Here is a 57671-nt window from a genome sequence, read left to right on the forward strand (position 1 = left end):
GGTCCTCAGCCCGGCGTGCGGTACTGCCCGGCGGAAATGAACTGCGAGAAGCGCTCGCACCACACCACGACGGTGGTGTAGTCGTCCACATCCACGTTCGCGGGCACCTCGACCAGGAAGCGGTTGAAGGTCTTCACTTCGCCGATGCGCTGGGCCTGCGCCTTGATCTTCAGGAAGTCGGCCTTGTTGTCGACGAAGTCGCGGACCAGGTACACCTTGTAGTCCGGGCCCGGTCCCATCTTCCCGTCGAAGGCGACCTGGGTGGCACTGACACTGACCTTGCCTTCGGCCCAGTGCACTGCGTCGCTGCCCTTCAGGTCGCGGCGGAACGTGGTGCGGTAGGTGGCGTCTTTCATGGCGGCCTGTACCTGTTCCACCGGCGGGTCATCGGGGGCGATCAGGATCGGCAGGAGGTAGACGCCCAGGCCGAAGCCCAGGCCGAGGGTGAGCAGGTGGGTGGCGAGCAGGATGAGGATGCGGCGCATGGGGCCTCCTTGTGGTTGCGGTCGATCGCGCGGCGAAAGGCCGGGCGCGACCACCCTGGGAGGTGAGGGCCGACATTTATAGACACAGTGCCGAATGCGAAAAGGACACAGTGGGCCGGCTGCGATGCTGGAACCCTGTGGCACGGGCGGATCGCGGTCGGCGCTGGAAGCTGAATGACGTTTCAGGCGTGGTGCGCTGACGACGACCGTCACTTCAATGACGACACGCGTGCGGGTAGTGCCGGCCGCTGGCCGGCAGCTTTATGGTGCATCCGAAGATCCAGAGGTTGCCGGCCAGCGGCCGGCACTACCCCCCGCCAAGAGCGTCTGGCCAAGGGCCGTCATGACCGGGTCAGAAAATGACGTGGCTCTGTCCGCTGGGGACACCCTGCGGGCCGAAGCGGCGCTCGTAGATCTCGCCGTGGCCGTCGCCATCGATCAGCAGCACGGTGCTGGCGCGGGTGCCGTAGTCGTCGCCGCGGATGAAGGCCGGGCTCAGCCAGCGCTCGCGCTCCAGACCGATGCCGGTGTCGGGCAGGTCGCTGTCGGCGGGGCGGTGTTCGTCGGCCAGGGCGGCCCAGAGCGAGGTCAGATCCCTTTCGCGCTGCGAAAGGGATCTGACCCCGTCTTCCTGCAGCCAGGCTTCAAGGGCCGCCATCAGCCGCCGGGTCTTCGGCCAGGGGGCGTCCAGCGCGCCGTTGGACATGCCGTGTACGCCCGGGCCAAGCGTCTGCCGTTCGGCGGGATGGTTGCCCACGTACTCCAGGCTGTCGCTATCGGCCAGCAGGAGATTGAACGGGGCGTAGGCGCCAGCCACGGTCGCCAAGCGGTCGATATGCACGGCCGCCGGCTCGCGGCCGCGCAGGAAGTCGGCCACCAGCGCGCCCCGCGACGGGCCGGTCTGGGCGGCCAGCGGGTCGCGGACGTTGGTGACCACCGCCATCCGGCCCGAGGCGCCAACCCCGGCCCAGCCTCCGCCGGAGCGCAGGTCGCGACCGCCGATGACCGACGTCTCATCCTGCCAGGGGGCCAGCGCCGCCGTCGGGCGGGCGTGGAACTCATCACGGTTGCCGGCCATCACCAGCCGCCACCGCGGGTGGTGCATCCAGCCAAGAGCGAGCAGGCACATGGCTTCATTGTGCACGGTTTGCGCAGTCTGGCGCCGTTTCCGGCCCGCTCCGGATGAATGCGCGGCCGATGTTTCACGCCCTGCCCACGCCCCTGAACTTCCGTTCAATCTCAAAAATTGAGACGGATCAGCAACTTGTGGATAAGCCTTGAACAATTCTCTAAAGGTTGTTGCAAGCCATTGATGCGGCTGGCGATTTCCCTGCTGAAAAGTTGTTGACAACCCTCCGCCCGCTGCTAAGGTGGGCATCAGAGGGAAATCCGGGTGTTTTGTGGGTTTTCGTGGTTCAATGTTTCACCGGGCGAAGGACAAGGTGCAGGCGTCGTGTTCCAGGGCGAGACGGCCATCACAGTTGACGACAAGGGGCGCATGGCGGTTCCCACCGCTTACCGCGACCTCGTCGCGCGCGCCAGCAACAACCGTCTCGTGCTGACCTACAACCCGTTCGAAGCCGGCTGCCTGTGGCTGTACGCAGAGTCGGAATGGGAGCGGGTCCGCGACGATGTGATGTCCAAGCCCAACACCCAGCGCGTCGTGCGCCTGTTGCAGCAGAAGCTGGTCGGCTCGGCCGCCCATCTGGAACTGGACGGCAACGGTCGCATCAGCATCCCCGCCAGCCACCGCGGTGCGGTGGGCATTGAGAAGAAGGCGGTATTGCTCGGCATGGGCGACAAGTTCGAATTGTGGAGCGAGCAGGCGCATCGGGCCCTGATCCAGCAGACGTTGTCTGACGAGGATCTGGGTGATGGGTTGCTCGACCTGAAGTTGTGAGCCGGGGTGCCCGGATGCGCCCAGAAGCGCAGGCCGGTCACCTTCCGGTGTCGCAGTCGCCGGCGGTGCACCTGCCGGTCCTGTACACCCAGGTCCTTGAAGGCCTGAGGGTGATCGAAAACGGACGTTATCTGGATGGCACGTTCGGTCGTGGCGGTCATGCACGTGGCGTGCTCACCCAGCTCGGTCCCGAGGGGCGCCTGCTGGTCATGGACAAGGATCCGGAAGCCATCGCCGTTGCCGAGCGCGATTTCGCGCCGGACCCGCGCGTGTCCATCTTCCGTGGCAGCTTCGCCCAGCTGCTGCAGTGGGATGCGACGGCCGAAGGCCTGGACGGCGTGCTGTTCGACCTGGGTGTGTCGTCGCCGCAGCTGGACGTGGCCGAACGTGGCTTCAGCTTCGGCAAGGACGGCCCGCTGGACATGCGCATGGACCCGGACAGCGGTGAAAGCGCCGCGCAGTGGATCAATCGCGTGGAAGAGCGCGAGATCGCTGATGTGCTGTGGACCTACGGCGAAGAGCGGCAGAGCCGGCGCATCGCCCGCGCCATCGTGGCCCGCCGCGAGAAGCAGCCGTTCTCCCGCACCGCCGAACTGGCCGAGCTGATCGCCTCGGTGATGCCGCGTGGGAAGGACAAGATCCACCCGGCCACGCGCAGCTTCCAGGCCATCCGCATCCACATCAACCGCGAGCTGGCCGATCTGGAAGCCGGGCTCGATGCGGCGGTGGAACGGCTCAAGCCCGGTGGCCGCCTGGCGGTGATCAGCTTCCACTCGCTGGAAGACCGCATCGTCAAGCAGTACATGAACCGCCTGGCCAAGGCGCCGCCGGCCAACCGCCGGCTGCCCGAGGCGGTCGCGTTCGTGCCGACGCTGGACCTGATCGGCGGTGCCATCAAGGCCACCGACGACGAGCTGGCCGCCAACCCGCGTGCCCGCAGCGCCGTGCTGCGCGTGGCACAGAAGCGGGAGGCCGATGCATGAGCCGGCTGCTGCTGATCATCCTGCTGGCCTGCACCGTCGCCTCGGCGATCGGCGTGGTGTTCGTGCGCCACCGCCACCGGCAGACCTTCATCGAACTGTCGCGTGCCGAGCGCAAGCGCGATGACATCAATCTTGAGTTCGGCCGCCTGCAGCTGGAACAGGCCACCCTGGCCGAAGCCAACCGCGTGGACCGCATCGCCCGCGAGAAGCTCGGCATGAAGTTCCCCGAGGCGGCTGACATCGTGGTGGTGCGCCCATGAGCAAGACCGGCCGCAACCGCCCGCGCAACGCCTTCAACCTGCGCCAGCGCCTGCGCTGGGTCGCGCTGGCGCTCGGCCTGTGCTCGGTGTCGCTGGTGGGTCGCGCGGCCTACGTGCAGATCATCAACAGCGACTTCTACCAGCGCCAGGGCGAGGCCCGCTACCTGCGCGAGCTGCCGATCAAGACCTCGCGCGGCATGATCACCGACCGCAACGGCGAGCCGCTTGCGGTGTCCACCCCGGTCGCCTCGATCTGGGTCAACCCGCAGGACCTGCTGCGTTCGCCCGAGCGCATCCCGGAGCTGGCCCAGGCGGTCGGCATGTCGGTGGATGAGCTGAGCAGCCGCCTGTCGCAGAAGTCGGACAAGGAATTCATGTACCTGCGCCGCCGGATCAATCCGGACGAGGCAGAGAAGGTGGTCGCGCTGAAGATCCCGGGCGTGGCGGCGCAGCGCGAGTTTCGCCGCTTCTACCCGCAGGGTGAGGCGATGGCGCACGTGCTGGGCTTCACCAATATCGACGACCGCGGCCAGGAAGGCCTGGAACTGGCGTTCGACGAATGGCTGCGCGGCAAGCCCGGTGCGAAGCGGGTGATCCGCAACCGCAAGGGCGAGACCGTCGAAAGCGATCTGCTGCGCGCCGCCGAGCCGGGCAAGGACCTGACGCTCAGCATCGACCGCCGCATCCAGTACCTGGCCTTCAAGGAACTGCGCAACGCGCTGGTGGCCAACAAGGCGGCCGGCGGTTCGATGGTGATCATGGACGTGACCACCGGCGAGATCCTGGCCATGGTCAACCTGCCGACCTACAACCCGAACTCGCTGACCGGCGCGATCCCCGATACGCGCCGCAACCGCGCGGTGACCGACCTGGTCGAGCCGGGTTCGACGATGAAGCCGCTGACCATTGCCACCGCGCTGCAGGCCGGGGCGGTGACCAAGGACACCATCATCGACACCAACCCGGGCTACATGACCCTGGGCCGCTTCACCATCCGCGACGTGCCGCGCAACAACGGTGTGCTCAACGTGACCGGCGTGATCACCCGCAGTTCGAACGTGGGTGCGGCCAAGGTTGCGGCGAAGATGCCGGACCAGACCTTCTACGACGGCGTGCGCCGCTTCGGCTATGGCTCGGCGCCGCACAGTGGTTTCCCGGGGGAATCGGCCGGCGTGGTGATGCGCCCGGCGCGCTGGTCGGGCACCACCAAGACCACCATGTCCTACGGCTACGGCCTGTCGGTGACGCCGCTGCAGATCGCCACCGCCTATTCGGCGCTGGCCAACGGCGGCAGGTTGATCGCGCCGACCTTCGTCAAGGGCCAGCGCAACGAGGGCCAGCAGATCATCGACGAGAACGTCGCCCGGCAGGTGGTGGCGATGATGGAAACGGTGGTCACCCAGGGCGGTGCCAAGCAGGCGGCCGTACTGGGCTACCGCGTGGCCGGCAAGACCGGTACCGCGCGCAAGGCCGGCCCGGGTGGTTATGAGCGCGGGCATTACAACGCGCTGTTCGCCGGCGTGGTGCCGGCCACCAACCCGCGCTTTGCCACTGTCATCGTCATCAACGACCCGCAGGCCGGCAAGTTCTACGGCGGCCTGGTCTCGGCGCCGGTCTACCACAACGTGATGGAAGGCACCCTGCGCCTGATGGACGTGCCGCTGGACGACCTGCAGTCGTGGCTGGCCGCACAGCAGTCCGGCAAGGTCGGCCATTCGGCTTCGATCCTGCCTGCGCCGCCGGCCGAGACCGCGCTGCCGGTCGATGCCGCCGCTGAATTCGACGCTGCGCTGCCGAGCGCGCAAGCCCAGACGCCGCCCGCTACGGGAGGCACGCAATGAGTCCTTCGATGTTGCTTTCGCAGTTGCTTCCGGACGTGGCCCTGGCGGGTCATGATCCCGTTCTGACCGGCCTGGTGCTGGACAGCCGTGCCGTGCGCCCCGGTAACGCCTTCGTCGCCATCGCCGGTTTCGGCGCGCATGGCCTGGGCTTTGTCGAGCAGGCGCGCGCTGCCGGTGCCAGTGCCATCCTGTTCGAACCGCCGGCACCGGCCGATCTGCCGGCACCGGCCGATGCGATCGCCGTGCCGGGCCTGCGCGCGCGCATGGGCGCGATGGCCGATCAGTTCCATGGCGCACCGTCGCGGGCAATGGCGATGGTCGGCGTGACCGGCACCAACGGCAAGACCTCCACCGTGCAGCTGCTGGCCCAGGCCTGGCACCTGCTCGGAACGCCCAGTGGCAGTATCGGCACGCTGGGCGCCGGACTTTATGGTGCCGTCGAGCCGACCGGCTTCACCACGCCGCTGGTGCTGCAGATGCATGCGTTGCTGGCCCAGCTGCGCGACGCCGGTGCGCGCGCGGTGGCGATGGAAGTCAGCTCGCATGCGCTCGACCAGGGCCGCGTGGACGCCGTGCACTACGACGTGGCGGTGTTCACCAACCTCACCCGCGACCATCTGGATTACCACGGCGACATGGCCAGCTACGGCGCGGCCAAGGCGCGGCTGTTCCATCGCCCGGGCCTGAAGGCGGCGGTGATCAACCTGGACGATGCCTTCGGCCGCCAGCTGTTCGCGGGCCTGCCGGCCAGCGTGCAGCCGATCGGGCTGAGCTCCCGTGGTGCCGAGGACGCCAGCGTGCGCGCCGAGGCGCTGCAGCTTGACGGTCGTGGCATCGCCTTCGAACTGGTCATCGACGGCCAACGCGCTGCGGTGCAGTCGCCGCTGCTGGGCCGCTTCAACGTGGACAACCTGCTGGCCGTGGCCGGTACCCTGCACGCGCAGGGGCAGCCGCTGCCGCGTATCGCCGAAGTGCTGTCGGCGCTGCAGCCGATCCGTGGCCGCATGAACCGCCTCGGCGGCGAGAATGGTCTGCCGACCGTGGTGGTCGACTACGCACATACCCCGGACGCGCTGGAGCAGGCGCTGGACAGCCTGCAGGGCCACCTGCACGGCGCGCTGTTCTGCGTGTTCGGCTGCGGTGGCGAGCGCGATACCGGCAAGCGCCCGCAGATGGCGGCGATCGCCGAGCGCCTGGCCAACCAGGTCATCGTCACCGACGACAACCCGCGTGGCGAAGACGGCGACGTGATCGTGGCCGACATCCTGGCCGGCTTCCAGAACGCCGATGCCGTGACCGTGCAGCGCAGCCGCGCGCGCGCGATCGGCCTGGCGGTGAAGCGCGCCGGTGCCGGCGACATCATCCTGATCGCCGGCAAGGGCCACGAGCCGTACCAGGAAGTGAATGGCGTGCGCCATGACTTCGACGACACCGAAGTGGCCGCGGCTGCACTGGCGGCCAAGGCCGGTGTTCTAGAGGCACAGGCCGGGGAGGGCGCCGCATGAAGCGCACCCTGCTTTCGCTGATCGCACACTGGGCCGGCGGCGAGATCCACGGCGACGACGTGGCCATCGATGCGGTCAGCAATGACACCCGCAACCTGGGCCCCGGCAGCCTGTATGTCGCGCTGCGCGGTGAGCGTTTCGACGGCCATGACTTCGCGGCCGACGCGCAGGCGCGCGGTGCCAGTGCGCTGCTGGTCGAGCGCCTGCTGCCGATCGAACTGCCGCAGGTGCTGGTGGCCGACAGCGAACTGGCACTGGCCAGGATCGCCACCGGCATGCAGCGTGACCGTGGCACCGAGGTGTTCGCGATCACCGGCAGCAACGGCAAGACCAGCGTGAAGAGCCTGCTGCTGTCGATCCTGCAGCAGGTGGCCCAGCACGCGCACAAGGTGGTCTACGCCAATCCGGGCAACCGCAACAACGAGATCGGCCTGCCGCTGGCGGTGATCGATGCACCGGAAGATGCCGACTATGCCGTCTACGAGATGGGTGCCGGCAAGCCGGGCGACATCGCCTACCTGACCGACATCGCCCGCCCGCGCTACGCGCTGGTCAACAACATCGCCCCGGCGCACCTGGAGCGGATGGGCAGCCTGCTCGGCGTGGCGGTGACCAAGGGCGCGATCTATGCCGCGCTGCCCGCCGATGGCGTGGCGGTGATCAATGCCGACGATGCGTACGGCCGCTGGTTCGAACAGCATTTTGTCGGCACCCCGGCGCGCTGCCGCGTGCTGCGCTTTGGCCTGGAGCATTCGGCAGACGTGACCGCGCGCGACATCCGCGCCGGTGCGCAGGGCAGCCAGTTCACCCTGGTCGCGCCGGTCGGCGAAGCCCGCGTGGTGCTGGGCCTGCCGGGCCGCCACAACGTCAGCAATGCACTGGCCGCCGCCAGCCTGGCGCTGGCCGCCGGCATCGACCTGGCACGCATCGCGACAGGCCTGGCCGAGGCACAGCCGGTGCCGGGCCGCCAGATCGCCCATCAGCTGCGCAATGGCGCGGTGCTGGTGGACGACAGCTACAACGCCAACCCCGGTTCGCTGGCAGCGGCCATCGATGCCCTGGCCGCCGCGCCGGAAGAGGGTTGGCTGGTGCTGGGCGACATGCGCGAGCTGGGCCCGGATGCCGAAGCGCTGCATGCGCAGGCGGGCCTCCGCGCACGCGCCGCCGGACTCAAGCGCCTGTATGCGCTGGGCCCGCTCAGCGCCGCCGCCGCTGCCGCCTTCGGCGACGGTGGCCGTCATTTCGCCACCCATGACGCGCTGTCACAGGCGCTGAAGGACGAGCTGCACGCCGGCGTGCGCTGCCTGGTCAAGGGGTCCCGTGGCAGCGCCATGGACACGATTGTCAAAGCGCTGCTGGCGCAAGGAGAGGAATCCCCGCATGTTGTATGAACTGGCTCGATGGTTGCAGCAGTTGGAGAGCCTGTTCGGGCTGTTCAACTACCAGACGTTCCGCGCCATCCTTGCCGCGCTGACGGCCCTGTTCCTGTCGCTGTGGCTCGGCCCGGCGATGATCCGCAAGCTTGCCCAGTTCAAGGGTGGCCAGCCGATCCGCAAGGACGGTCCGCAGACCCATTTCTCCAAGGCCGGCACGCCGACCATGGGCGGTTCGCTGATCCTGCTCACCGTCACCCTGTCGGTACTGATGTGGGCCGACCTGCGCAACCGCTACGTGTGGCTGGTGCTGGCGGTGATGCTGTGCTTCGGCGCCATCGGCTGGTATGACGACTGGATCAAGATCGTCCGCCGTGACCCGAACGGCCTGAAGTCGCGCTGGAAGTACCTGCTGCAGTCGATCTTCGGCCTGGCCGCGGGCCTGTTCCTGTTCTATACGGCCGACGTGCCGGCGGCGCTGACGTTCTACATCCCGATGTTCAAGTCGGTCGCGCTGCCGCTGGCCGGCATCGGCTTCGTGGCCATCGCCTACTTCTGGATCGTCGGTTTCTCCAACGCGGTGAACCTGACCGACGGCCTGGACGGCCTGGCGATCATGCCCACCGTGCTGGTGGCCTGCGCACTGGGCGTGTTCGCCTACGCCTCGGGCAACGTGGTGTTCGCCAACTACCTGCAGATCCCGCAGATTCCGGGCGCGGGCGAGCTGGTCATCATCTGCGCGGCGATCGCCGGCGCGGGCCTGGGCTTCCTGTGGTTCAACACCTATCCGGCCATGGTGTTCATGGGCGACATCGGTGCACTGGCGCTGGGTGCGGTGCTGGGCACGATCGCGGTGATCACCCGCCAGGAGCTGGTGCTGGTGATCATGGGCGGCGTGTTCGTCATCGAGACGCTGTCGGTGATGATCCAGGTCGCATCGTTCAAGCTGACCGGCAAGCGCGTGTTCCGCATGGCGCCGATCCACCACCATTTCGAACTGAAGGGCTGGCCGGAGCCGCGCGTGATCGTGCGCTTCTGGATCATCTCCGTCGTGCTCGTGCTGATCGGCCTGGCCACGTTGAAGGTGCGCTGAGATGAACGACCTGTCCCGCCAGGCAACACGCCTTGAAGCCATCGAAGGCAGCTACGACAAGTGGCTGCTGGGCGCGATCATCGCGCTCACCGGTGTCGGCGTGGTGATGGTGGCCTCCAGCTCGATCGCGCTGATGAGCAGCCCGTTCTATTACCTCAACCGCCACCTGATCTTCCTGGCGGTGGGTATCGTGCTGGCGGTCATCGCCGCCCGCACCGAGCTGAAGTCGATCGAGCAGTACAACCAGATGCTGCTGCTGGGCTGCTTCGTGCTACTGCTGGCGGTGTTCGCGCCGGGCCTGGGCAGCACGGTCAACGGCGCACGCCGCTGGATCAACCTGGGCATTTCCAAGTTCCAGACGGTCGAGGCGGTGAAGGTGCTCTACATCGTCTGGCTGTCCAGCTACCTGGTGCGCTTCCGCGACGAGGTCAATGCGACCTGGCCGGCGATGCTCAAGCCGCTGGGCGTGGCCGGCGCGCTGGTGGTGCTGCTGCTGCTGCAGCCGGACTTCGGTTCCTCGACCCTGCTGCTGGCGATCACCGCCGGCATGCTGGTGCTGGGCGGGGTCAACATGCCGCGCATGTCGATGCCGGTGATCATCGGCCTGGTCGGCATGAGCGCGCTGGCGATCATCGAGCCGTACCGCATGCGCCGCATCACCTCCTTCCTGGACCCGTGGGCTGACCAGCAGGGCGACGGCTACCAGCTGTCCAACGCACTGATGGCAGTGGGCCGTGGCGAATGGACCGGCGTCGGCCTGGGCAATTCCGTGCAGAAGCTGTACTACCTGCCGGAAGCGCACACCGACTTCATCTTCTCGGTCACCGCCGAGGAATTCGGTTTCCTGGGCACCTGCGTGATCGTGGCGCTGTACGCGCTGCTGGTCGGCCGCACCTTCTGGCTGGGTATGCGCTGCGTGGAAATGAAGCGCCACTTCTCCGGCTACATCGCCTTCGGCATCGGCCTGTGGATCAGCATGCAGACCTTCGTCTCGATCGGCGTGAACCTGGGCATCCTGCCGACCAAGGGCCTGACCCTGCCGCTGATCTCCTCCGGCGGTTCGTCGGTGCTGATGACCTGCGTGGCGATGGGCCTGCTGCTGCGCGTGTCGTATGAACTCAAGCGCGCCGAGCGCCGCCAGGCCGTGCGCATCGGTGGCGCCGAAGACGCCGCGACCGAGCCAGTGGACGCGCCGGCCGCACCGATGGCCACCGGCGTGCCGCTGAGCGCCGCGCCGGTCGCCCCCGCGCCTGCTGCAGCGAACGCCGCGCGCGGCACCAGCCGACTGCAGTCGCGCATCGAACCGACCTTCGGGAGGCTGTCATGAGCGCGGCCACCGATAGCGCGCGTCCGGTGATGATCCTCGCCGGCGGCACTGGCGGCCACATCTTCCCCGGCCTGGCCGTGGCCCGCGTGCTGCGCGGGCGTGGCGTGCCGGTGACCTGGATGGGGGCCGAAGGCGCGATGGAAACGCGCCTGGTGCCGCAGCACGACATTGCCATCGACACGCTGGCCATCACCGGCCTGCGCGGCAAGGGCAAGCTGGCCCTGCTGGCGGCACCGTGGCGGCTGATGCGTGCACTGCGCGCGGCCGGGCTGATCATCCGCAAGCGCCAGCCGCGCGCGGTGGTCGCCTTCGGTGGCTTCGCCTCCGGTCCCGGCGGCATGGCCACGCGCCTGCATGGCCTGCCGCTGATCGTGCATGAGCAGAACCGTGCGCCGGGCCTGACCAACCGCATCCTGTCGCGTTATGCGCGCCGCCTGCTGACCGGTTTCCCGGGCACCTTCGCCCAGCGCGAGGAATTCGTCGGCAACCCGGTGCGTGCGGAAATCGCCGCCATTGCGCCGCCGGAGCAGCGCTTCGCCGACCGTCACGGCCCGCTGCGCGTGCTGGTGGTCGGGGGCAGCCAGGGCGCGCGTGCACTCAACACCGGCGTGCCGCAGGCGATGGCCGCGCTGGGCGCCGACGTGCCGGTGCAGGTGCGCCACCAGAGCGGCGAGAAGATGCATGCCGAAGCGGTCGAGGCGTATGCCAAGGCCGGCGTGCAGGCTGAGATCACCCCGTTCATCGCCGACATGGCCGAGGCCTTCGCCTGGGCTGACCTGGTCGTCTGCCGCGCCGGCGCGTCCACCCTGGCCGAGCTGTGCGCGGTCGGTGTCGGCAGCGTGCTGGTGCCATTCCCGGCTGCCGTCGACGATCACCAGACCCGCAACGCGGAGTACCTGGTCGAGCGCGGCGCGGCGGTGTTGCTGAAGCAGGACGGAACGCTGGCCGACGGCATCGCCGCACTGCTGCGCGATCTGTCCGAAAATCCCGCCCGCCGCATGCAGATGGCGCAAGCCGCGCGTGCCCTGGCCAAGGTCGATGCCGCCGAGCGCATCGCCGATATCATTCTCGAGGAAGCTGTATGAAGAAGGCATGCCACCGCGCCTGCCCTGCGCGAGGCCGCGCATGATCCGTCGCCTGCACGACACCAACGACCTGGTGCGCGCGTTCCCGCGCGTGCACTTCGTCGGCATCGGTGGCACCGGCATGAGTGGCATCGCCGAAGTGATGCTGACGCTGGGCTACGAAGTGTCCGGCTCGGACAACGCTGACAACGTGGCGACCCGCCGCCTGGCCAGCCTGGGTGCGCGCATCATGCGCGGCCACTCGGCAGCCAACGTGCTGGGCACCGACTGCGTGGTGGTCTCCAGCGCCATCCGCGAGGACAACCCGGAGCTGATGGAAGCGCGCAGCCAGCGCATTCCGATCATGCCGCGCGCGGCGATGCTGGCCGAGCTGATGCGCTTCCGCCGCGGCATCGCCGTGGCCGGTACCCATGGCAAGACCACCACCACCAGCCTGACCGCTGCGGTGCTGAGCGAAGGTGGCCTGGACCCGACGTTCGTGATCGGTGGCCAGCTGCTGGCCGCCGGTGCCAACGCCAAGCTGGGTGGCGGCCAGTGGCTGGTGGCCGAGGCCGACGAAAGCGATGGCAGCTTCCTGCGCCTGAACCCGTTGATGTCGATCATCACCAATATTGATGCCGACCACCTGGAAAACTACGGCAACGATTTCGCCCGCGTGCAGGCGGCGTTCGCCGAGTTCCTGCAGCGCCTGCCGTTCTACGGCCTGGCGGTGCTGTGCATCGATGATCCGGAAGTGGCGGCACTGGCTGCCAAGACCCCGCGCCACGTGATGAGCTACGGCATGAGCCCGCAGGCCGACGTGCGCGCCGAGAACGTGGTGCAGGAAGGCTCGCGCATGCGCTTCACGCTGCGCTTGCCGCAGGGCACCAGCCAGGAAGTGGTGCTGGCGCTGCCGGGCAGGCACAACGTGCTCAACGCGCTGGCCGCCGCGGCGGTAGGCTGGCAGCTCGGCGTTGCCCCGGACGCGATCGCGCGCGCGCTGGAAGGCTTCGCCGGTGTCGGCCGCCGCTTCAACGACCTGGGCGAAGTGACCACCGCCAGCGGTGCCAAGGTGCGCATCATCGACGACTACGGCCATCACCCGAGCGAGCTGGAGGCCGTATTCGCCGCCGCCCGCGGGGGCTGGACCGACAAGCGCCTGGTGGTGGCCTTCCAGCCGCACCGCTACAGCCGTACCCGCGACCAGTTCGACAAGTTCGCCGCGGTGCTGTCCAGCGTCGACGCGCTGGTGCTGAGCGAGGTCTATCCGGCCGGTGAGGAACCCATTGCCGGTGCCGACTCGCATGCGTTGGCCCGCGCGATCCGCGCGCGCGGCCGCAGCGAGCCGGTGGTGGTGGGCAAGGCCGCCGAGCTGGCCAGCGTGCTGCCGGATGTACTGCAGGACGGTGACCTGCTGCTGATGATGGGGGCCGGCGACATCGGTGCCGTGGCTACCCACATCGCGGTGGAAGGCTTCAAGGGGGAGGGCCAGGCGTGAGTACGCTGACCTTCCCGCCGTTGCGCGTGACCGACCCGGCCGTGTTCGGCCGCGTCGCCGTGCTGCTCGGCGGCAGTTCCAGTGAACGCGAGGTGTCGCTGGACTCGGGCCGCAACGTGCTCGAAGCCCTGCAGTCGCGCGGCGTCGATGCGTTTGCCGTGGATGGCATCCCGGCGCTGGCCAGCGCGCTGGCCGCCGGTGGCATCGACCGCGTCTTCAACATTCTGCACGGCCACAACGGTGGCGGTGAGGACGGCATCGTGCAGGGCCTGATGGACGCCTTCGGCGTGCCGTATACCGGCTCGGACGTGCTGGGCTCGGCGCTGAGCATGGACAAGATCCGCACCAAGCAGGTGTGGCTGTCGCTGGGCTTGCCGACCCCGCAGTACCGCAAGGTCGACGCCTCGAACGTGCATGCGCTGGCCGCCGAGCTGGGCCTGCCGGTGGTGGTGAAGCCGGCCAACGAAGGCTCCAGCGTGGGCATCAGCCGGGTCACCGACGAGGCGGGCCTGGATGAGGCCGTGGCCCTGGCCGCGCGCTACGACGGCCAGCTGCTGATGGAACAGATGGTGGTCGGCGACGAACTGACCGTGGCCATTCTGGGCGACGTCGCGCTGCCGTCGATCCGCATCGTGCCCAAGGGCCAGTGGTACGACTACAACGCCAAGTACATCGCCGAGGACACCCAGTACCTGTGCCCGGGCCTGGAAGGCGATGCCGAGGACGAGATCCGCCGCATCGCGCTGGCCGCGTTCCGCGCCGCCGGCTGCCGTGGCTGGGGCCGCGTGGACGTGATGCGCGACCGTGCCAGCGGCCGTTTCTTCCTGCTGGAAGTGAACACCGCGCCGGGCATGACCAGCCATTCGCTGGTGCCCAAGGCGGCGCGCCAGGCCGGCATCGGTTTCGAGGAACTGGTGTGGCGCGTGCTGGAACAGACCCTGGAGGCCGCGCACGCATGAACGCGCTGCTGCGCATCTTCGTCTGGCTGTTGGCGCTGTCGGTGGTTGCACTGCCGGTGGTGGCCGTGGTCAATGGCTGGGTCGGCGCCGAGCGCTGGCCGCTGGCGAAGCTGCGCGTGCATGGCGAGTTCAAGCGGGTACCGGCCGAGCAGCTGCAGCAGGTGCTGCTGCCCTATGCGCGCGCCGGGTTCTTCGCGGTCAAGCTGCAGGATGCGCAGGACGCCCTGGAAAAGCTGCCCTGGGTGGAGAGTGCCCAGGTACGCAAGCAGTGGCCGGACGTGCTGGAAGTGACCCTGGTCGAGCACAAGCCGTTCGCGCGCTGGGGCACCGACCGCCTGGTGTCCGAGCAGGGCAAGCTGTTCCCCACGCCGAAGAAGCTGTCCGACCTGGCGTTGCCCGAACTGGATGGCCCGGACAGCCAGACCGGAGAAGTGATGAAGCTGTACAGCGACGCACGTGCATTGTTCGCACCAGCCGGCGTCGATGTGCGCCGGGTGACGATGGATGCGCGCGGCAGCTGGTCGCTGGTGCTGAGCAACGGCACCGAAGTGGTGGTCGGCCGTGACGACGCGCGCTCGCGCATGCAGCGCTTCGTCAAGGTGCTGCCGCAGCTCAACCGTCAGGACGCGCCGATCGAGCGCGCCGATCTCCGCTACACCAATGGTTTCACGCTGAGCTGGGGTACCCCGGCCACGCCGGCGAAAACGCCGGCGACCCCGGCCAGAAGCACGCAGGAAAGGACATGAATCGCAAGGGTGACAAATCGCTGATCGTTGGCCTGGACATCGGCACCTCCAAGGTGGTGGCGCTGGTGGGCGAGTATTCGCCGGGCAACCCGATCGAAGTGATCGGCATCGGCTCGCACGAATCGCGCGGGCTGAAGCGTGGCGTGGTGGTGGACATCGAATCGACCGTGCAGTCGATCCAGCGTGCGGTGGAAGAAGCCGAGCTGATGGCCGGCTGCGAGATCCGTTCGGTGTACGCCTCGATCTCCGGCAACCACGTGCAGTGCAAGAACTCGCCGGGCATCGTGCCGATCCGCGACGGCGAAGTGACCTGGGGCGACCTGGATCGCGTGCTCGATGCGGCCAAGGCGGTGGCGATCCCGGCCGACCAGAAGATCCTGCACGCGATCCCGCGCGAGTACGTGCTGGACGATTCGCAGGAAGGCATCCGCAATCCGGTGGGCATGACCGGCGTACGCCTGGAGGTGCATGCGCACCTGGTGGTGTGCGCGCAGTCGGCCGCGGCCAACATCAGCAAGTGCGTGCAGCGCTGCGGCCTGCAGGTGGATGACCTGGTGCTGTCCTCGCTGGCCTCCAGCGTGGCGGTGCTGACCGCCGACGAGCGCGAGCTGGGCGTGGTGCTGGTCGACATGGGCGCCGGCACTACCGACATCGCCGTGTTCGTGCAGGGCGCGATCTGCCACACGGCCTCGCTGCCGATCGCCGGCGACCACGTGACCAACGACATCGCGCACATGCTGCGCACGCCGACCCCGGAAGCCGAGCAGATCAAGGTGCGCTATGCCTGCGCCCTGGCCCAGCTGGCCACCGCCGAGGAGAGCATCCAGGTGCCGTCGGTGGGTGATCGTCCGCCGCGCCGCATGCCGCGCCACTCGCTGGCGCAGGCCGTGCAGGGCCGTTACGAGGAGATCTTCGAGATGGTGCAGGCCGAACTGCGCCGCTCCGGCTTCGAGGAACTGGTGCGCGCCGGCATGGTGCTGACCGGAGGCGCGTCGAAGATGGAAGGCGTGGTCGAACTGGCCGAGGAAATGCTGCAGATGCCGGTGCGCGTGGGCATCCCGCAGCACGTCACCGGCCTGGGCGAAGTGGTCGGCAACCCGGTGCACGCCACCGGCGTGGGCCTGCTGCTGATGGGCAGCCAGATCGAGCACCCGCGGCGGCCGTCGCTGCCGACCGGGCGCGCTGGAAGCATGTTCAAGAAACTCAAGACCTGGTTCCGCGGCGAGTTCTGACGCGGAACCCGCAATACCCGGGTCACCCCGGTGCAACACCCGCAGTACCCGCATCACAACGCAGCAACGCACTACACAACCCACACAGCCGCAACGGCAACATGACACGCGAAGGCAGGAGGCCCGACCGTCCATGCCACCGACAAGCGGATACAACGAGGACACGGACATGGCGCATTTTGAACTGATCGAAAAGATGGCACCCAATGCGGTGATCAAGGTGGTTGGCGTGGGCGGCGGCGGCGGCAACGCCGTGGCGCACATGGTCAACTCGGCGGTGGATGGCGTGGAATTCATCACCGCCAACACCGACTCGCAGGCCATCAAGAATTGCGGTGCCAAGCTGCAGCTGCAGCTGGGTACCAACGTGACCAAGGGCCTGGGCGCAGGCGCGAACCCGGAAGTCGGCCGCCAGGCCGCGCTGGAAGACCGTGAGCGCATCATGGACGCGCTGCAGGGCGCGGACATGGTGTTCATCACCGCCGGCATGGGTGGCGGCACCGGCACCGGCGCTGCGCCGGTGGTGGCACAGCTGGCCAAGGAAATGGGCATCCTGACCGTGGCCGTGGTCACCAAGCCGTTCCCGTTCGAAGGCCGTCGCCGCATGCAGGTGGCGCTGAAGGGCATCGAGGAACTGAGCCAGCACTGCGACTCGCTGATCACCATCCCGAACGAGAAGCTGATCACCGTGCTGGGTCGCAACGCGACCATGATCCAGGCCTTCCGTGCGGCCAACGACGTGCTGCAGGGCGCCGTGCAGGGCATCGCCGACCTGATCGTGCGTCCGGGCCTGATCAACGTCGACTTCGCCGACGTGCGCACCGTCATGTCCGAAATGGGCCTGGCGATGATGGGTACCGGCACCGCCCGTGGCGATGACCGTGCCCAGGCCGCTGCCGAAGCCGCGATCCAGAACCCGCTGCTGGACGATGTGAACCTGGCCGGTGCCAACGGCATCCTGGTCAACATCACCGCCGGCGCCGACTTCACCATGGCCGAGTTCGACGAGATCGGCCGCACCATCGATGGCTTCGCTTCGGAAGACGCCACCGTGGTGGTCGGCACCGTGCTCGATCCGGACATGCAGGACGAAGTGCGCGTGACCGTGGTCGCCACCGGCCTGAACCGCGTTTCGGCCAGCAAGACCCAGCGTCCGGGCGAGCGCGCACCGATCAAGCTGGTCCGCAATGCCACGACCGGCCAGCCGGAGTTCGGCGACTTCGACAACGGCGGCGACGCCGTGTCCAAGGCCGTCGGCGGGATGGGCATGGGCATGGGCCTGCGTCGTGCCAGCAGCGACACCGCGGCGGCGTCCGCACCGTCGGCTCCGGCCGCATCGGCCCCGGCGGCGGCGGAACTGCCGAACGATTACCTGGACATCCCGGCCTTCCTGCGCCGCCAGGCGGACTAAGCGGGGCGGCCCGGGGTTGTCCTCCCCGGGTTGCGCCACCATGTCCTGAAAACGCGGGCGCCGGGCCAGGATGGGCCCGGCCGCCCTGCTTCACGCGCTTTCCAGCGGCGTGCCGGTGGGTCCTGCCGGTGGCTGCCACTGGCGTTTCAGCCAGGGTAGGGGAGTGCGCGTGTTAATCTAATGTGTCACTTCCGGTCCATCCCCCATGATCCAGCAACGCACCCTCAAGAACACGATCCGCGCCACCGGCGTTGGCCTGCACAGTGGTGACAAGGTCTACATGACCCTGCGCCCGGCACCGGTCAACCATGGCATCGTGTTCCGCCGCGTGGACCTGGACCCGGTGGTGGAGGTGCCGGCCAAGGCCGAACTGGTCACCGAAGTGACCCTGTGCACCGGCCTGACCTGCAACGACGCCAAGATCCAGACCGTCGAACACCTGATGTCGGCGCTGGCCGGCCTGGGTGTGGACAACATCATCGTCGAACTGTCCTCGGCCGAGCTGCCGATCATGGACGGTTCGGCCGGCCCGTTCGTGTTCCTGCTGCAGTCGGCAGGCATCGTCGAACAGGATGCGCCCAAGCGCTTCATCCGCGTGCTCAAGACCGTGGAAGTGACCGAGGGCGACAAGGTGGCCCGCTTCACCCCGTACGAGGGCTACAAGCTGGGCTTCACCATCCAGTTCGACCACCCGATGATCCCGGCCAAGCAGTCGCGCCAGGAAATCGAGTTCTCGACGCTGGCCTACACCAAGGAAATCTCCCGGGCGCGCACCTTCGGTTTCATGCGCGACCTGGAATACATGCGCGAGCGCAACCTGGGCCTGGGCGGTTCGATGGACAACGCCATCGTGCTGGACGAGTTCCGCGTGCTCAACGAAGACGGCCTGCGCTATGCGGACGAATTCGTGCGCCACAAGATTCTTGACGCAATCGGCGACCTCTACCTGGCCGGTGGCCAGGTGCTGGGCGCCTATGAGGGCTTCAAGTCCGGCCATGCGCTCAACAACAAGCTGGTGCGGGCCCTGATGGCCGACGCCAGCGCTTGGGAATGGGTCACCTTCGACTCGCCGGCCACCCCGGATCCGGTTGAATACGCCACCCCGGCCTACGCCTGATTCCGTAGATCATTGAATTTAAAGATAAAAACGCCGCCTCTCCGGGCGGCGTTGTTGTTTCTGGCGTCGTCGACGCATTCAGCGCGCTTGGACCGTGTCAAGCCCGGTTCGAGATCACGGTTTTGTGAACCTGTTGGATCGGAAGCCTGAATTTAACGAAGTTTTAACTCCAATCTAACGACAGGCCCCCGGATGGCCGCTAGGATGCGACCCGGCCCCCGAAATGTTTCACGCCGTGGTGACACGCGCGACGGGGAGCGGAGCCGGATGCTCCGTTGCCATCAGGACCGCTTCTTCGGCTTCGAGGGAACGTCCTGCAGGCAAGCCAAGGCGTCGCGTAGCCCTTTGTGCGTGGCGGCTGAAACTGCGTGGGGGCCATTCCGGTTGTCGATCGCTGGGGAGCGTGAGGGAGTGGTGGACGCAGTCTTGATGGTCACCCTGGTGGCCTTCAGCCCGATGGAACGGGCCGCGTCGAGCAACTGGGCTTCGGCAAGCCGCAACTTGGCATGCCAGACCGGCGATTCGACGAGAAAAACGAGGTGTTCCCCGTCCACATTGGCCAGCCGGCAGCGGCTGCGCAGAGGTGGCGGCAACTGGGGGCGCAACTGCCGGTCCAGCGCGTCGAGCCACAAGGCCCGACGCAGCGGGTTCCCGCTTTTGTCCGCCATTACCGCATCCAGCGCCGGTTTCGGCACTGACGCGGGGCGAACGCTGGATTTCGGCTCAGACATGAAAACTCACTGATGGCATTCAAAAAGATCGTAATCAAAACGCGTGAAGGACAGGCCAAGGCGTCGCCGATCACGCGTTTGCGGTTCTATTTCGAGGACCGCCCCCGCGCCCTGCTGGGCAGCGTGCTCGGGGTAGGCTGCATTATCGGCCTTGCCGGCGGCATTGGCGCCAGTGCGCTGAATGATTCGCGCCTGCAGGCCAAGGTCGAGCGCCAGGATGCGGAGCTGGCCAAGGTCAAGCGCGATGCGCAGACCCAGGTCAACGCGCTGGCCGCCCGCCTCGGCGAGCTGCAGGCGCAGGCCACCCGCCTGAACGCCCTTGGCGAACGGCTGACCCAGATGGGCAAGCTGGAAGATGGCGAGTTCGACTTCAACGAGACCCCCGGCCTCGGTGATGGCGACGCCGGCGGCCCGACCAGCGACATCCCGGTCAAGGACGTCAACGCCGACTTACAGGTGCTGGAGCAGCGCTTCGCTGCTTCAGGCCGCCAGTTGTCGGTGATGGAATCGCTGATGTTCGACCACCAGCTGCAGCAGAACGCCGTGCCCTCGCGCATGCCGATCCGCAACAGCTACGTGACCTCCGGTTTCGGCACCCGCGCCGACCCGTTCGGCCGCGGCGCCGCCACCCACAAGGGCATGGACTTCCACGCCAAGGTCGGTGATCCGGTGATGGCCGTGGCCGAGGGCGTGGTCAGCTTCGCCGGTGTGAAGGGCGGCTACGGCAATGTCGTCGATGTCGACCACGGTAACGGCTACGTCACCCGCTACGCGCACAATTCGCGCCTGGTGGTGAAGGCCGGTGACCTGGTCCGTGCCGGCCAGGAAGTGGCCAAGGCCGGTTCCACCGGCCGTTCGACCGGTGCCCACGTGCACTTCGAGGTGTGGGAGAACGGCAACGTGGTCAACCCGCGCAAGTTCCTCGGAGACGGCGGCAACACGCCGGTCGGCCGCATCAGCCGCGGCTGATTCCCGGGCCGGATTCGGTTGATCTGGTAGTGCCGGCCGCTGGCCGGCAACCTCATGATCTGCGGCGGCATCGCGTACCCGGCCAGCGGCCGGCATTACCGGCAAGGTTCGGATGCCATTGCCGCCAAAGGGTTGAAACCCCTCGCGCCCGTCCCAAGCTACAATGGGTGTTGCCATCGACAGGGCGCCAGGCGCCCTGTTTCGTTTGCGGCGGACGGATCCCCAGGGGGAGGCCGGGCGTCGTGTCCATCCAACCCGGTTCCTTCAATGATCAACAGCCTGCTTACCCGCGTATTTGGCAGTCGTAACGAACGACAGCTGCGCCAGCTCAACCGCATCGTCGCCAAGATCAATGCGCTGGAGCCGGAGATCGAGAAGCTGTCCGACGAGCAGCTTCAGGCCAAGACGCCGGAGTTCAAGCAGCGCATCGCTGGCGGTGAAGCCCTGGACAAGGTGCTGCCGGAAGCGTTCGCGGTCTGCCGCGAAGCCGGCCGCCGCGTGCTGGGCATGCGCCATTACGACGTGCAGCTGATCGGCGGCATGGTGCTTCACCTGGGCAAGATCGCAGAAATGCGCACCGGTGAAGGCAAGACCCTGGTGGCGACCCTGCCGGTGTACCTCAATGCACTGGAAGGCAAGGGCGTGCACGTGGTCACCGTGAACGACTACCTGGCTCGTCGCGACGCCGCGCAGATGGGCAAGCTGTACAACTGGCTGGGCCTGAGCGTGGGCGTGGTGTACCCGGGCATGCCGCACAGCGACAAGCGCGAAGCCTACGCAGCTGACATCACCTACGGCACCAACAACGAATTCGGTTTCGACTACCTGCGCGACAACATGGCGCTGTCCAAGGCCGATCGCTACCAGCGCGGCCTGCACTACGCCATCGTCGACGAAGTCGACTCCATCCTGATCGACGAGGCGCGTACCCCGCTGATCATCTCCGGCCCGGCCGATGATTCCCCGGAGCTGTACATCCGCGTCAACCGCGTCGTGCCGCACCTGGTCAAGCAGGAAGCGGAAGACGGCGAGGGCGACTTCTGGGTCGACGAGAAGGGCAAGCAGGTGCACCTGTCCGAAGCGGGCATGGAGCACGCCGAGCAGCTGCTGGTGGAAGCCGGCATCCTCGACGGCGAGACCGAAGGCCTGTACGCGGCGCAGAACCTGACCGTGGTCCACCACCTCAACGCCGCCCTGCGCGCGCACGCGATCTACCAGCGTGACGTGGACTACATCGTGCGCGACGGCGAAGTGGTCATCGTCGATGAATTCACCGGCCGCACCCTGGCCGGCCGCCGCTGGTCCGATGGCCTGCACCAGGCGGTGGAAGCGAAGGAAGGCGTGCCGGTCCAGCGCGAGAACCAGACGCTGGCGAGCATCACCTTCCAGAACCTGTTCCGCATGTACAAGAAGCTGTCCGGCATGACCGGTACGGCCGATACCGAAGCATTCGAGTTCCAGAGCATCTACGGCCTGGAAGTGGTGGTGATCCCGACCAACCGCCCGACCATCCGCAAGGACAGCCCGGACCAGGTGTTCCTCAACCGCAAGGGCAAGTTCAATGCGGTGCTGGCCGACATCGAAGAGTGCGCCAAGCGCGGCCAGCCGGTGCTGGTGGGTACCACCTCGATCGAAACCTCGGAAATGCTGTCCGAGCACCTGAGCAAGGCGGGCGTGAAGCACGAGGTGCTCAATGCCAAGCAGCACGACCGCGAAGCGACCATCGTCGCCAACGCCGGCCGTCCGGGCGCAGTGACCATCGCCACCAACATGGCTGGCCGCGGTACCGACATCGTGCTGGGCGGTTCGCTGGAAGCCGAGATCCACGCCCTGGGCGAGGACGCGACTGACGAGCAGAAGGCGGCGGTCAAGGCCGAATGGCAGAAGCGCCACGAGGCAGTGAAGGCGGCCGGCGGCCTGCACATCGTCGGTACCGAGCGCCACGAATCGCGTCGTATCGACAACCAGCTGCGCGGCCGTTCGGGCCGCCAGGGTGACCCGGGTTCGTCCCGCTTCTACCTGTCGCTGGAAGACAACCTGATGCGCATCTTCGCTTCCGACTGGGTGCAGAAGGCCATGCGCATGATGGGCATGAAGGAAGACGACGTCATCGAGGACCGCCTGGTCAGCCGCCAGATCGAAAAGGCGCAGCGCAAGGTCGAGGCCCACAACTTCGACATCCGCAAGAACCTGCTGGACTTCGACGATGTCAACAACGACCAGCGCAAGGTGATCTACGCCCAGCGCGACGAGCTGCTGGACGCCGAGTCGGTGAAGGCCAACGTCGACGGCATCCGCGACGACGTGATCTTCGACACCGTGGCGCGCTTCGTGCCGCCGAACTCGATCGACGAGCAGTGGGACCTGCGTGGCCTGGAAGCGACCCTGGAGTCGGACTTCGGCCTGCAGATGTCGCTGACCGACCTGGTCAAGGCGCATGAGGAACTGGACGCGGAGGCCATCGCCGCCAAGGTCCAGGAGCGCGTCAACCAGCACTTCGCCGAGAAGGAAGCCGGCCTGGGCGAAGAGACCATGCGCGCGCTGGAGAAGCACGTGATGCTGACCGTGCTGGACCAGAGCTGGAAGGAGCACCTGGCACGCATGGATTACCTGCGCCAGGGCATCTATCTGCGAGGTTACGCGCAGAAGCAGCCGAAGCAGGAATACAAGAAGGAAGCCTTCGAGCTGTTCTCGGACATGCTGGAGAACGTCAAGCGCGAAGTGGTGACCCTGTTGGCCCGCGTGCGCATCCGCAGCGACGAGGAAGTGCAGGCGCTGGAAGCGGCCGAGCGCCAGCAGGCGCAGGCACGCCTGAGCCAGTCGCAGTTCCAGCACCAGGATGCCGGCGGTTACAGCGCCGACGAGGAAGCCGCGCAGGTGGAAGCCGCCCAGCAGGGCGTGGCCACGCTGCAGCGCGACGAGCCGAAGATCGGCCGCAATGATCCGTGCCCGTGCGGCAGTGGCAAGAAGTACAAGCACTGCCACGGCCAGCTGAGCTGACCCCGGAAGGCCCCGCGCAAGCGGGGCCTTCTGCTTTGGCGCGGGCAATCCGGCGCGGATTCGTGATTGCGCTGGTCGCCCTGTTCTGGGCATGCTGCCCCCATGGTTTCCCCCACCCGATCGATCCACGTTGTCGCTGCCGTCATCACCGACGCCCGCGGCCGCGTGCTGCTCAACCGCCGTACCGAGAACCGCGACATGGCCGGCCTGTGGGAATTCCCCGGCGGCAAGCGCGAATCCGGCGAGACCTCCGAACAGGCGCTGGTGCGTGAACTGCGCGAGGAGCTGGGCATCGAGGCCGATGTCGGGCCGTGGCTGATGGACGTGCCGCAGCGCTACCCCGACAAGCACCTGACCCTGGAAGTGCGCCATGTGCGCAGCTGGAAGGGCACCCCGCGTGGCCGCGAGGGCCAGGCGATCACCTGGGTGGCGCAGGACAAGCTGGGCCGCTACTCGATGCCGCCGGCCGACCTGCCGGTGGTGGCCGCCTTGCGCCAACCGGACCGCTACCTGATCACCCCGGCACCGGCCGATGATGCCAGCGGCGTGCAGCACTGGCATGACTGCCTGCAGCGCGCGGTCGCGGCGGGCCAGCAGCGCATCCAGCTGCGCCTGCCGCCGGAACACCCGCAACGGCAGTCGATGATCGAACAGGCCGTGCGCGCGCATCGTCGCGGCGTGCAGTGGCTGCTGAACCGCGATATCGCGCTGGCACGCTCACTGGGCGTGGGGGTGCACCTGGGCAGCGAGCAGCTGCGGGACCTGCAGGAACGGCCCTTGCCGGAGGGGCAGCTGGTCGCCGCGTCCTGCCATGACCTGGACCAGCTGCAGGCGGCGCAGCGGCTGGGCTGCGACTTCGCAGTGCTCGGCCCGGTGCAGGCCACGGCCAGCCACCCCGGGGCAGCGCCGCTGGGCTGGGAGGCCTTCGCCGCACTGCGTGCGCAGGTGTCGCTGCCGATCTACGCCCTGGGCGGCATGGCCGCGGGACACATCACCGAAGCCCGCCGCCATGGTGGGCAGGGGATCGCCGCCATCCGCGGGCTGTGGCCAACGTAACGCCGCGCACGCGGGGTCAGATCCCTGCGCAGCAGGCCTCTGACCCCATGGCCGAGATCCGGGGTCAGAGCCCTTCCGCTGGAAAGGATCCAGCCCCGTCCGATCACAACGTGATCCAGAAACATCCGTATTGCCGCCGCAACCCCAGCACGGTCGAAGCGCGCGACACGCTGCCGGGCAGCGTCTGTTCCAGGCGCAGGCCGATCGGATGGCGCGCCGGCGGCGGCTCGGGGTCGGATTCCTGCGCCGCAGCGCTCTGACCGTCCTCCTGCGAGGCCGCCAGCCCCTGTGACGGATACACCGGCACCACGTCCACCAGCGGCCGCCGCGCCAACGATTCCAACTGGCCGAGGATGCGCTGTGCGCCCACGTCGGAAACCGCGCCCCACAGGTACAGGGAGGACAGCCGGTTCACATCGTTGCTGACGATGCCGGTACGCAGCGCCTCCACCAGTTCGCTCAGCCGCCGCGGGCAGCGCGCACCCAGGGTGTCGCGCGGCGGGGTGTTGCCGGCGGGCGCGGGCGGTGGCAATCGTGATCGGGCGCCGACGCTGTCGCAGGGCCGGTCGGTATACACGCTCTGGCCCTGCGCATCGGTGCAGCGGTTCAAGCGCGTGGACTGCGCATGGACAACGCTCGATGCCGAGCACAACGACAGCAGCAACAGCAGGAAGGAAAGCCGGTTCATCGCCGCAGGGTAGCGCCGATCGTGGCCAGATGGCGTGCTTTCAGCCGTGCAGCAGCTTCAACACCGACGTGGTCGGCTTGGCCAGGTTCAAGGTGTAGAAGTGCAGGCCCGGCGCGCCGCCCTCGACCAGGCGTTGGCACAGCCTGGCCACCACTTCGGTACCGAACGCGCGCACCGATTCGGCGTCATCGCCATAGGCCTGCATCTTGCGGCTGATCCAGCGCGGAATTTCCGCACCGCACTGTTCGGAAAAGCGGCGCAGCTGGCTGAAGTTGGCGATCGGCATGATGCCGGGCGTGATCGGCACCTGCACGCCGAGCCGGCGCACGGCATCGACGAAATGGAAATACGCATCCGGGTTGTAGAAATACTGGGTGATCGCCGCGTCGGCGCCGGCATCGATCTTGGCCTTGAAGTGCTTCAGGTCGGCCAGTGCATCGGAGGCCTGTGGGTGGGTCTCCGGGTAGGCGCCGACCTCGATGCGGAAGGCATCGCCGTGCTCGGCGCGGATGAACTCGATCAGCTCGGCGGCATAGCGCATGTCGCCGGGGAAGCCCATGCCGGAGGGCAGGTCGCCACGCAGCGCGACCAGGCGATGGCAGCCGATGGCGCGGTACAGCTTGAGCAGTTCGCGGATTTCCTGGCGGGTGCCGCCGACGCAGGACAGATGCGGTGCCGCCTCGAAGCCGTGGTGCTGGTTGAGGTGGCGCACGGTCTCGGAGGTGTAGCTGAGGGTCGAGCCACCGGCACCGAAGGTACAGGACACGTACTCGGGGCTGTAGTCCTTCAGCCTGGCCGCGGCGCGGTCCAGCTGGCTGCGCTGTTCGTCGGTCTTGGGCGGATAGAACTCGAAGCTGATGGCAGTCATGGCACGGGCGGCGGCGGCGGGTGCGGATCAGTATATCGCTTCATCAAGATGGATGTGCTATGGCGGTGTGAGGGCGGCTCGTCCGGGGCACGCGACCGTTCGCGGCGGCGACCGGCCGTTGCTCCGGAATCACAACCGGCGGCCTTGCGCCGGCGCCACGCTGTTCCCATCCCGGCAGCACCCACCCGACGAAGGAGCAGACGATGAAGATCTTGCTGGCACTCTGGTACGCAATGAACGCCCTGGCCCGGCTGGCGATGATCGGCATGGCGATGGCCGTGCTGGGCTCAGGTTCCGCACATGCCGCCACCGGCGCGAGCGCTGGCAAGGTGCAGGTCGAGGTGGTCGGCAAGGGCCGCCCGCTGCTGATGATCCCCGGTCTCAACAGCAGCGCCGAGGTCTGGCGCGGGACCTGCCGGGCCCTCAAGGATGTGCAGTGCCACCTGGTACAGCTGCCGGGGTTTGCCGGCGCCGCGCCGGCAGACCCGCGGCCGGCGGATTTCCTTCCGGCCATGCGCGACCAGCTGCTGGCCTATGTGCATGACCAGAAGCTGGACCATCCGGCGGTGATCGGCCACAGCCTGGGGGGCCTGTTGGGCCTGCAGATGGCGCAGGCCGAGCCGACGGCGGTCAGCGCACTGGTGGTGGTCGATGCACTGCCGTTCCTGCCTGCGGCGCGTGACCCGAGTGCCACGGCGGACAGCGTGCGGCCAATGGCTGCCCAGCTGCGCAAGGGCATGCTGGCCGCGGACGCAGTGCAATGGCAGGCGCAGCTGAAGGCCGGCCTGCCGGGCCTGACCCGCGATACGCAGCGCCAGGCCGAACTGGGTCGTTGGGGCGACTCCAGCGACCGCCAGACCACGGCCGATGCCATGCATGCGGTCATGACCACCGACCTTCGCGACAGCATTGCGTCGATCACCGCACCGACACTGGTGCTCGGCAGCTGGGCCGGCTACCAGCCGATGGGCGGCACCGAGGAAAGCACCCGTGCCGTCTTCCAGGCCCAGTACGCGAAGCTGCAGGGCGTGCAGATCGCGATGAGCGCGCAGGGTTTCCATTTCCTGATGTGGGATGATCCGCGCTGGCTGCACGGGCAGGTGCAGGCCTTCCTCGACCGCCACCCCTGAGTTTCACCACGCCTCGGAATGGACATGCCGGCTTCCTCCTCGACGGTACGCTTCTGGCTGCTCAATGCACTGGTATGGGCGCTTTATGGCGCCGCGGGACTTGGCTTGCGGCATGCCTATCTCGCCGACGCCGGAAGTGCGGGTGCATTGATCACGGTCGGCCTGGCGCTGACCCTGTTCGCGTGCAGCGGCGGCATCCGCGCCCTGGCCCTGCGCGCCGGCTGGTGGTCGCGCGGGACCGCCGGGTTGCTGCTGCGGCTGGCGCTGTCGGTGGGCGTAGGCGCTGCGTTGGCACAGTTGCTGGTGAACATCACATTGCACGCAGCGCTGGCCTGGGGATGGGTGGACATCGGTCGCCAGGTGGCCGACTTCAGCCCCAAGGCGCTGCTGCTCTACTGGTACACCACCGCGGTGATGCTGGCACTGTGGACCGCGCTCTGGGCAAGCCTGCACAGCCTTCGCCGCGTACGCGGCGCCGAACTGGCACGCCTGCGCGCCGAAGCCGAACGCAGTGCGCTGGAACGTGACGCGCTGCGTGCGCGGCTCAATCCGCACTTCATGTTCAATGCGCTGAACAACCTGCGCGCGCTGATCCTGGAAGATCCCGAGCGTGCGCGCGACATGGTCACGCGGCTGTCGCGCACGCTGCGCCAGGCGCTGGCGCACAACCGCAGTGAGCAGGTGACGTTGGCCGAGGAACTGGCGGTGGTCGACGATTACCTGGCCATCGAGGCGGTCCATTTCGAACAGCGCCTGCAGGTGCGGCAGCAGATCGATGCCGATGCCACGCAGGCGCAGCTGCCGGCGATGGCGTTGCAGTTGCTGGTGGAGAACGCGATCAAGCACGGTATCGCCAGCCGCCCCGGCGGCGGCGAGGTACAGATCCGCGCCACGCTGGACAATGACGTGCTGCGGTTGCAGGTGGAGAATCCACGTGCAACCGGCAGCGAAACCGCCCATGGCCATGGCGTCGGCCTGGCCTACCTGCGTGCGCAGCTGGGCACGCGTGGCCGATTCGTGCTGCAGCCGGTCGGTGACCGCATGCAGGCCCTGCTGGAGATTCCACAATGAGTGGCATGCTGCGCGTGTTGATCGTGGATGATGCGCGGCTGGCGCGGCAGGAACTGCGTACGCTGTTGTCGGCGCTGCCGTGGGTTCAGTGCGTCGGCGAGGCCGACGACGTGCCCGCCGCACGCGAGGCGATCGCCGCGCTGGCGCCGGACCTGGTGCTGCTGGACGTGCAGATGCCTTCCGGCAGCGGCTTCGACGTGCTGGAGGGCCTGGAGACAGTGCCGGCGGTGGTCTTCGTCACCGCCTATGACACCTACGCGGTGCGCGCGTTCCAGGCCAACGCGCTGGACTATCTGGTGAAGCCGGTGGAGGCACCGCGCCTGTTGGAAGCACTGGAGCGCGCGCGCGAGCGCAACGTAGGGGCGAGCGGGGCGCCGGCACTGCGCAGCACGCTGGCTGCGCAGGACCAGGTGTTCGTGCGCGAGGGCGAACGCTGCTGGTTCGTGGCGGTGTCCGAGATCCGCAGGCTGGTGGTGGACGGCAACTACACGCGGCTGTGGTTCCGCGACCAGAACGCGTTGCTGACCCGCAGCCTGAGCGCGCTGGAGGCTCGCCTGCCGCAGGAGCTGTTCTTCCGTGCCAACCGCAACACGCTGGTCAATCTGCGCCGTATCCGCGGCATAGCGCCCAGCATCGGCGATGGCTACGACCTGACGCTGGAGGATGGCAGCGAGGTGGAGGTGTCGCGGCGGCAGGCGCGGGAGCTGCGCGAGCGGATGGCGCTGTAGGCGCTGCCAGCGGTTACCCTGTGCAGCGGATTCCCAGATCACGCCGCGCCATGTCCATCGTCCTCACCGATTTCGCCCGTCCCCGCCTGTTCCCGCGCGTACCGCGTGGCAACACGATCCAGGACTGCACTGCCGAACAGTTCGAGGCGCACCTCAACGCGCACGCGCCGCTGAAGGTGCTGGACGGCTATGCACCGTTCTGCAAACTGTTCGTCTACGAGAACTGGACCAGCACGCGCTGCCTGACCGTGCCGATCACCGAGGCCAACCGCCCTCTGCTGCGCAGTGGTTACGAGGCACGCAATCGCGACGAACTGCCGGTGCTGGTGCGCTGGTTCGAGGGCGTGGAGTCGCCGCGTGCGAACTACCTGGTGGTGATCCTGTACAGCGCCGGGCAGCTGGCCAAGGAAGGCTCGCCGATCGAGGCCGACTGGGGCATCGTCGGCTGCATCTATACCGCCGAACCGGAAGAGGTGCCGATGGCGCCGATCACGATGATGCGCAATGCGCTGGGCGTGGAAGAGGGCGGTTCCGGCGTACCACTGGACCGCGAGGCCTACCGGCGCTCGGTCGCGTTCTGGGAGAACAACGCCAACTGGCGGCCCTGAGCGGCATTGGTCATCCACGCATCGCGTGAATGTACGGGCCGCAGTGAGCCACGCCATGCGTGGCTGCCTGGCTTTCAGGCAGCTTTCCACTCCCACCACGGGTAGTGGTACTCGCGGTCGATGGCCTGCCAATGCTGGCCGCAGTGCGTGCAGGCAACGTTGTGGCAATCGCCCCAACCGTCCTCGGCCGCCTGCAACGCAAGCAGCTGCATCTGCCCTTGTTCGATCAGGCGGCGCGGATCGAAGAACGGGTAGCCGGGATTGAGCGCGCACAGGCAGCCTGCGTGCGCCTGCCAGTACCGCAGCCGTTTCAGGGCCGCCCCCAGATGCGCCTGGTTGCTGATCAGCATGCCGCCGAAAGCGATGCCCTGGCAGCTGCGTTCGATCAGGTCCACATGCGCGGCCAATGCGTCCAGCGACGGTGCACTGAACAGTCGTGCGACGACGCGGGCGGCGTCGGTGATGCGCTCGGCGTCGCGCGACAGCAGGTCCTGCAGCAGCACATCGGCCTGCGCATCGCCCAGCCGCGGTATCGGGCGGGCAGTCCAGGGCCAGCGCATCAGCGTGCCTTGCCGATGGCGGCGAAGTGGCCAGCGGTCAGGCGCAGCAGGTCGGCCGGCGCCAGTTCCACTTCCAGGCCTCGGCGGCCGGCGCTGACATGCAGCGTGGGCAGCGCTTCGGCGCTGGCGTCCAGGAACGTGCGCAGGCGCTTCTTCTGCCCCAGTGGGCTGATGCCGCCGACCAGGTAGCCGGTCGCGCGCTGTGCGGCGTCGGCGGCGGCCATCTCGCACTTCTTGCAGCCGGCCGCTTCGGCCAGCGCCTTCAGGTCGAGCTGGCCGGCCACCGGCACGATCGCCACCAGCAGTTCGTGGGCCTCGGTACTGGCCAGCAGGGTCTTGAACACCTGGGCCGGGTCGAGGCCGAGCTTGTCGACGGCTTCGCCGCCATACGATTCGGCGTGGGCGTCGTGCACGTAGCTGCGCACGGTGTGGGCGATCTTCTCGCGCTTGAGCAGGTTGATGGCCGGAGTCATGCAGGCATCGTAGCGTGCGGCGGGGGCGTTGCCTTGACCGAGGCTGTTGTTGCCGCCCCGGGTGAGGATGCGCGGTGTCCGGCCGCACGCAAACGCAGAACGGGCGCCCGAAGGCGCCCGTTCCGTTCTTTGCATGCACCGGTAGTGCCGGCCGCTGGCCGGCACCCCGTAGGCATCAGTAGCGGTAGTGGTCCGGCTTGAACGGGCCTTCCACCGGCACGCCGATGTAGTCGGCCTGGTCCTGGGTCAGGGTGGTCAGCTTCACGCCGATCTTTTCCAGGTGCAGGCGGGCCACTTCCTCGTCCAGCTTCTTCGGCAGCAGGTAGACCTTCTTCTCGTAGCTGTCCTTGTTCGCCCACAGGTCGATCTGTGCCAGGGTCTGGTTGGCGAAGCTGTTGGACATCACGAAGCTCGGGTGGCCGGTGGCGCAGCCCAGGTTCACCAGGCGGCCTTCGGCCAGCAGGAAGATCGCATTGCCGTTCGGGAAGATGTACTTGTCCACCTGCGGCTTGATGTTGACGTGCTTGATGCCCGGGTAGGACACCAGTGCGTCGACCTGGATCTCGTTGTCGAAGTGGCCGATGTTGCAGACGATGGCCTGGTCCTTCATCGCGCTCAGGTGCTCGATGCGGATGATGTCGCGGTTGCCGGTGGTGGTGACGTACAGGTCGGCACGGCCCAGGGTCGATTCGATGGTGTTGACTTCGTAGCCTTCCATCGCCGCCTGCAGGGCGCAGATCGGGTCGATCTCGGTGACGATCACGCGCGCGCCGTAGGCACGCAGCGAGGCGGCGCAGCCCTTGCCGACGTCGCCATAGCCGCAGACCACGGCCACCTTGCCGGCCAGCATCACGTCCATCGCGCGCTTCAGGCCATCGGCCAGCGACTCGCGGCAGCCGTACAGGTTGTCGAACTTGCTCTTGGTGACCGAGTCGTTGACGTTGATCGCCGGGATCAGCAGGGTGCCGGCCTGGGCCAGCTGGTACAGGCGGTGCACGCCGGTGGTGGTCTCTTCGGAGACGCCCTTCCAGTCCTTGACCACGCGGCCCCAGTAACCCGGGCGCTCCTTGGCCACGCGCTTGAGCAGGTTCTTGATGACCTGTTCTTCGTGCGAGGACGAGGCGGTGTTGACCCAGTCGCTGCCGTTTTCCAGCTCGTAGCCCTTGTGGATCAGCAGGGTCACGTCACCGCCGTCGTCCACCACCAGCTCCGGGCCGGTCAGGGTGCCGTCGGCCAGGGTGAAGGTCAGCGCGTCCAGGGTGCAGTCCCAGTACTCTTCCAGGGTCTCGCCCTTCCAGGCGAACACCGGGGTGCCGGTGGCGGCAATGGCGGCAGCCGCGTGGTCCTGGGTCGAGAAGATGTTGCACGAGGCCCAGCGCACGTCGGCGCCGATGTCCTTCAGGGTCTCGATCAGCACCGCGGTCTGGATGGTCATGTGCAGCGAGCCGGTCACGCGCACGCCCTTCAGCGGCAGCTCGGCCTGGTACTTGCGGCGGATCGACATCAGGCCCGGCATCTCGTGCTCGGCGATGTCCAGTTCCTTGCGGCCCCAGTCGGCCAGCGTGATGTCGCGGATCTTGTAATCACCTTCGGTGGAGAAGGTCTTGGCAACAGCGTTCATTGATGTGCTCCGGTTGTGGGCGAGCGGGTGCTCGCATCTGGCCGGGCGCCGTTGTTACAAAGCCACCTTACCGAGCCTGGCCGGGCCTCGGGGGATCCGGTCGCAGCGCCCCTCGGCAGGGGAGAACCCCCATTATATCGCGGCCTCGCCATGACATCCGGATGACCCAACCATCGGCAGGTGGGCAAGCGTGCATGGGCTGTTAAGGTCGGTGTTTTCACGCATCACACAGGTGGAACGATGAGCATGCACGCGCGCCGTACGCGGCGCTGGACCGGCCTGGTCCTGTCGATGGGACTGCTGGCGGTGGCCCAGCTGGCATGGGCGCTGGCGCCGCAGCCTGCTGCAGCGCAGGCCCAGGGCGTCACCGGCTACGAACTGCCCTCGGCGGCGTTGCAGGCGGTGGTCGATGCGCCGCGCGCGCCGTCGCTGTTCCTGTCGCCGCGCCGCGACGTGGCCGCGATGATGCAGATGCCGTCGCTGCCGTCGATCCAGGTGGTGGCGCAACCGGAGTTGAAGCTGGCCGGCCTGCGCATCAACCCGCGCACGTTCTCCGACAGCCGCTTCAGCTTCGGCGAGAAGCTGTGGCTGATGAACGTGGCCGATGGCAGGGAACGGCCGATCAGCGGCCTGCCGGCCACGCTGTCGATCGCCAGCCTGATGTGGTCGCCGGACCAGAAGTGGCTCGCTTTCAACCAGGTCGACGCCACCAGCGGCGCCAACGAACTGTGGCTGGTGGACGTGGCCGCCGGCAGCGCCCGCCGCCTGGTTGCGGGCCTGAACACCGTCATCGGCAGTGGCTACCAGTGGTTGCCGGACAGTCGGGGGCTGGTGGTGTTCACCCGCCCGGCGAACCTGGGGCCCGCCCCGGCCGCCGACGGCATCCCGACCGGCCCGGCCGTGCAGCAGACCCGCCAGGACGGCGGCGTCGTGTCGATCCGGACCTACCAGGACCTGCTGAAGAACGAAGCCGATGCGCGCCAGTTCGACTACTACGCCACCACCCAGCCGGTGGAAGTCAGCCTGGACGGGCGCACCCGCGCGATCGGTGCGGCCGGCATCTTCATGGGCTTCTCGGTGTCGCCCGATGGCCGCTTCGTGCTGCGCCAGCCGGTGCAGCGCCCGTATTCCTATGTGGTGCCGGTGAGCAGCTTCCCGCGCCGCATCGAAGTGATCGACCGCGCCAGCGGCACGCTGGTGCACACCGTGGCGGTGCGGCCGCTGGTGGAAGGACTGCCGACCGGCAACGATGCCGAAGTGACCGGCGTGCGCGACATCAGCTGGCGGGGGGATGCCGATGCCACCCTGGTCTGGGCCGAAGCGCAGGATGGTGGCGACCCGAACAGGGACGCCAAGGTGCGCGACGCAGTGCTGATGCAGGCCGCGCCGTTCGACAAGCCGCCGGTGACGCTGGCCCAGCTGGGCAGCCGCCTGGCCGGCATCAGCTGGGGCCGCGGTGACCTGGCCGTGCTGACCGAATCGTGGTGGAAGACCCGCAGGACCAAGACCTGGCTGATCGCCCCGGACACTGCCAGCGCCGAACCGCGCCTGCTGTGGGATCGCGATGCGCAGGACCGCTACGCCGATCCGGGCCGGCCGCTGCTGGCCAGCGACGAGCGCGGCCGTTCGCTGCTGCAGACCAGCCCCGATGGCGGCAGCCTGTACCTGGCCGGCGCCGGCGCGTCGCCCGAAGGCGACCGTCCGTTCGTGGATCGCTTCGACCTCGCCACGGGCAAGGCGACGCGCCTGTTCCACTCGCAGGCGCCGAGCTATTCGCTGCCGGTGGCACTGCTGGACAACCAGGGCAGCTCGTTGCTGCTGAGCCGTGAGAGCCCGGACGAGCCGGCCAATTTCTTCGTGCAGTCGCTGGCCGATGCCAGCGCCGCGCCGCGCGCACTGACCCACTTCGCCCATCCGCTGCCGCAGCTGAAGGGCGTGCAGAAGGAACAGATCCGCTACAAGCGCAAGGACGGCGTCGACCTGACCGCGACCCTGCTGCTGCCGCCGGGCTACGACCCCAGGCGCGATGGTCCGCGCCCGCTGCTGATGTGGGCCTATCCGGGCGAGTTCAAGAGCGCGGCCGCGGCCAGCCAGGTCACCGATTCGCCGTACCGCTTCAATGCGATCAGTTACTGGGGCCCGCAGGCGTTCCTGGCCAAGGGCTACGTGGTGCTGGCCAGCCCGTCGATGCCGATCATCGGCGAGGGCGACAAGGAGCCGAACGATACCTATATCGAACAGCTGGTCGCCAACGCGCAGGCCGCGGTGGATGAGGTGGTGCGCCGTGGCGTGACCGATCGCGATCACATCGCCATTGGCGGCCACTCCTACGGTGCGTTCATGACGGCCAACCTGCTGGCACACACCCGCCTGTTCAAGGCCGGCATCGCACGCAGCGGCGCCTACAACCGCACGCTCACGCCGTTCGGCTTCCAGGCCGAGGAGCGCAACTACTGGCAGGCACAGGACGTCTACCAGAAGATGGCGCCGTTCAACTACGCCGACAGGATCAAGGATCCGATCCTCTTCATCCACGGCGTGGACGACAACAACTCCGGCACGTTCCCGATCCAGAGCGAGCGCATGTTCGCCGCGGTGAAGGGCCTGGGTGGCACCGCGCGGCTGGTGATGCTGCCCAACGAATCGCATGCCTACCGCGCACGCGAATCGATCATGACCATGCTGGCCGAGAGCGAGCGCTGGCTGGAGCAGACCATCGGCCCGGCCGCGCAGGGCACGGCGAAGAAGAAGCGCTGACCGGACCGGGTAGTGCCGGCCGCTGGCCGGCAACCTCATGGACCCACGCCACCTGAGGTTGCCGGCCGGCGGCCGGCACTACCAGATGAAACCATTTTTGCATCGCAGCACGACGCCCGATCTGGGATAGGCTTGGGGTCTGGATCCGTTGACCGAGGCCTGTGCGTCGCCGATGAACGAGTACCGCAGCAGCATCGAGTTTGCTTCTCCCGATCTTCCGCTTCGCGATGACGTGCGCCGGCTCGGCGCACTGGTCGGCGACCTGCTGGTCGAACAGGTATCGGCCGCGTTCCTCGATGATGTCGAGGACGTGCGCACCCGCGCCATCGCCCGCCGCGAGAACCAGGCGCCGTTGTCGGAGCTGGCCGAAGGGCTGGCCGGGCGTACGCCGCAGCAGGCCGAAACCATGGTGCGGGCGTTCAGCACCTACTTCCAGGTGGTCAACATCGCCGAGCGCGTGCATCGCATCCGCCGCCGCCGTGATTACCAGCGCGCGGGCACCACCGCGCCGCAGCCCGATGGCCTGCAGGATGCGCTGCAGCACCTGAAGGCGCAGGGCGTGACGCTGGACGAACTGGCGCAGTGGCTGCCGCGCATCGACATCGAGCCGGTGTTCACCGCGCATCCCACCGAAGCCGTGCGCCGTGCGTTGCTGGAGAAGGAGCAGCTGATGGTGGCCAGCCTGGTCGACAACCTCGACGGCCAGCGCACGCCGGGCGAGGCGGCCGCCGATGCCGCGCGCTTCCGCATGGCGCTGACCGCTTCGTGGCAGACCACCGACTCCTCGCCGGTGCGGCCCACCGTCGACGACGAGCGCGAGCACGTCGGCTTCTACCTGGTGCAGGTGCTGTACCGGGTGATTCCGGTGCTGTACGAATCGCTGCAGCAGGCGCTGCGTGATACCTACGGCGAGGAACTGCCGCTGCCGCGCCTGCTGCGCTTCGGTACCTGGGTGGGCGGCGACATGGACGGCAACCCGAACGTGGACGCGCACACCATCCGCAATACGCTGGATGCACAGCGGCAGGCGGTGCTCGGGCGCTACCAGAAGGAACTGCTGCAGCTGGCCAGCCTGCTCAGCCAGTCCACCGAGCGGGTGGGCGTGAGCGAGGCGCTGCAGGCGCGCGTGGCGCACTACCAGCAGCTGCTGCCGCAGGTGCAGTCGCGGCCGCGCCATGCGGACATGCCGTACCGCCTGCTCAACGACCGCATGCGCGCACGCCTGCAGGCCACGCTGGAGGATGGCGAAGGCGCCTATGCCGGCCCCGACGAACTGATCGACGACGTACAGCTGATCCTGGACAGCCTGCGCGCGAACCGCGGTGAACATGCCGGTGGCTTCGCTGTGCAACGCCTGCTGTGGCGGGTGAAGACCTTCGGCTTCCATCTGGCACGGCTGGACGTGCGCCAGGAATCGAGCGTGCATGCGCGCGCGCTGGCCGCAGTGCTGGGCGGCGACGCGGCGTGGGAGGGTCTGGATGCCTTGGGCCGCGCGCGCCTGCTGGCCCCGCATGCCAGCGGTGAGGCCCCGTTGCCGAAGGGCGACGACGAAGGCAACCGGCGCTTGGACGCCGTGTTCGCCGCACTGGCCGATGCGCGTGCGCGCCACGGTGGTGACGCGCTGGGCAGCTACATCATCTCGATGGCGCATGACCGCAGCGACGTGCTGGCGGTGCTGGCGCTGGCGCGCCGCGGCGGGCTGGTGGAAGGCAATGGATCAGTCCCGCTGGACATCGCGCCGCTGTTCGAGACGGTGGACGACCTCAAGCGCGGCACGGCGACCCTGCGTGACCTGCTGGCCGATCCGGTGTACCGCGCTCACCTGCGTGCGCGCGAGGACGTGCAGATGGTGATGCTCGGCTATTCGGACAGCAGCAAGGACGGTGGCATCGCCGCCTCGCGCTGGGGCCTGCAACGTGCGCAGGTGGAACTGCTGGAGGTGGCAGCCGAGGCGGGCATCCGCCTGACCTTCTTCCATGGCCGTGGCGGCTCGATCAGCCGCGGTGGCGGCAAGACCACGCATGCGGTCGATGCGTCGCCGCGCGGCAGCATCGATGGCCGCCTGCGGGTGACCGAGCAGGGCGAGGTGATCCACCGCAAGTACGGCATCCGTGCGCTGGCGCTGCGGTCGCTGGAACAGGCCACCGGTGCGGTGCTGCGCGCCAGCCTGCGCCCGCGTGCCGCCGAACCCCGCGAGGACGACTGGCGGCCGGTGATGGACGCGGTCGCCTCTGCCAGCAGCGAGGTGTATCGCGCCTTCGTTGGACAAGCCGGTTTCATGGATTACTTCCGTACCGCCACGCCGATCGACGTGATCGAGCGGATGACGCTGGGCTCGCGGCCGTCGCGCCGGCTCGGCCAGGATGCTGCGCTGGGCAACCTGCGTGCGATTCCGTGGGTGTTCGCCTGGAGCCAGGCGCGTGCCGTCATTCCGGGCTGGTACGGCGTGGGCAGCGGCCTGCAGGCGGCGGTCGATGCCGGCCACGAACAGACCCTGCGCGACATGGCGCGAGACTGGCCGTTTTTCCGCACCTTCCTGGACGACATCGCGATGGTGCTGTCCAAGGGCGATATCACCATCGCCGAGCAGTTCTCGCGGTTGTCGGGCGACCTGCACGGCCGGTTCTTCCCGCAGGTGCAGCGCGAACTGGAACTCACCCGGCACTGGCTGTTGGCGTTGATGGGCCAGCAGACGCTGCTGGACCACGATGCGCGTCTGGCATTGTCGATCCGCCTGCGCAATCCCTACGTCGACCCGATCAGCGTGCTGCAGGTGGACCTGCTGCAGCGCTGGCGGGCCAGCGGGCGCGAGGATGACGATCTGCTGCGCGCGCTGGTAGCGTGCGTGAACGGCGTTTCGCAGGGTGTGCAGAACACCGGCTGAGGTGTCGCGGTAGTGCCGGCCGCTGGCCGGCAACCTCATGATGTTTGCCGGCACGCACGAGGTTGCCGGCCAGCGGCCGGCACTACCTCATTCCTCCGGCGACGGCGGGTTCGACGCCAGCAGTTCAAGATGGCGCTGTTCCATTTCCTGGCGCAGCTGGCGGCGGATCTGCGCTGCGGCCTGGCGGCGTTTTTCGTCGGACGTTGCCGGCTGCAAGGGCGGGACGGGCGTCGGCCGGCCTTCCTCATCCACCGCCACCATGGTGAAGAAGCAGCTGTTGGCGTGGCGCACGCTGCGCTTGAGGATGTCCTCGGCCACCACCTTGATGCCGATCTCCATCGACGACGTGCCGGTGTAATTCACCGAGGCGAGGAAGGTGACCAGCTCGCCCACCGCGATGGGCTGGCGGAACATCACCTGGTCCACCGACAGGGTGACCACGTAGCTGCCGGCGTAACGGCTGGCGCAGGCGTAGGCGACCTGGTCGAGCAGCCGCAGGATGGCGCCGCCGTGGACCTTGCCGGAGAAATTGGCCATCTCCGGCGACATCAGCACGGTCATGGACAGCTGGTGGGTTTTCAGTTCGGTCGACATGCGGCGATTGTATCGGCAACCGGGTAGGGCCGGCCGCTGGCCGGCAACCGCGCGGTTGTTTCCGGAGACCATGAAAAAGCCGGCCAGCGGCCGGCTCTACCGGAAAAGAGAAGGGCCGCTTGCGCGGCCCTTCGTCTGTCTTACTTCAGCTTCGCATCGGCGCGCAGGGCGGCGGCGCGGTCGGTCTTCTCCCAGGAGAAGGCCGTGGCGTTGACGGTCTCGCCTTCGCCGTTGAGGTAGCTGAACTCCTTCGGCTTGCGGCCGAAGTGGCCATAGGCCGCGGTCTGCTGGTACATCGGGTGGATCAGGTCCAGCATCTTGATGATGCCGTACGGGCGCAGGTCGAAGTGCTTGCGGATCAGCTTCTCGATCTTGTCGTCGCTGATCTTGCCGGTGCCGAAGGTGGTCACCGAGATCGAGGTCGGCTCGGCCACGCCGATGGCGTAGGAGACCTGCACTTCGCAACGGTCGGCCAGGCCGGCGGCGACCACGTTCTTGGCGACGTAGCGGGCCGCGTAGGCCGCCGAACGGTCGACCTTGGACGGGTCCTTGCCGGAGAACGCGCCACCACCGTGACGGGCCCAGCCGCCGTAGGTGTCGACGATGATCTTGCGGCCGGTCAGGCCGCAGTCGCCCACCGGGCCGCCGATCTCGAACTTGCCGGTCGGGTTGATGTGGAACTTGGTGCCCTTGTGCAGCCACTTGGCCGGCAGCACCGGCTTGATGATCTCTTCGCGGACGGCCTCGATGAGGTCCTTCTGCTTGATGCCCGGGGCGTGCTGGGTCGACAGGACCACGGCGTCGATGGCCGAGACCACGCCGTTCTCATAGCGCAGGGTGACCTGGCTCTTGGCGTCCGGGCGCAGCCAGGACAGCGGCGAGTTCTTCTTCTTGCGGATCTTGGCCTGCTGCTCGACCAGGCGGTGCGACAGGTGGATCGCGGCCGGCATGTAGCTGTCGGTCTCGTTGGTGGCATAGCCGAACATCAGGCCCTGGTCGCCCGCGCCCATTTCTTCCGGCTTCTTGCGGTCCACGCCCTGGGCGATGTGCGGCGACTGCTTGCCGATCAGGTTCAGCACGCCGCAGGTGGCGCCGTCGAAGCCGACGTCGGAGCTGTCATAGCCGATGTCCGTGATGACCTTGCGGGTCAGCGCTTCCAGGTCGATCCAGGCGCTGGTGGTGATTTCACCGGCCACGATGGCAACGCCGGTCTTGACCATGGTCTCGCAGGCCACGCGGGCGCGCTGGTCCTGGGTCAGGATCGCGTCCAGCACCGCATCGGAGATCTGGTCGGCAACCTTGTCCGGATGGCCTTCGGAGACCGACTCGGAGGTGAAGAGATAGCTGGACATCAGGCGTAATATCCCTTGATTCGGATGGAAAGATGGGCGCGCATGATACACGGGGTGCGCCGCCTGTGCATTGTGAACCTGTACCGGTTGCCGGTGGTTAAGCCCGTGTCGGCCTGCAGGGCCTGTCCCAGCGGGATTGGGCCCCGGGCGCGGGGCCCAGTGTTCCACCAGCGTGACAGCGGGGCGGGGGCTGCCGGGGCCGGCCGCGCAGTTCGCGGGTCCGTCGGCAGGGTGGGGCGGGCGTCATCGTTCTGCCCCGAAACCGCCATCTGGCTGCCGCCTGGCGGGCGCAGGCTGTCGGCCAATCCGGCCGCCGGGCATCCGTGGATCCGCCATGCAGGAACTCGAACAGCGCCTCCAGCAACGTTTCCCCGACTGGTTCCACGGCCGTCGCGGCCAACTGGCGCGGCCGTTGCTGCGCAGCGTCGGCCGCTGGTCGCGGCTGGACCAGATCGAAGCCTTCCTGCAGCGCAGTGCGGGATTGCGCGGCTTCGGCTTCGTCGCCGCCGGCCTGGAATTCATCGGTGGCCAGTACCAGGTGGATCCGGCCGCGCTGGCCAGGATTCCGGCCACCGGCCGCCTGCTGATCGTCGCCAATCACCCTTCCGGAGCCCTGGATGCGCTGGCGCTGCTGGACGCGGTCGGCCGTATACGCCGCGACGTGCGGATCGTGGCCAATGACCTGCTGGGGGCGATCGCACCGCTGCAGGATCTGCTGCTGCCGGTGCGCATCCTCGGCGGCAAGGCGCAGCGCGGCAGCCTGCATGCGGTGGAGCAGGCGTTGGCCGCCGAGCAGTGCGTGATCGTGTTCCCGGCCGGCGAGGTCTCGCGCCTGTCGCTGCGCGGCATCCGCGATGGCCGCTGGCAGCGCGGGTTCGTCCGCTTTGCCCGCGCCGCCGGGGCACCGGTGCTGCCGGTACGGGTGGAGGCACGCAACTCGGCGCTGTTCTACGGCGCCTCGACCCTGTTCAAGCCGGCCGGTACCGCGCTGCTGGCACGTGAGATGTTCACCCGTCGTGGCCGCCCGCTGCGGCTGAGCATCGGCGAGCCGATGCAGCTGGGCAAGGGCGGTGACCCGGGCGCGCAGCTGCTGGCCGTGCGCCGTGCGCTGTACGCGCTGGGCCGCAACGGCGCGGCCGACCCTGCCGCTGCGTTCACCGGTCCCGAGCCGTTGGCGGCGCCGGTGCCGCCTTCGCGGGTCGCCGCCGGCATTGCCGCAGCGACCCAGCTGGGCCAGACCGCCGATGGCAAGCAGATCCTGCTGGCCACCTGCACCGCCGGTTCCCCGCTGCTGCTGGAGCTGGGCCGCCTGCGCGAGCTGACCTTCCGCCAGGTCGGCGAGGGCACCGGGCGCAGCCGCGACCTGGACGACTACGACCCACGGTATGAGCACATCGTGATCTGGGACGCGGCCGCGCAGCGCATCGCCGGTGCCTACCGGATCATGCGCGGTGCGCAGGCCCTGGCCCGGCACGGCCTGTCCGGGCTCTACAGCGCGTCCCTGTTCCGCTATTCCGACGATGCGATCACCCACATCGCCGAGGGCCTGGAACTGGGCCGCAGCTTCGTGGTGCCCGACTACTGGGGCAGCCGCAGCCTGGATTACCTGTGGCAGGGCATCGGCGCCTACCTGCAGTGCCGGCCCGGCATCCGCTACCTGTTCGGCGCCGTGTCGATCAGCGCGGCGCTGCCGCGCGAGGCACGCGAGCAGCTGGTGGCGTACTACCAGCGCTACTACAGCGGTAGCGCCGGGCTGGCCGAATCGAACCGCCCCTTCAAGTACTTCGCTGCGCCGCCAAGTTTCGGCGAGCTGGATGCAGGCGCAGCCTTCGATGTGCTCAAGGCCAACCTGGCCGCGCTCGGCACCGGCGTGCCGACGCTGTACCGGCAGTACACCGATCTGTGCGAACCCGGCGGCGCACGTTTCCTTGCGTTCGGCGTCGACCCGGACTTCAGCGATTCGATCGACGGCCTGATCGAAGTGGACCTGTGCGCGATCCGGCCAAACAAGCGCAAACGCTATCTGCGCGACGCGGGGACGCCGGCATGAGCACGCTGGCGAACCTGTCGCCGCACCGGCGCGCAGTGTTCGTCTCCGACGTGCATCTGGGTTCACGTCATTGCCATGCCACCGAGCTGGCACGGTTCCTGTCGCAGCTGCGCTGCGAACGGCTGTACCTGGTCGGCGACATCATCGACCTGTGGTGGATGGCGCATCGCCGCGCCAACTGGCGGCAGTCGCACAGCGACGTCATCCAGGCACTGCATGCGCTGCGCCGTGCCGGAACCGAGATCATCTACATTCCCGGCAACCACGACGCATCGCTGCGCCACGTCTGCGGGGTGATGCTGCCGGCCATGCAAGTGCGCCGCCGTGCCATCCACGTGACCGCCGATGGCCGCCGGTTGCTGGTCGCGCACGGCGACGAGTACGACGGCGTGACCCACTTCGGCGGCCTGCAGGAAAAGTTCGGCGACTGGCTGTACTACCGCATCCTGACCGGCAACCAGGCCTTGAATGCAGTGCGGCGGCGGCTGGGCATGCGCTACTGGTCGCTGTCGGAGTTCCTGAAGAAGCGCAGCGGGGCCGCTGAACGCTACATCGAGCGCTTCGTGCAGGCCGGGCTGGACGACGTGCGCCGGCGTGGCCTGGACGGCATCGTCTGTGGCCACATCCATCGTGCCGCACTGCTCGAACGCGATGGCCTGGTCTATGCCAACGATGGTGACTGGGTGGAGAGCCTGACCGCACTGGCCGAAGACCATGATGGCGCGCTGTGCCTGCTGGACCACAACGGCCAGACCCTGGCGGAACTGCCAGGCGCGCGCTTGTCGCAGGCAGCATGACCCGTTTCCGTAGCGTCGACTGTCGCGCGTAGCGCGTGGTTTCCGCAACCTGATGGAAGAGAAGTCGACTGGCAGTCGACTCTACAGAAGCGGTGACCGGGAGTGAGACGGCGCGCCCGCAAGCGGCTAGCATCAGGCCATGGATTCATTGACCCAGATCGTGCTCGGCGGCGCCGTCGCTGCTGCCATCGCTCCGCCCGGCCATCGCCGCGCGGCCCTGCTGGCCGGTGCCGCGCTTGGCACCCTGCCGGACCTCGACGCCCTGTGGCTCGGCTTCACCGCCGCCGACCCGGTGGTGAACATGATCGAGCACCGCAGCTTCAGCCATTCGCTGCTGGTGCTGCCCTGGGTGGCGGCGCTGGTCTGGTGGCTGTTCAAGCGCTTCGGCAACGGTCGGGTCGCACAGTCACCCGTGCGCTGGTTCTGGGCGATCCAGCTGGCGCTGATCACCCATCCCGTGCTCGATGCGTTCACCGTGTATGGCACGCAGCTGTGGTGGCCGTTGCGGCCACACCCGACCATGGGTTCCAGCGTCTTCATCATCGACCCGGGTTACACGGTGTGGCTGCTGCTGGGCTGCGTGCTGGCCTGGTTTGGCCGCGCCCGGCCGTGGGTGGGCAAGGTGCTGGGCGTGGCGCTGCTGATCAGCAGTGGCTACCTGGGCTGGGGCCTGATCGCCAAGGCGCAGGTCGACCGTGCCGCGCAGCAGAGCCTGGCCGCGATGGGCCTGGGCGATGCACCGCGCTTCTCGGTGCCGATGCCGTTCAACACCCTGCTGTGGCGGGTGGTGGCGATGACGCCCAACGGCTACGTGGTGGGTGATCGCTCGCTGGTGGCCGACCACGGACCGATGCGGTTCGAAGGCCATGCGTCCAACGTGCAGGCCTTGCGCGAAGCGGGAGACATCCCGGCGGTGCAGCAGCTGCAGTGGTTCAACCGTGGCTTCATGCGTGCACGGGTGGTGGACGGCCGGCTGGTGCTGAGTGACCTGCGCATGGGCCTGGAGCCGGACTACACCTTCAACTTCGTCGTGGCCGAGCAGGCCGACGGGCAGTGGCGGGCGATCGTTCCCGAGCAGGTACGGGTGGATTACCGCAGTCCGGCCGCGCGCGCCGACGCCGGTCGCCGGCTGGCCGCGATGTGGCAGCGGATCTGGCATGCGCCCGTAGCCGGTGCCGTTGAGTAGATCCACGCCATGCGTGGATGAAGGGACATCGACGGTGGCAGCCACGCATGGCATGGCTCTACTGCGTCGATCAGCGCCCGCAGCCGGTGCCGTTGAGTAGATCCACGCCATGCGTGGATGAAGGGACATCGGCGGTGGCAGCCACGCATGGCGTGGCTCTACTGTGTCGATCAGCGCCCGCAGCCGGTGCCGTTGAGTAGATCCACGCCATGCGAGGATGCGGGAGCATTAGTGCCGCGTCGGCTCAATACACCGTGGCGCGGCCCTGCACGAACGAATAGAAGAACACCGCATTGGGGTCGTTCTGCACCAGGCGGAACTCGCGGCGCATGCCTTCCACGGTTTCCTCGTCCACCGAGCCGGCCTGCAGCAGCTGGTCGGCCGCCGACAGCAGCAGTTGTTCCCAGAACGCGATCATCGTCTTGCGACGCGCCGGTTCGCGGTTGTCCAGGTGGATGGTCTTGATCTCGGTGTGCACGTCGCGGAAGCCGCCGGCCAGCAGCAGGTTGCCCAGCTTGGCACCGACGAACGGGTCGCCGCCGTGGTCGTACTGGAAGTCGTTGAAGGCCATCCAGTAGCGCCAGATGTGCGGCGAGTACGGGTCGAGCAGGAACGAGGCATTCATCACCTCGGTGATGTAGACCGGCGAACCCGGTGCCAGCACGCGGCGCACTTCGCTCAGCACCCGCGCTGGTGAAGGCACGTGTTCCAGCACCCAGCACAGGAACGCCGCGTCGAAGCTGCGTGCCTCGAACGGCAGCTCGCCGGCGTCGGCCTGCTGCAGGGTGTAGCGGTCGCTGCACCACGGCGTGCGCGCCAGGTTCTCGCGCGCGGTGGCCAGCTGCGTTTCGCTCAGGTCCACGCCGGTCACGTGCAGCTCGGGGAAGCGGCGCAGCAGGATCTCGGTCTGTGCACCGACGCCACTGCCGACTTCCAGCAGGCGCCGCGCGCCGCTGTAGTCGATCTGGCCGAAGATGCTCGATTCCAGCAGCCGGGCCTGGGTCATCAGGCGCTGCTGTTCGGTGCCGGAAAAGCCGTGCAGGTAAGTCGGGGAGGAAATCGGCGGGGTCATGGGGCGGGCTCTTGTAGCGTCGAGCATGCTCGACGGCTCTGGAAATTCAGTCGGGCAAGCTCGACTCGACGGCGTGGCAGTACGCTCAGGCAGCAGATGACAACGCCGGTTCCCCGGCGATCAGGCGGTCGAAGTATTCGGTGGTCAGCGCGATCTGGCTCTGCGGGTCTTCGGCGCGGTTGACCACTGCGCGGAAGGCGGCATTCTCCGGCCGGTCCTTGGCATACCAGCCCAGGTGCTTGCGTGCGATGCGCACGCCCTGCGGCTCGCCGTAGAACGCGTGCAGGGCATGCAGGTGGCCGAGCAGGATGTCGCGCACTTCCGCCAACGACGGCGGTGGCAGTTCCTCGCCGGTGGCCAGGTAGTGCGCGACTTCGCGGAAGATCCATGGCCGGCCCTGCGCGGAGCGGCCGATCATCACTGCATCCACCCCGGTCTGCTGCAGCACGTAGGCCGCCTTCTGCGGCGAATCGATATCGCCGTTGGCGATCACCGGAATGCGCAGTGCGGCCTTGATCTCGCCGATGGTGCCGTACTCGGCCTGGCCGGTGTAATGCTGGTCGCGGGTGCGGCCATGCACGGCCAGCGCGGCGATGCCGCTGTCCTCGGCGATGCGCGCGATCAGCGGGCCATTGCGATGGTCGCAGTCCCAGCCGGTGCGGATCTTCAGCGTGACCGGCACGTCCACCGCATTGACTACGGCGTCGAGGATGCGCGCCACCAGCTGCTCGTCGCGCATCAGCGCCGAACCGGCCCAGGCGTTGCACACCTTCTTGGCCGGGCAGCCCATGTTGATGTCGATGATCTGCGCGCCATGGTCCACGTTGTAGCGCGCGGCGTCGGCCAGCTGCTGCGGCTCGGTGCCGGCGATCTGCACGCTGATCGGCGCCGGCTCGCCGTCATGGTCCATGCGGTGGATCGACTTGCGCGTGGTCCAGAAGCGCGGGTCGCTGATGGTCATTTCCGAGGCGGCCAGCCCCGCGCCCAGCCGTTTGCACAGCAGGCGGAAGGGCTTGTCGGTGACGCCGGCCATGGGCGCCAGCACGACGTTGGGGGCGATGGTGTACGGGCCGATCTGCATGCGCCCATTGTAGGGCGCAAGCGGCGGCCCGACCGTGCCGGGCGCGGTCCGGTTCAGGCCGATCGGCACCGACCTCATGCCGTACCGGCATCAGCAGATGCTTGACGGTTGCTTCCGTCGCCCCAAGGGCCGCGCGATGGTGGGCGGCTAACCCAGGCGCTGCCAGGCCTGGTGGGCGCCCAGGGTGAAGGCCAGGCCCAGGACCAGGCAGGCCAGCGAGCTGACCACCCAGAAGCGCACGCCGTTGTAGCCGGGGCGGAACAGTGCCAGGCCGAAGCCCATCGTGGCGCGCAGCAGCAGCAAGGCACCGATGGCGGGCAGAACCCAGCGGCTGGCCGGCAGCGGCGAATGCCAGCCCGCGGCGGCCAGTGCGTACAGCGTCCAGGCCACCAGCATGGCCGTAATGCCGGCGGTCATCAGCGGCGGCCACCAGTGCCCGGCGTGTGCCAGCCGGACCACGCGCGGGCCGGCGCCGAAGTACCTGTACCACGCGGCGCCGAAGGCGATGCAGCCGATGTGCAGCAGGGCCGCGATGGCACTGCCGGCGGCCGCGACCAGCAACCAGGGGAATCCGTCCATGTCCTGCCCGTGCAAGGAAGCTGCGCCGATGGTGGGCGCAGGCCAGGGGACCGGCAATGCGACCGGCGGTCGCAGGAGCGGGGGATGGGCAAAAGAAAGGCCCGGGTGCCTGCGCCCCCGGGCCGTCTCATCCACGCGTGGGGTGGATCTACTTGGCTTCGGAATCGGCCGGGGTGAAGCGCGGCATCGCTGCAGCGGCGCCTTCCTTCTCGGTCGAACGACCGGCGAACTGGTTGGCGAAGCGTACGTGGCGGGCGAACGGTGCATCGGCCACCTGTGCCAGCGACGCAGCCAGCGCACCGTTGAAGGCATCACCGGCACCGGTGGTGTCGATGGCCTGCACCTGTTCGGCACCGACGCGGTAGTACGGCTGGGTGTCGCCGCGCAGGTTCTCGTCGGCGTGCGAGACGAACACGCCCACCGAACCCAGCGTCACCACCACGGTACCGTTGCCGACCAGCTTGCGGCACAGCGCGTGCAGGCTGGCGCCATCCAGCGCGGCGACGTCGTTGGCATCCACGCGCTCACCGACATGGCGGCCGAGCAGGGCGGCGAACTCGGTCTCGTTCGGGGTGATCACATCGGCCAGCTTGAGCAGGCCGATGGTCGAGGGCGCATCGGCCGGCGCGGTGTTGAGCACGGTGGTGACACCGGCCTCGCGGGCCGTGGCCAGCGCCGCTTCGATGGTCTGCACCGGCGATTCCAGCTGCACCAGCACCACCTTGGCACCGGTCAGCAGGGCCTGCTGCTGTTGCAGGAAATCGGTGCCCAGCGCGGCGTTGGCGCCCGGTCCGATCACGATCGTGTTGCGGCCACGCGCATCCACGTAGATGCCGGCGGTGCCGGTCGGCTCGCTGCTGGCCTCGGCGATCAGCGCGAAGCCATCCTGCGCAGCCAGTTCACGCGCAGTGGCGCCACCGGCGTCATCGCCCAAGGCGCACACGAAGTGCGTCTGGGCACCGGCGCGGCAGGCCGCCACGGCCTGGTTGAAGCCCTTGCCCCCGGGGCCGGTGCTGTAGCGGCCGGCAATGGTCGCACCCGGTGCCGGCAGCGACTCGCACCGCCACACGTGATCGACATTGAAGGAACCGACGACAACGACACTGCTGCTCATAGGAAATCTTTTCTCAACCAGGGGTTCAACTGAAGTGCGTGAGCACGCCGGCGATGGTCGCCGTCATGAAGGTGGCAATGGTACCGCCCAGCACCGCGCGCAGGCCGAACTTGGCCAGGTCGTGGCGACGTTCCGGGGCCAGGCCGCCGATGCCGCCGATCTGGATCGCGATCGAGCTGAAGTTGGCAAAGCCGCACAGTGCATAGGTGGCAATCAGGCGACCTTCGGCGGACAGGCTCACGCCGGGGATCTGGCCGTTCACGATCTGCGACAGCTCGGTGTAGGCGACGAACTCGTTGATCACGACCTTCTGGCCGATCAGCGAGCCGACGGTGGTGGCGTCGGCCCACGGCGTGCCGATCACCCAGGCGATCGGCGCCAGCACGTAGCCGAAGATGGTCGACAGGTTGGTCGGCTTGCCGATGGCAGCGGCCAGGCCGGTCACTTCGCCGAACCAGGTCAGCGGGGCGTTCAGCAGCGCGATCAGGGCGATGAAGGCCAGCAGCATCGCGCCGATGTTCAGCGCCAGCTTCAGGCCGTCGCCGGCACCGGCAGCGGCCGCATCGATGATGTTGCTGGAGGTCTTTTCGACTTCCATCTTCACCGTGCCGCGGGTCAGCGGGGTGCCGGTTTCCGGGATCAGCAGCTTGGCCACGACCAGGGTGGCCGGTGCGGCCATGATGCTCGCTGCCAGCAGGTGCTTGGCGTAGAAGGCCTGCTGCGCCGGGTCGCCACCGCCGAGCATGCCCACGTAGGCCGCCAGCACGCCGCCGGCGATGTGCGCCATGCCGCCGATCATCATGGTCAGCAGCTCGGACTGGGTCATCCTGGCGATGTACGGGCGCACGGTCAGCGGCGCCTCGGTCTGGCCGATGAAGACGCTGGCGCAGACGCTGGTGGTTTCCGCGCCGGACACGCGCATCACCTTGGTGATAGACCAGGCCATCACGCGCACGATCGCCTGCATGACGTTGAGGTGGTACATCACCCCCATCAGCGCCGAGAAGAAGATGATGGTCGGCAGCACCTGGAAGGCGAAGATGAAGCCGTAGTTCTTGGTGTCCATCAACGAGCCGAAGATGAAGCCCGAGCCCTCGTTGACGAAGCTGAGGATCTTGACGAAGCCCTTGCCCAGCGCATCGAACACGTCGCGCCCGCCCGGCACCAGGATCACCAGGGCCGCAAAGGCGATCTGCAGGGTGATACCGGTGGCAACCAGCTTCCAGTCAACTGCACGCTTGTTGTTGGAAAACAACCAGGTGATGCCGATCAGCACCGCCAACCCGAACAGGCCGAAGCCGATCCTGCCCAAACCTTCGACCATGTGAGTGACTCCCCTGGGGCGTCGCGAAAAACGGGAAGCCTAGTGCAGGGCAGGGGCCGGGGCAAGAAAAAGCAGCGTGCGCGCACCCAACGGTACCGATCGGGCCAGCAACGGCAAGGGCTTGCGGCCGGCGACGGCAGGTAGAATGGGGTTCGATCCCGGCCCGGATGCGGGCCCGCAGCAGGAGATTCGCATGCAATACCGTCGCCTGGGCTCTACCGGCCTGCCGATTTCCGCCCTGTCCTTCGGCGCCTGGGTGACCTTCGGTGACCAGATCCCGCGCGACGAGGCCCGCAACCTGGTGGCGGCCGCCTGGGACCACGGCGTCAACTTCTTCGACAACGCCGAGGGCTATGCCAACGGCCGCGCCGAACAGGTGATGGGCGATGTGATCGCCGACCTGCGCCTGCCGCGCGACGGCATCTGCGTCTCCAGCAAGGTGTTCTTCGGCAGCGCCAAGGACCCACGGCCGACCCAGCGCGGCCTGTCGCGCAAGCATGTGACCGATGCCTGCCACGCCGCGCTCAAGCGCCTGCGGGTGGAGTACCTGGACCTCTACTACTGCCACCGGCCGGATCCGGACGCGCCGATCGCCGAGACCGTGCACGCCATGGACACCTTGGTGCGGCAGGGCAAGATCCTCTACTGGGGCACCTCGGAGTGGTCGGCGGCGCAGATCCAGCAGGCGCTGGACATCGCCGAAGCGCACAACCTGCAGGGCCCGTCGATGGAACAGCCGCAGTACAACCTGCTGCACCGCGAGCGGGTCGAGGTCGAGTACGCGCCGCTGTATGCCGGTGCCGGACTGGGCACCACCATCTTCTCGCCGCTGGCCTCGGGCCTGCTGACCGGCAAGTACGACCAGGGCATCCCGGCCGATGCGCGGCTGGGCCGCGAGGGCATGGAATGGCTGCAGGCGCTGGTGCTGGGTGACGACACCGAGGCCCGCCTGGCCCAGGTGCGCCGCTTCAGTGCGGTCGCGCGCGCACTGGGGCAGGCGCCGGCCACGCTGGCCATCGCCTGGTGCCTGCGCAACCCGAACGTCTCCAGCGTGATCCTCGGCGCCAGCCGGGTCAGCCAGCTGCTGCAGAACCTGCAGGCACTGGACGTGCTGGAGCAGGTCGACGCGGCCGGCTGGGCCGACGTCGAAGCCGCCTTCGCCTGAACCCCGGGGCCGACCGGGCCTGGGGCTCGGTCGGGCCGGCTCGGCCGAGGGAACGGGAACGGTAGAGTCGACTGTCAGTCGACTGCTTCGAATGACCGACGGCTTCGAGCAACCGCAGTCGACTAACAGTCGACTCTACACGGCTGCGTCGCCCTTTGATTGATACGATCTATCGAATTTCAGAATTCGATCATTAATCTCATCAATCAAATTGAGAATGGTTGTTGATTGTCAACTGAGAATCATTATCATTTAAATCGTCCCTCGCACGAGTCCAGATGCTCATGAATGCTCAACCTGTACTGCTGCGCCCCGAAACGCTGACCCTCCGCGATCGCCCGGTCCGTGTCGTTCCGCCGGAAGAGGTCATCGACAGCGAAGCCCTGCTCAAGGGTCGTCGTGAAATCCTGATCCAGCACGGCGACCGCTTCTATCGCCTGCGGCACACCAGCAACGACAAGCTGATCCTGACCAAGTAATCGCGGCCTGGTCGCCCGCCCGCCCGCCCTCCCTCCTGCCGGCCGCGCCGGCAGGGTGGGCGACCCGTCCGCTCCCGCTCTCTCCCCCCCGGTCTACCGCGTGCACCTTCCGGGTGTGCCGGTAACCGGGGGTTCCCCTGCCTGACCGAACGAACCCGATGACCCGCCCTACCGCCCTTTGCGTTGCCGTCTGGATGGCCCTGCCGCTGTCCGCCCATGCTGCTGACGCGGCCACCGCCGCGCCCGATGCGCGCGAATTCGACCGCGTGCAGGTCACCGCCACCCGCACCGAGCGGGCGGTCAGTGACGTGGCGGCCACCGTCGATGTCATCGACCGCGAGCAGATGGACCGGCACCTGGTGCAGGACATCAAGGACCTGCTGCGCTACGAGCCGGGCCTGTCGGTCAGCCGCAGTGCCGCGCGCTTCGGCCTTGGCAGCATCCGCATCCGCGGCCTGGACGGCAACCGCGTGCGCGTGCAGACCGACGGCATCGCCATGCCCACCAGCTTCGCGATCGGTTCGTTCTCCAACGCCAACCGCAACTTCACCGATCTGGACACGCTCAAGCGCGTGGAGATCGTGCGCGGTCCGGCCAGCTCGCTGTACGGCTCCGATGCGCTCGGGGGCGTGGTCGCCTTCGTCACCAAGGATCCGGCCGATTACCTGAAGGATGGCAAGGACAGCTACGTCGGCCTGAAGTTTGGCTACGACGGCGAGTGGAAGGGCCTGCTCGGCGGCGTGACCGGCGCGTTTGGTGGCGAGCACTGGAGCGGCATGGTCAACCTCAACCATCGCCAGGGCCAGGAAACCGGCAACAAGGGCGATGTGCGCAGCCTCGACAACACCCGCACCGCGCCCAACCCGCAGGACCGCGACGGTCGCAGTGGCCTGGCCAAGCTGGTCTATGCGCCCAGTGAAGACCAGCGTTTCCGCCTGACCGTGGAGGGCAACGAAGACACCACCGATACCCACGTGCTGTCCTCGATCGACCGCACCACCACCACCGGCATGAAGGCACGCGACACCCAGAACCGCACCCGCGTGTCGTTCGCCCATGAAATGGATGCGCTGGACAAGGGCTTCGCCGACAGCCTGCACTGGCAGCTGTATACCCAGCACAGCGAGACCACCCAGGTCACCGACGAAGACCGTGCCAACCGCAGCCGTCGCCACCGCGCGTTCAATTTCGACCAGCGTGTCTACGGCCTGCAGGCACAGTTCAACAAGGCGTTCAGCACCGGCAGTGTCGAACACGCGCTGACCTACGGCTTCGAGGGCGCGCGTACCGAGATCCGCCAGAAGCGCGACGGCTACCAGGTGCTGGCCAATGGCCAGACCAGCACCACCATCCTGCCCGACGCCTTCCCGGTACGCGATTTCCCGATCAGCAAGACCACCGAGCTGGGCCTGTACGCGCAGGATGAAATGCGCATGGCCGGCGGCAAGCTGTCGCTGGTGCCGGGCGTGCGCGTGGACCGCTACGAACTGAAGCCGGAAGTGGACAGCATCTTCGCCGAGGACAATCCCGGCGTTGCGGTGGCCAGGCTGACCAAGACCAGCGTCTCGCCGAAGCTGGGCATGGTCTACCGCTTCACCGACGAATGGTCGCTGTTCGCCGGCTATTCGCGTGGCTTCCGCTCGCCGCCGTACAACGACGTCAACCTCGGTTTCACCAACTTCGCCTTCGGCTACACCGCCATTCCCAATCCGGACCTGAAGCCGGAAACCAGCGATGGCCTGGAGCTGGGCCTGCGCTTCCTGTCGCCGGCGGCCTACGTCAGCGTCAGCGGCTACTACAACGAGTACAAGGACTTCATCGAGTCGCAGTCGCTGGTCGGTACCAACGCGCAGGGCCTGATGGTGTTCCAGTCGCGCAACATCGCCGATGCGCGCATCTACGGTGCTGAACTGAAGGCCGGCGTCGACTTCGGCCAGATCAGCCCGGGCCTGCAGGGCTGGGCACTGCGCAGTGCGGTGGCCTGGTCGCGCGGCGACAACAAGACCGAAGACACGCCGCTGGATTCGGTCGACCCGCTGCGCGGTACCGTCGGCCTGATGTACGACACCGATACCTGGGGCGTCGAACTGGCCGGTACCTTCGTCAAGCGCAAGGACCGCGTCACCGCAGCGACGGTGTACCGCCCGGCCGGCTACGGCGTGGCCGACCTGATGGCGCACTGGAACTTCGCGCCGGGCGCCACTTTCAACGTCGGTGTGTTCAACCTGGGCGACAAGCGCTACATCGACTGGTCCAACGTGGGCTCGACACTGTCGCCGACCAGCCGCGTGCTGGATCGCTACACCAGCCCGGGCCGCACCTTCTCCGCCAGCCTTGCCGTTTCCTGGTGACCCCATGAGCCGAGCACTGTCCGCACGCAGGAATGACACCATCGCCGCGCTGCACAGCGCGGCCTGGCCGACCCCGGCACAGCTGGCCACGCTCGGCACCGTGCTGTGCCTGTACCACGCCGATGGCAACGAACTGGGGGGCTGGCGGCAGGCCGTACGCGTGCACGCCTGCCAAGGCGTGGACAGCGAAGGCCTGCGCGAAAGCCTGTGCTTCCTCGATGGCCGCGGCCGCTGCGTGTGGCGCCTGTACCTGCTGCCCGACAGCGATTTCCTGGCCTGGGACCGGCTGGTCGCGGCGCTGCCGCCGGGCCCGGCGCACGACAGCGAGGGCAGTGTCGGCGAGCGCCTGTGGCGGCGCCTGGCCGGCCATCTCGGTGGCCAGCGCTGGCGGCTGTGCGCGCTGCGCCTGCATGCCGCCGACGACGGCCGCACGCTGGCGGCCAGCCTGTCGACGCTGTCGTCGCTGGGCGCGACCGCCGCGCGACGTATTGCCCGCCTGGAAGGCGCCGAAGGCGAGCTGGTCGTCGACGATTGCTGCTGCGCCGATGCCGCACGTCGACCTGCGGCGCGCCTGCCCGGCGAGCCGCCACTGATCCGCCTGTGATCGGCGGCGGGCCGAATGTCCGTTGGCCACCGATGGCCTCTCATTACATCTGCAACCCCGAAGGAAGACCCCGATGAAGCTCCAGACAGCCAGCGTCCTGCTACTGCTCGCCACCGGCGGCGTGGCCAGCGCGCAGCCCTCCGATGTCGCCCGCGACCACGACAGCATCCTTGCCCTGCAGGGCGAGTACACCGTCGATTTCGCATTCGACGAGACCGTGCTGCTGAAGCCCGGCTACGAGCGCGCCCCGGCGATGCGCAGCGGCGGCAACGAGCTGGTGATCGTGGTCGAGGACACGCCGAAGCGCATCGTGCTGCAGCACCTGCTGCTGGACGAGAAGAGCGGCCACATCACCAAGCACTGGCGCCAGGACTGGGTCTACGAAGCGCCGAACCGTTTCGAGTTCAGCGCCGACCAGACCTGGCAGGTGCGCCGCATTCCCGCAGCGGTGAACCAGGGCGCCTGGACCCAGTGCGTGTACGAAGTGAGCGATGCACCGCGCTACTGCGGCACCGGCAAATGGACCTATACCAACAACGTGCCGAGCTGGACCAGCGACCTGAGCTGGCGCCCGTTGCCGCGCCGCGAGTACACCAAGCGCAGCGACTACAACGCGCTGGCCGTGGTCAACCGCCACACGCTCACGCCCAATGGCTGGACCCACGAGCAGTTCAACACCAAGGTGCAGCGCAACGCCGACGGCAGCCAGGTGGAGATCGCCCGCGAGTTCGGCTTCAACGACTACGTGAAGACCACCGAGGTCGACTTCACCCCGGCGCGTGACTACTGGAAGGCCACTGCCGGTTATTGGGCCAAGGTGCGCCAGCGTTGGGACGGTTTCCTCGGCCAGGCCCCGGGCGTGCACCTGAAGACCAAGATCGATGGCATGGCGATGATCATTCCGCTGTTCACCCAAGCCGAAGCGATCCAGTCTGGCAAGAAGGTGAAGGACAAGCAGATCGACGAAGTGTTTGCCAAGTACGTGGAAAAGGCGCCGAACGAAGGCTGATCGCCGCGGTGGAGAGGGGGGCCGGGCGTACCCGGCACCGCATCCACCTGCTTCCGGTGGGTGCCGAGCCTGCTCGGCACGCCGTCCGGAGCCGCCACCGATTCAGGCCTCGCGCAGCGCCAACGCCGGCGGCGTATGCAGGATCGCCCGCGTACCCCACCAGCCCGCCAGCAGGCTCAACCCGATGCCGACCACGCCGCCGATCAGCAGGCCCGGCCACGGCGGCAGCAACGGCAGCTCGAACACCTTCTGCGACACCGCCACACCGATCGCTGCGGCCGCGCCCACCGCCAGCATCGCCGCCAGCGTGCCCAACGCGCCGAACTCCACCAGCACGGCACCGCGCAGCTGGCGCCGGGTCGCACCCAGCGTGCGCAGCACCGCGCTGTCGTAGCGGCGCTCGCCGGCGGTGGCCTGCAGCGCCGCCAGCAGCACCAGCACGCCGGCCAGCAGGCTGAACACCATCACCAGTTGCACCGCCTGCGCCACGCGCTCCATCACGTCGCGCACCTGCGAGATCACCGCGTCCACGTCCAGCAGCGACAGGTTCGGCTGCGCGCGCACCAGCTCGCCCAGCCCGGCCGCGTTGCCGGACGGCAGATGGAAGGCCGACAGCAGGTTGTGCGGCGTATCGCCCACCGCATTGGGGTTCAACAGCACGAAGAAATTCGGCCGGAACGTGTTCCAGTCGGCCTTGCGGATGCTGGTGACGGTGAACTCGCGCTGCTGCTCGCCTACGGAAATCGTAATGCGATCGCCCAGGTGCGCGCCGTAGCGCCGCGCCCAGCCGGTTTCCACCGAGGCTTCCGCCGCGGTGCTGCCGGCCTGCCAGAAGCGGCCTTCCAGCAGCGCATTGGCGGGCGGGAAGGTGCTGCGCCAGCTGAAGTTCAACGGCCGGTTCTCGTCGTCGTCCTCGCGGGGGCCGTTGCTCGTGCCGTTCCCTTCGGCGGCGGCCGGGTCCACGCGCAGCGGCGGCTTGCCGTTGATCGCGATCAGGCGGCCGGTCGCCATCGGCTCGATGCTGGCGTCGCCGGCGCCCAGTCCACGCAATGCGGCCAGCACACTGTCGCGTTGCTCGGGCTGGATGTTGATCAGGAAGTAGTTCGGCGTATCCGCAGGCAGGCGCTCGCGCCACTGCTGCAGCAGGCCGGGGCCGGTCACCGCCAGCAGCAACAGCGCGCACAACGACAGCGACAGCCCGACCAGCTGCATCACTGCCAGCATCCGGCGCCGGGTCAGCGCGGCCAGGCCGAGCCGCCAGTGGCCATGCAGGCGGTGCTGCAGGCCGCGCAGCAGCTGCAGCAGCACGAAGCCGACCGCACCGGCCGCCAGCGCCAGCGCGGCCAGGCCGCCGAGCACCCACAGCGCCAGTTTCAGATCGCCGGTGACCTGCACCGCCAGCAGCAGGCTGGCCGCCAGCGCCGCCACATAGGCCAGCAACGACGCCGGCGGCAGGGCGGCGAAGGAACGGTTGAGCACGCGCATCGGCGGTACCCCGCGCAGGCGCAGCAGTGGCGGCAGGCCGAAGCCGAACAGCAGCAACAGGCCGATGCCGGCGCCGGTCAGTGCCGGCATCGCTTCCGGCAGCGGAAGGCGCTGCGGCACCAGGCTGCCCAGCACCTGCACCAGGCCTTCCTGCGCGGCCATGCCCAGGCCGATGCCGAGCGCGCAGGCCGGCACCGCCAGCATCAGCAGCTGCAGCGCCAGGCCCAGCAGGATGTCGCGCTGGCGCGCGCCCAGGCAGCGCAGGATCGCGACCTGGTCGATGCGGCGCAGCGCGAAGCGGTTGGCCGCCAGCGCGGTGGCCACACCGGCCAGCAGCACCGCCAGCAGCGCGCTCAGGCCGAGGAAGCGCCCGGCCAGATCGAACGCCTGGCGCACGCCGCGCTGGGTGTCGTCCACGCTCAGCAGGCGCAGGCCCTTGATCTGCGGCAGCAGCCACTGGCGCAGGGCGGCAACCTGATCGGCCGGTCCGGCAAACATCAGCCGGTAATTGATGCGGCTGCCGGGGCCGAGGAGGCCGGTGCCCTCCACATCGGCGCGGTTGACCAGCAGGGTGGGCGACAGTGTCAGCAGGTCGCCGCCGGCATCCGGCTCGGCCTCGATGATGCCGGCGATGCGCAGCGTGCCGGCGCCGAATTCGAGGTCATCGCCGGCCTTCAGGCCCAGCCCCTGCAGCAGGCGCGGGTCGGCATAGGCCTGGCCCTTGGGCGGCATGCCGGCACCTGCGATCAGCGCCCCGCCGGGCGTGGCCCGAACCCGCAGCGTGCCGCGCAGCGGATAACCCGCCTGTACCGCTTTGATGCTGGCCATCTGGCTGGCATCGCCGTTGAACAGCACGCTGCCGAAGCTGGCGATGCGGGTATGCGCCAGGCCACGCCGTTGCGCCTCGTCGGCGAATGCCTGCGGCGGATCATCGCGCCCGGCGATGCCGAGGTCGCCGCCGAGCATTTCCGCCGCGCTGCCGGTCAGCGCCAGGTTGACCCGGTTCACCAGCGTGCCCACGGCGGTCATCACCGCCACGCCCAGCACCAGCGCAGCGAACACGGTCAGCAGATCGCCGGCCAGCGCTTCGCGGCGCAGCGCGCGCCACGCGTGACGCAGCAGCTTCATGCCTGCGCCCCGCGCTCGACCGTCAGCAGGCGGCCGTCATCGATGCGGTGGATGTACTGGCAGCGCTGGGCCAGGCGCAGGTCGTGGGTGACCAGGACGAGGGTGGTGCCGCTGCCGGCGTTGAGTTCGAACAGCAGGTCGCTGATGTGCTGGCCGGTGGCATGGTCGAGCGAGCCGGTCGGTTCGTCGGCGAACAGGATGCGCGGGCGGGTGACGAAGGCACGTGCCAGCGCCACGCGCTGCTGCTCGCCACCGGACAGCTGGCGCGGGTAGTGGCGGGCGCGATGGGCCAGGCCGACCTGGGCCAGCACCTGGTCCACCCGTGCGCGGTCCTCGCGTCCGGCCAGTTCCAACGGCAGCGCG

At 68.1% G+C, this 57671-nt stretch carries 48 protein-coding genes, 1 pseudogene and 1 riboswitch (1 of these 50 cut by a window edge); of the genes and pseudogenes, 32 read left to right on the forward strand and 17 right to left on the reverse strand.

Annotated elements, in window-relative coordinates:
* Positions 1-5: 5 nt before the first annotated feature.
* Positions 6-485, reverse strand: a complete 480-nt coding sequence (locus AC5P9I_RS06455; protein ID WP_130768489.1) for a DM13 domain-containing protein — start codon at positions 483-485, stop codon at positions 6-8.
* Positions 486-837: 352 nt separating this feature from the next.
* On the reverse strand, positions 838-1614 hold the full coding sequence (locus tag AC5P9I_RS06460) for an NRDE family protein (protein ID WP_130768488.1): 777 nt from the start codon (positions 1612-1614) through the stop codon (positions 838-840).
* 324 nt (positions 1615-1938) lie between these two features.
* Here AC5P9I_RS06460 and mraZ point away from each other — a divergent pair, with 324 nt between their 5' ends.
* The 15 genes and pseudogenes from mraZ (at position 1939) to lpxC (ending at position 18794) form a co-directional block, all read left to right on the forward strand.
* A complete protein-coding gene (gene mraZ / locus AC5P9I_RS06465; protein WP_004143635.1) occupies positions 1939-2385 on the forward strand; it encodes a division/cell wall cluster transcriptional repressor MraZ in 447 nt (148 codons plus the stop codon).
* Positions 2386-2399: 14 nt separating this feature from the next.
* Complete coding sequence (gene rsmH / locus AC5P9I_RS06470) at positions 2400-3368, forward strand: 16S rRNA (cytosine(1402)-N(4))-methyltransferase RsmH (RefSeq protein WP_103282798.1); 969 nt, start codon at positions 2400-2402, stop codon at positions 3366-3368.
* The gene (gene ftsL, locus AC5P9I_RS06475) at positions 3365-3628 is read left to right on the forward strand and encodes a cell division protein FtsL (RefSeq protein ID WP_005415286.1); all 264 of its coding nucleotides are present in this window, start codon (positions 3365-3367) and stop codon (positions 3626-3628) included. The genes rsmH and ftsL overlap by 4 nt, the downstream gene beginning before the upstream one ends.
* Positions 3625-5469 (forward strand): peptidoglycan D,D-transpeptidase FtsI family protein, encoded by a 1845-nt coding sequence (locus AC5P9I_RS06480; protein WP_049406060.1) that lies wholly within the window; start codon positions 3625-3627, stop codon positions 5467-5469. Before ftsL ends, AC5P9I_RS06480 begins: the two co-directional genes overlap by 4 nt.
* Complete coding sequence (locus AC5P9I_RS06485) at positions 5466-6974, forward strand: UDP-N-acetylmuramoyl-L-alanyl-D-glutamate--2,6-diaminopimelate ligase (protein ID WP_053505689.1); 1509 nt, start codon at positions 5466-5468, stop codon at positions 6972-6974. The genes AC5P9I_RS06480 and AC5P9I_RS06485 overlap by 4 nt, the downstream gene beginning before the upstream one ends.
* Entirely contained in the window at positions 6971-8365 is a 1395-nt protein-coding gene (locus AC5P9I_RS06490; RefSeq protein WP_130768487.1) for a UDP-N-acetylmuramoyl-tripeptide--D-alanyl-D-alanine ligase, read from the forward strand. The genes AC5P9I_RS06485 and AC5P9I_RS06490 overlap by 4 nt, the downstream gene beginning before the upstream one ends.
* Positions 8355-9440: a phospho-N-acetylmuramoyl-pentapeptide-transferase gene (gene mraY, locus AC5P9I_RS06495; RefSeq protein WP_033834434.1), complete on the forward strand. Its 1086-nt coding sequence runs from the start codon at positions 8355-8357 to the stop codon at positions 9438-9440. The genes AC5P9I_RS06490 and mraY overlap by 11 nt, the downstream gene beginning before the upstream one ends.
* Before the next feature lies 1 nt (position 9441).
* Positions 9442-10767, forward strand: coding sequence for a putative lipid II flippase FtsW (gene ftsW / locus AC5P9I_RS06500; RefSeq protein ID WP_130768486.1), 1326 nt, complete (start codon positions 9442-9444; stop codon positions 10765-10767).
* On the forward strand, positions 10764-11852 hold the full coding sequence (gene murG, locus AC5P9I_RS06505) for an undecaprenyldiphospho-muramoylpentapeptide beta-N-acetylglucosaminyltransferase (RefSeq protein ID WP_130768485.1): 1089 nt from the start codon (positions 10764-10766) through the stop codon (positions 11850-11852). The genes ftsW and murG overlap by 4 nt, the downstream gene beginning before the upstream one ends.
* Positions 11853-11892: 40 nt before the next feature.
* Positions 11893-13329, forward strand: a complete 1437-nt coding sequence (gene murC / locus AC5P9I_RS06510; protein WP_049468223.1) for a UDP-N-acetylmuramate--L-alanine ligase — start codon at positions 11893-11895, stop codon at positions 13327-13329.
* Positions 13326-14288 carry a D-alanine--D-alanine ligase gene (locus AC5P9I_RS06515; protein ID WP_049468221.1) on the forward strand — a complete coding sequence of 321 codons (963 nt, stop codon included), beginning with the start codon at positions 13326-13328 and terminating at the stop codon, positions 14286-14288. Before murC ends, AC5P9I_RS06515 begins: the two co-directional genes overlap by 4 nt.
* A pseudogene (locus AC5P9I_RS06520) lies at positions 14285-14962 on the forward strand (cell division protein FtsQ/DivIB); the annotation flags it as partial. The gene AC5P9I_RS06515 and the pseudogene AC5P9I_RS06520, both read left to right, overlap by 4 nt.
* A 68-nt stretch (positions 14963-15030) precedes the next feature.
* Complete coding sequence (ftsA, locus tag AC5P9I_RS06525; RefSeq protein ID WP_005408083.1) at positions 15031-16266, forward strand: cell division protein FtsA; 1236 nt, start codon at positions 15031-15033, stop codon at positions 16264-16266.
* A gap of 169 nt (positions 16267-16435) precedes the next feature.
* Positions 16436-17677, forward strand: a complete 1242-nt coding sequence (gene ftsZ, locus AC5P9I_RS06530; RefSeq protein ID WP_049468218.1) for a cell division protein FtsZ — start codon at positions 16436-16438, stop codon at positions 17675-17677.
* Between the two features lie 205 nt (positions 17678-17882).
* Entirely contained in the window at positions 17883-18794 is a 912-nt protein-coding gene (gene lpxC / locus AC5P9I_RS06535) for a UDP-3-O-acyl-N-acetylglucosamine deacetylase (RefSeq protein WP_049468216.1), read from the forward strand.
* Positions 18795-19075: 281 nt separating this feature from the next.
* On the opposite strand, the gene AC5P9I_RS06540 is transcribed toward lpxC, so the two are convergent.
* The gene (locus AC5P9I_RS06540; RefSeq protein ID WP_032956682.1) at positions 19076-19525 is read right to left on the reverse strand and encodes a DciA family protein; all 450 of its coding nucleotides are present in this window, start codon (positions 19523-19525) and stop codon (positions 19076-19078) included.
* A 12-nt stretch (positions 19526-19537) separates the two neighbouring features.
* Between AC5P9I_RS06540 and AC5P9I_RS06545 the strand changes: the two genes are divergently transcribed.
* From AC5P9I_RS06545 to AC5P9I_RS06555, 3 genes are all read left to right on the forward strand, one after another.
* The gene (locus AC5P9I_RS06545; RefSeq protein WP_053462174.1) at positions 19538-20494 is read left to right on the forward strand and encodes a M23 family metallopeptidase; all 957 of its coding nucleotides are present in this window, start codon (positions 19538-19540) and stop codon (positions 20492-20494) included.
* Between the two features lie 267 nt (positions 20495-20761).
* Positions 20762-23494 (forward strand): preprotein translocase subunit SecA, encoded by a 2733-nt coding sequence (gene secA, locus AC5P9I_RS06550; RefSeq protein WP_049468212.1) that lies wholly within the window; start codon positions 20762-20764, stop codon positions 23492-23494.
* 102 nt (positions 23495-23596) lie between these two features.
* Entirely contained in the window at positions 23597-24550 is a 954-nt protein-coding gene (locus tag AC5P9I_RS06555; RefSeq protein WP_130768483.1) for a Nudix family hydrolase, read from the forward strand.
* Positions 24551-24653: 103 nt separating this feature from the next.
* On the opposite strand, the gene AC5P9I_RS06560 is transcribed toward AC5P9I_RS06555, so the two are convergent.
* On the reverse strand, positions 24654-25238 hold the full coding sequence (locus AC5P9I_RS06560; RefSeq protein ID WP_130768482.1) for a DUF4124 domain-containing protein: 585 nt from the start codon (positions 25236-25238) through the stop codon (positions 24654-24656).
* A gap of 40 nt (positions 25239-25278) precedes the next feature.
* Positions 25279-26106, reverse strand: coding sequence for a methylenetetrahydrofolate reductase [NAD(P)H] (metF, locus tag AC5P9I_RS06565; RefSeq protein WP_049468206.1), 828 nt, complete (start codon positions 26104-26106; stop codon positions 25279-25281).
* A 203-nt stretch (positions 26107-26309) separates the two neighbouring features.
* On the opposite strand from metF, the gene AC5P9I_RS06570 reads away from it, so the two are divergent.
* The 4 genes from AC5P9I_RS06570 to AC5P9I_RS06585 are packed head-to-tail and all read left to right on the forward strand — an operon-like array spanning position 26310 to position 29643.
* Complete coding sequence (locus AC5P9I_RS06570; RefSeq protein WP_130768481.1) at positions 26310-27236, forward strand: alpha/beta fold hydrolase; 927 nt, start codon at positions 26310-26312, stop codon at positions 27234-27236.
* A 24-nt stretch (positions 27237-27260) separates the two neighbouring features.
* On the forward strand, positions 27261-28307 hold the full coding sequence (locus AC5P9I_RS06575; RefSeq protein WP_130768480.1) for a sensor histidine kinase: 1047 nt from the start codon (positions 27261-27263) through the stop codon (positions 28305-28307).
* Positions 28304-29035 carry a LytR/AlgR family response regulator transcription factor gene (locus AC5P9I_RS06580; protein ID WP_130768479.1) on the forward strand — a complete coding sequence of 244 codons (732 nt, stop codon included), beginning with the start codon at positions 28304-28306 and terminating at the stop codon, positions 29033-29035. The genes AC5P9I_RS06575 and AC5P9I_RS06580 overlap by 4 nt, the downstream gene beginning before the upstream one ends.
* A 50-nt stretch (positions 29036-29085) precedes the next feature.
* Complete coding sequence (locus tag AC5P9I_RS06585; RefSeq protein WP_130768478.1) at positions 29086-29643, forward strand: DUF3228 family protein; 558 nt, start codon at positions 29086-29088, stop codon at positions 29641-29643.
* Positions 29644-29717: 74 nt separating this feature from the next.
* Here AC5P9I_RS06585 and AC5P9I_RS06590 read toward each other — a convergent pair whose 3' ends face one another.
* From AC5P9I_RS06590 to ahcY, 3 genes are all read right to left on the reverse strand, one after another.
* Entirely contained in the window at positions 29718-30203 is a 486-nt protein-coding gene (locus AC5P9I_RS06590) for a hypothetical protein (protein ID WP_130768477.1), read from the reverse strand.
* Positions 30203-30676 (reverse strand): Cys-tRNA(Pro) deacylase, encoded by a 474-nt coding sequence (gene ybaK, locus AC5P9I_RS06595; RefSeq protein ID WP_064237675.1) that lies wholly within the window; start codon positions 30674-30676, stop codon positions 30203-30205. The genes AC5P9I_RS06590 and ybaK overlap by 1 nt, the downstream gene beginning before the upstream one ends.
* 175 nt (positions 30677-30851) lie before the next feature.
* Positions 30852-32297 carry an adenosylhomocysteinase gene (gene ahcY / locus AC5P9I_RS06600; protein ID WP_053462184.1) on the reverse strand — a complete coding sequence of 482 codons (1446 nt, stop codon included), beginning with the start codon at positions 32295-32297 and terminating at the stop codon, positions 30852-30854.
* Positions 32298-32333: 36 nt separating this feature from the next.
* Positions 32334-32417, reverse strand: a riboswitch (S-adenosyl-L-homocysteine riboswitch).
* A 120-nt stretch (positions 32418-32537) separates the two neighbouring features.
* Here ahcY and AC5P9I_RS06605 point away from each other — a divergent pair.
* Positions 32538-35054, forward strand: coding sequence for a S9 family peptidase (locus tag AC5P9I_RS06605; RefSeq protein WP_130768476.1), 2517 nt, complete (start codon positions 32538-32540; stop codon positions 35052-35054).
* 172 nt (positions 35055-35226) lie between these two features.
* Positions 35227-37938: a phosphoenolpyruvate carboxylase gene (gene ppc, locus AC5P9I_RS06610; RefSeq protein ID WP_074725589.1), complete on the forward strand. Its 2712-nt coding sequence runs from the start codon at positions 35227-35229 to the stop codon at positions 37936-37938.
* A gap of 87 nt (positions 37939-38025) precedes the next feature.
* On the opposite strand, the gene AC5P9I_RS06615 is transcribed toward ppc, so the two are convergent.
* Positions 38026-38532, reverse strand: coding sequence for an acyl-CoA thioesterase (locus tag AC5P9I_RS06615; protein ID WP_005415314.1), 507 nt, complete (start codon positions 38530-38532; stop codon positions 38026-38028).
* Positions 38533-38672: 140 nt separating this feature from the next.
* Positions 38673-39884, reverse strand: a complete 1212-nt coding sequence (gene metK / locus AC5P9I_RS06620; protein ID WP_005408103.1) for a methionine adenosyltransferase — start codon at positions 39882-39884, stop codon at positions 38673-38675.
* A gap of 334 nt (positions 39885-40218) precedes the next feature.
* Between metK and olsF the strand changes: the two genes are divergently transcribed.
* The 3 genes from olsF (at position 40219) to AC5P9I_RS06635 (ending at position 43917) form a co-directional block, all read left to right on the forward strand.
* Positions 40219-41934, forward strand: a complete 1716-nt coding sequence (olsF, locus tag AC5P9I_RS06625; RefSeq protein WP_130768475.1) for a bifunctional ornithine lipid synthase OlsF — start codon at positions 40219-40221, stop codon at positions 41932-41934.
* Entirely contained in the window at positions 41931-42731 is an 801-nt protein-coding gene (locus AC5P9I_RS06630; protein ID WP_130768474.1) for a UDP-2,3-diacylglucosamine diphosphatase, read from the forward strand. Before olsF ends, AC5P9I_RS06630 begins: the two co-directional genes overlap by 4 nt.
* A gap of 139 nt (positions 42732-42870) precedes the next feature.
* Positions 42871-43917, forward strand: a complete 1047-nt coding sequence (locus tag AC5P9I_RS06635) for a metal-dependent hydrolase (RefSeq protein ID WP_130768473.1) — start codon at positions 42871-42873, stop codon at positions 43915-43917.
* Positions 43918-44161: 244 nt separating this feature from the next.
* Here the strand turns inward: AC5P9I_RS06635 and AC5P9I_RS06640 are convergent, their stop codons facing one another.
* The 5 genes from AC5P9I_RS06640 to AC5P9I_RS06660 all read right to left on the reverse strand — a co-directional run bounded on the left by AC5P9I_RS06640 (position 44162) and on the right by AC5P9I_RS06660 (position 49087).
* A complete protein-coding gene (locus AC5P9I_RS06640; RefSeq protein ID WP_005408109.1) occupies positions 44162-44989 on the reverse strand; it encodes a class I SAM-dependent methyltransferase in 828 nt (275 codons plus the stop codon).
* Positions 44990-45074: 85 nt separating this feature from the next.
* Entirely contained in the window at positions 45075-46070 is a 996-nt protein-coding gene (gene dusB, locus AC5P9I_RS06645; RefSeq protein ID WP_064239609.1) for a tRNA dihydrouridine synthase DusB, read from the reverse strand.
* A gap of 147 nt (positions 46071-46217) precedes the next feature.
* The gene (locus AC5P9I_RS06650; protein ID WP_130768588.1) at positions 46218-46649 is read right to left on the reverse strand and encodes a hypothetical protein; all 432 of its coding nucleotides are present in this window, start codon (positions 46647-46649) and stop codon (positions 46218-46220) included.
* Positions 46650-46797: 148 nt separating this feature from the next.
* Positions 46798-47763: a ribokinase gene (locus AC5P9I_RS06655; RefSeq protein ID WP_049466532.1), complete on the reverse strand. Its 966-nt coding sequence runs from the start codon at positions 47761-47763 to the stop codon at positions 46798-46800.
* A gap of 25 nt (positions 47764-47788) precedes the next feature.
* The gene (locus AC5P9I_RS06660; RefSeq protein WP_049466534.1) at positions 47789-49087 is read right to left on the reverse strand and encodes a NupC/NupG family nucleoside CNT transporter; all 1299 of its coding nucleotides are present in this window, start codon (positions 49085-49087) and stop codon (positions 47789-47791) included.
* Between the two features lie 193 nt (positions 49088-49280).
* Here AC5P9I_RS06660 and AC5P9I_RS06665 point away from each other — a divergent pair, with 193 nt between their 5' ends.
* The 5 genes from AC5P9I_RS06665 (at position 49281) to AC5P9I_RS06685 (ending at position 54695) form a co-directional block, all read left to right on the forward strand.
* Positions 49281-50252 carry an aldo/keto reductase gene (locus AC5P9I_RS06665; RefSeq protein WP_049466556.1) on the forward strand — a complete coding sequence of 324 codons (972 nt, stop codon included), beginning with the start codon at positions 49281-49283 and terminating at the stop codon, positions 50250-50252.
* 284 nt (positions 50253-50536) lie between these two features.
* Positions 50537-50731, forward strand: coding sequence for a hemin uptake protein HemP (gene hemP, locus AC5P9I_RS06670; protein WP_005412278.1), 195 nt, complete (start codon positions 50537-50539; stop codon positions 50729-50731).
* A 158-nt stretch (positions 50732-50889) separates the two neighbouring features.
* Positions 50890-53082, forward strand: coding sequence for a TonB-dependent hemoglobin/transferrin/lactoferrin family receptor (locus AC5P9I_RS06675; protein ID WP_303395605.1), 2193 nt, complete (start codon positions 50890-50892; stop codon positions 53080-53082).
* Positions 53083-53086: 4 nt separating this feature from the next.
* A complete protein-coding gene (locus AC5P9I_RS06680) occupies positions 53087-53686 on the forward strand; it encodes a ChuX/HutX family heme-like substrate-binding protein (protein WP_049466538.1) in 600 nt (199 codons plus the stop codon).
* A gap of 73 nt (positions 53687-53759) precedes the next feature.
* Positions 53760-54695, forward strand: coding sequence for a DUF6607 family protein (locus AC5P9I_RS06685; protein ID WP_049466540.1), 936 nt, complete (start codon positions 53760-53762; stop codon positions 54693-54695).
* Between the two features lie 102 nt (positions 54696-54797).
* On the opposite strand, the gene AC5P9I_RS06690 is transcribed toward AC5P9I_RS06685, so the two are convergent.
* Positions 54798-57308 carry an ABC transporter permease gene (locus AC5P9I_RS06690; RefSeq protein WP_049466542.1) on the reverse strand — a complete coding sequence of 837 codons (2511 nt, stop codon included), beginning with the start codon at positions 57306-57308 and terminating at the stop codon, positions 54798-54800.
* Positions 57305-57671, reverse strand: partial view of an ABC transporter ATP-binding protein gene (locus AC5P9I_RS06695; RefSeq protein WP_049466544.1) — the 3' portion only. 281 nt of this gene lie beyond the right edge of the window; 367 of the gene's 648 nt are visible here — the last part of the coding sequence; its start codon lies beyond the right edge, outside the window; its stop codon occupies positions 57305-57307. The genes AC5P9I_RS06690 and AC5P9I_RS06695 overlap by 4 nt, the downstream gene beginning before the upstream one ends.

The organism is Stenotrophomonas sp. YJH_SMC_29 (assembly GCF_059371235.1).

Coding starts and splice junctions, on each gene's coding strand:
- AC5P9I_RS06455 (WP_130768489.1), bottom strand. CDS start 485: ATGCGCCGCATCCTCATCCTGCTCGCCACCCACCTGCTCACCCTCGGC.
- AC5P9I_RS06460 (WP_130768488.1), bottom strand. CDS start 1,614: ATGTGCCTGCTCGCTCTTGGCTGGATGCACCACCCGCGGTGGCGGCTG.
- rsmH (WP_103282798.1), top strand. CDS start 2,400: ATGCGCCCAGAAGCGCAGGCCGGTCACCTTCCGGTGTCGCAGTCGCCG.
- ftsL (WP_005415286.1), top strand. CDS start 3,365: ATGAGCCGGCTGCTGCTGATCATCCTGCTGGCCTGCACCGTCGCCTCG.
- AC5P9I_RS06480 (WP_049406060.1), top strand. CDS start 3,625: ATGAGCAAGACCGGCCGCAACCGCCCGCGCAACGCCTTCAACCTGCGC.
- AC5P9I_RS06485 (WP_053505689.1), top strand. CDS start 5,466: ATGAGTCCTTCGATGTTGCTTTCGCAGTTGCTTCCGGACGTGGCCCTG.
- AC5P9I_RS06490 (WP_130768487.1), top strand. CDS start 6,971: ATGAAGCGCACCCTGCTTTCGCTGATCGCACACTGGGCCGGCGGCGAG.
- mraY (WP_033834434.1), top strand. CDS start 8,355: ATGTTGTATGAACTGGCTCGATGGTTGCAGCAGTTGGAGAGCCTGTTC.
- ftsW (WP_130768486.1), top strand. CDS start 9,442: ATGAACGACCTGTCCCGCCAGGCAACACGCCTTGAAGCCATCGAAGGC.
- murG (WP_130768485.1), top strand. CDS start 10,764: ATGAGCGCGGCCACCGATAGCGCGCGTCCGGTGATGATCCTCGCCGGC.
- murC (WP_049468223.1), top strand. CDS start 11,893: ATGATCCGTCGCCTGCACGACACCAACGACCTGGTGCGCGCGTTCCCG.
- ftsA (WP_005408083.1), top strand. CDS start 15,031: ATGAATCGCAAGGGTGACAAATCGCTGATCGTTGGCCTGGACATCGGC.
- ftsZ (WP_049468218.1), top strand. CDS start 16,436: ATGGCGCATTTTGAACTGATCGAAAAGATGGCACCCAATGCGGTGATC.
- lpxC (WP_049468216.1), top strand. CDS start 17,883: ATGATCCAGCAACGCACCCTCAAGAACACGATCCGCGCCACCGGCGTT.
- AC5P9I_RS06540 (WP_032956682.1), bottom strand. CDS start 19,525: ATGTCTGAGCCGAAATCCAGCGTTCGCCCCGCGTCAGTGCCGAAACCG.
- AC5P9I_RS06545 (WP_053462174.1), top strand. CDS start 19,538: ATGGCATTCAAAAAGATCGTAATCAAAACGCGTGAAGGACAGGCCAAG.
- secA (WP_049468212.1), top strand. CDS start 20,762: ATGATCAACAGCCTGCTTACCCGCGTATTTGGCAGTCGTAACGAACGA.
- AC5P9I_RS06555 (WP_130768483.1), top strand. CDS start 23,597: ATGGTTTCCCCCACCCGATCGATCCACGTTGTCGCTGCCGTCATCACC.
- AC5P9I_RS06560 (WP_130768482.1), bottom strand. CDS start 25,238: ATGAACCGGCTTTCCTTCCTGCTGTTGCTGCTGTCGTTGTGCTCGGCA.
- metF (WP_049468206.1), bottom strand. CDS start 26,106: ATGACTGCCATCAGCTTCGAGTTCTATCCGCCCAAGACCGACGAACAG.
- AC5P9I_RS06570 (WP_130768481.1), top strand. CDS start 26,310: ATGAAGATCTTGCTGGCACTCTGGTACGCAATGAACGCCCTGGCCCGG.
- AC5P9I_RS06575 (WP_130768480.1), top strand. CDS start 27,261: ATGCCGGCTTCCTCCTCGACGGTACGCTTCTGGCTGCTCAATGCACTG.
- AC5P9I_RS06580 (WP_130768479.1), top strand. CDS start 28,304: ATGAGTGGCATGCTGCGCGTGTTGATCGTGGATGATGCGCGGCTGGCG.
- AC5P9I_RS06585 (WP_130768478.1), top strand. CDS start 29,086: ATGTCCATCGTCCTCACCGATTTCGCCCGTCCCCGCCTGTTCCCGCGC.
- AC5P9I_RS06590 (WP_130768477.1), bottom strand. CDS start 30,203: ATGCGCTGGCCCTGGACTGCCCGCCCGATACCGCGGCTGGGCGATGCG.
- ybaK (WP_064237675.1), bottom strand. CDS start 30,676: ATGACTCCGGCCATCAACCTGCTCAAGCGCGAGAAGATCGCCCACACC.
- ahcY (WP_053462184.1), bottom strand. CDS start 32,297: ATGAACGCTGTTGCCAAGACCTTCTCCACCGAAGGTGATTACAAGATC.
- AC5P9I_RS06605 (WP_130768476.1), top strand. CDS start 32,538: ATGAGCATGCACGCGCGCCGTACGCGGCGCTGGACCGGCCTGGTCCTG.
- ppc (WP_074725589.1), top strand. CDS start 35,227: ATGAACGAGTACCGCAGCAGCATCGAGTTTGCTTCTCCCGATCTTCCG.
- AC5P9I_RS06615 (WP_005415314.1), bottom strand. CDS start 38,532: ATGTCGACCGAACTGAAAACCCACCAGCTGTCCATGACCGTGCTGATG.
- metK (WP_005408103.1), bottom strand. CDS start 39,884: ATGTCCAGCTATCTCTTCACCTCCGAGTCGGTCTCCGAAGGCCATCCG.
- olsF (WP_130768475.1), top strand. CDS start 40,219: ATGCAGGAACTCGAACAGCGCCTCCAGCAACGTTTCCCCGACTGGTTC.
- AC5P9I_RS06630 (WP_130768474.1), top strand. CDS start 41,931: ATGAGCACGCTGGCGAACCTGTCGCCGCACCGGCGCGCAGTGTTCGTC.
- AC5P9I_RS06635 (WP_130768473.1), top strand. CDS start 42,871: ATGGATTCATTGACCCAGATCGTGCTCGGCGGCGCCGTCGCTGCTGCC.
- AC5P9I_RS06640 (WP_005408109.1), bottom strand. CDS start 44,989: ATGACCCCGCCGATTTCCTCCCCGACTTACCTGCACGGCTTTTCCGGC.
- dusB (WP_064239609.1), bottom strand. CDS start 46,070: ATGCAGATCGGCCCGTACACCATCGCCCCCAACGTCGTGCTGGCGCCC.
- AC5P9I_RS06650 (WP_130768588.1), bottom strand. CDS start 46,649: ATGGACGGATTCCCCTGGTTGCTGGTCGCGGCCGCCGGCAGTGCCATC.
- AC5P9I_RS06655 (WP_049466532.1), bottom strand. CDS start 47,763: ATGAGCAGCAGTGTCGTTGTCGTCGGTTCCTTCAATGTCGATCACGTG.
- AC5P9I_RS06660 (WP_049466534.1), bottom strand. CDS start 49,087: ATGGTCGAAGGTTTGGGCAGGATCGGCTTCGGCCTGTTCGGGTTGGCG.
- AC5P9I_RS06665 (WP_049466556.1), top strand. CDS start 49,281: ATGCAATACCGTCGCCTGGGCTCTACCGGCCTGCCGATTTCCGCCCTG.
- hemP (WP_005412278.1), top strand. CDS start 50,537: ATGAATGCTCAACCTGTACTGCTGCGCCCCGAAACGCTGACCCTCCGC.
- AC5P9I_RS06675 (WP_303395605.1), top strand. CDS start 50,890: ATGACCCGCCCTACCGCCCTTTGCGTTGCCGTCTGGATGGCCCTGCCG.
- AC5P9I_RS06680 (WP_049466538.1), top strand. CDS start 53,087: ATGAGCCGAGCACTGTCCGCACGCAGGAATGACACCATCGCCGCGCTG.
- AC5P9I_RS06685 (WP_049466540.1), top strand. CDS start 53,760: ATGAAGCTCCAGACAGCCAGCGTCCTGCTACTGCTCGCCACCGGCGGC.
- AC5P9I_RS06690 (WP_049466542.1), bottom strand. CDS start 57,308: ATGAAGCTGCTGCGTCACGCGTGGCGCGCGCTGCGCCGCGAAGCGCTG.